Genomic DNA, 57,284 nt, shown 5'->3' on the forward strand with positions numbered 1-57,284 from the left:
GCACCGGCACCAGCCGGTGCCGGACCGCCAGCGGCTCGGCCTGCTCGCGCACCCGCTCGCCGAACGCGCCGGGCAGCTCGGGAACCGCCACGTCGGCCGGCGAGAGCGCGACCCGGCCGTAGGCGGTCAGCGAGTGGTGGGAGAGACCGACGTGCCGCTCGCGCGCGTCGCCCTCGCTGACCCGCAGCGCCGCCACCGGACGGCCGCGCAGCACCCCGGCGGCGTTGACCGCCTCGCCCGCCGCCACGCCCGAGAAGCCCCAGCGGGTGCCCGTCCCCAGGTTGCCCGGGCCCTGCGTGACGACCGCCACGTCGGCCCGCAGCACGTGCCGGGCCGCCAGCAGCCCGGTGTGGACGGTGACCGTCTCGACGTCGCCGCCGAACGCCTGGCCCGTCGTCACCACCCCGGCCAGCCAGCCGGTCTCGCGCAGCCGGGCCGCCGACATCGAGAACCAGGCGGGCAGCGCGCCGCCGTCCTGCATCACGTACGCCACGCGCAGGCCGGGGGCGCCGTCGTAGAGGCCGGACAGGATCGGGGCCAGCGCCGAGTGCAGATCGGCCACGATCACCGGCATCCCGGCCAGGTCGTCGGCCTCGCTCAGGACGTCGTGGAACTGCGAATCCTGCTCGTCGGCGCCCAGCACCGTGGCCTGCAGCGGCGTGTAGCGGGCCTTCACCAGGTGCCCGGGACCCACCGGATCTTGCGGCAAACGGTTCGGGACGGCCACCACCATGGCGTAACCTCCCGTACCGAGACCCATCGCGAGTGCGGTCGTGTTGAGCAGGACCTCGTCACCGGGTTCCGGGCGGCCCACCAACGGGGGGTAGGCCAGTGCCCGGCAATCACCTTCGGGAACGGCGACATCCAGCTCCACCGCTCCCGGCCACTCGCGTCGGATCCGGACAACCTCGCCCTTGCGCCATCTGATCACGGGGGCAGGGTAGCGTCGATGAAGGAGGAGTGAGGCAGATGTCGCGCCGTAAGACCGAGCGGTTGCTGAATCTGGTGATCTGCCTGCTCGCCACCCGGCGCCCGCTGTCGGCCGAGCAGATCCGCCAGGCGGTTCCCGGCTACGACCGCGACGGCGACGAGGCGTTCCAGCGCATGTTCGAACGCGACAAGAACGAGCTGCGCGAGATCGGCATCCCCATCGACGTCGTACGCGACCCGTGGGAGGACGAGCCGGGCTACCGCATCGACCCGCAGTCGTACGAGCTGCCGGAGATCACCCTGGAGCCCGACGAGGCCGCCGTGCTGGGCCTGGCGGCGCAGGTGTGGCAGCGGGCCAGCCTGGCCGAGGCCGCCTCGGGGGCGCTGCTGAAGCTGCGCGCCGCCGGCGTGGCCACCGACGAGCCGGTCGGCGGCCCGATCGGCGGCGGCGCCCTGGAACTGCGCGTCGACACCCGCGACCCGGCCTTCCCCGCCCTGTGGAACGCCGTGCGCGACCGCCGCGTGGTGCGCTTCGACTACCGCGCCTCCGGCAGCGAGACCGTGCGCGCCCGCACGGTCGAGCCGTGGGGCGTGGTCAGCCGGCGCGGACGCTGGTACCTGGCCGGCTTCGACCGCGACCGCGACGCGCCGCGCGCCTTCCGCCTCAGCCGCATCACCGGGGCGGTCACCGCCCTCGGCCGCGCCGGCGTCGTCGAGGTGCCCCACGGGGTCGACCTGCGGGCCATGGTCGGCTTCCCCGAGGAGCCCGTGGACGAGCGCGTCGCCGTCATCCGGGTGCGCCGGGGCACCTGCGAGGGCCTGCGCCAGCTCGCCAGGGCCGTGCACCCGCGCGAGGACGGCTGGGACGAGGCCGAGCTGGCCTTCGCCGACCCCGAACGCCTCGCGGGCTGGATGGCCAGCCTCGGCGCCGACGTCGAGGTGGTCGAGCCTCCTGACGCCCGTGAGGCCGTCATCCGCCGACTGAAGGGAGCCCTGGCATGAGCGGTTCGGCTGACCGGCTGCCCAGGCTGCTGGCGCTGGTGCCGTACCTGATGTCCCACCCGGGGGCCCAGGTCGGCGAGGTCGCCGAGGTGTTCGGGCTGAGCGAGAAGCAGCTCATCGACGACCTGCAACTGGTGTGGATGTGCGGCCTGCCCGGCCACACCCCCGGCGACCTCATCGACGTCTCCTGGGACGGCGGCGAGATCATCATCGACAACGCCGACACCATCGCCCGGCCGCTGCGGCTCGGCATCGACGAGGCAAGCGCGCTGCTGGTCGCGCTGCGCATGCTGGCCGCCACGCCCGAGCTGGCCGACGTGGCCGCCGGCGACGCGCTGCCGCGCGTGGTGGCCAAGCTGGAGCGGGCCGCGGGCGAGGGCGCGGCCACCGTCAGCAGCCAGGTCGCCTTCGACGTCGAGGCCGCCCCCGACGCCCTCGGCCGGGTGCGCGAGGGGCTCACCGGCCGGCGCCGGCTGTCGCTGCGCTACTACGTGCCGGGGCGCGACGAGGTCACCCCGCGCGAGGTCGACCCGACCCGGGTCGTGGTCGTCGACGGCCGCACCTACCTGGAGGGCTGGTGCTACCGGGCCGAGGCGATGCGGCTGTTCCGGCTCGACCGGGTGCTCGGCGTCGACGTGCTCGACGTGCCGGCCGACCCGCCGGCCGAGGCCGAGCCCATCGACGTCACCCGCGGGGTCTTCCGTCCCTCGCCGACCGACGAGCTGGTCGAGCTGGAGGTCAGCGCCGCCGGGCGGTGGGTGGCCGAGTACTACCCGTGCGAGGAGGTCGCCGAGCTCGGTGAAGGGCGGCTGAAGATAACGTTGCGGGCGCGTGACGAGGACTGGATCGTCAAGCTGGCGCTGCGGCTCGGCGACACCGGCCGGGTCGTCTCCCCGCCGGCGATGGCCGAGAGCGTGCGCGGGGAGGCCGAGCGGGCCCTGGCCCTGTACGCTCAGCACCCATGACGTGGATCTTCTTGGCCGCCGGGCTGGTCCTGGCCGGGCTGGCCGTGCTCGGCGTCGCGGGCGCCAGGGCCGCCGCCGCGGCACGTTCCCTGAAGAGGGAGGTCGCCGCGGCGAAGGCGCGTCTGGAGCCGGGGCAGGCCAGATTGACGCCCCGGGAGGATGAGACCACGGCCCCTGGGGGCGTACCATCGGGGCTGAAGACCGGCACTCGCTGATAAAGGACGTTTCATGTCGAACCTTGGAGTTCCCGAGCTCCTGATCATCGCAGGCGTGCTCGTCCTGCTGTTCGGTGCCAAGAAGCTGCCCGACGTGGCCAGGGGCGTCGGCAGGTCGCTGCGCATCTTCAAGTCGGAGACCGCCAAGCTCCGCGATGACGACGACGACACGCCCCACACCACGGTCCAGGCGCAGCCGGCCCCGGCTCCGGCCCAGCAGCCCGTACCGCAGCCGATCACCCCCGCTCCCGCCCCGGCCCCCGCCGCCGCCCCGGCGCTCTCGGCCGAGGAGCAGGCCCGCCAGCTAGAGGAGCAGGCCGCCCGCCTGCGCGCCAGCGCCGCCCAGGCCGACAAGCAAGGCTGACCCCCCTTCCTCCTCCTTCACCCCTGGACTGCGAATGGCGCTGCTCAAACGGTCGAGTGATTCCGGATCGGCCCCCGACCCCGAGGGCCGGATGCCGCTCATGGAGCACCTGCGTGAGCTGCGCAACAGGCTGCTCATCTCGGTTCTCGCGGTGGTCGTGGGCATCGTCGTCGGCTGGATCCTGTTCGACCCGGTGTGGGAGGCACTGCGCGCGCCCTACTGCGAGACGGTGCAGTCGCGCCAGCTCAACGGTCACTGCAGCCTGGTCTACAACGGCATCTTCCAGTCCTTCTTCATCACCCTGAAGGTCGCGGCGATGGTGGGCGTCGTGGTGGCCTCACCGGTCTGGCTCTACCAGATCTGGGCCTTCGTCACACCGGCCCTCTACCGCAACGAGAAGCGCTACTCGATCGCGTTCCTCGGCCTGGCCGTCCCGCTGTTCGTGTTCGGCGCGGGCCTGGCCTACGTCATCATGGACACCAGCCTCGGCATCCTGCTGAGCTTCTCGCTCGAGGACACCGTCGCGACGATCTCGATCGACGAGTACCTCGACTACGTCCTGATCATGTTGATGATCTTCGGCGTGTCGTTCGAGCTGCCGCTGCTGCTGGTCTTCCTCAACGTCATCGGCGTCCTGTCGCACGCGACCGTCAAGAAGCACCGGCGTACGGTGATCTTCGCGATGTTCGTGTTCGGGGCGGTCATCACCCCCGGTGGCGACCCGCTCACCATGATGGCGCTGGCCGCGCCGATGATCATCCTGTACTTCCTCGCCGAGCTCTTCATGTACGTGCGGGAGCGCCGCAGGCCCGCGGGCGAGGACTTCTCGCACCTGTCCGACGACGAGGCCTCGCCGCTGGCGGACGTCCCGCCCGACGCCGAGGATTCCGACGGCGCCCGATAGGCGATAGGTTCCGGGCGTGGCCCCCCAAATCGCCCTGCTCGTCAACCCCGCCGCACGCGGCGGGCGCACCCTGCGACTGCTCGAACCCGTCGCCCGCCGGTTGCGCGCCGGCGGCGCCGAGCTGTCGGTGATCGTCGGCACCGACGCCGCCGACGCCCTCGAACGTGCCTGCACCGCCGTCGCCGAGCGCCCCGACGCGCTGGTCGCCTTCGGCGGCGACGGGCTGGTCCACCTGGCCGTCCAGGCCGTGGCGGGCACCGACGTGCCGCTCGGCATCATCCCGGCCGGCACCGGCAACGACTTCGCCGCCGCCCTGGGCCTGGCCCACCGCGATCCGCTGGCCGCGGCCAGGACCGTGCTGCGGATGCGGGCCCGGCCGGTCGACGCGGCCCGCGTACGGGCCGGTGAGTCGGAGGAGCTGTTCGCCGGGGTGTTGTGCTGCGGCTTCGACTCGCGCGTCAACGAACGCGCCAACCGGCGCACCTGGCCGCCCGGCAAGGGCCGCTACCTGGTGGCGGTGGCCGAGGAGCTGCGCGCCTTCCGGCCCATCCCGTTCCGGGTCACGCTCGACGACGGGGAGGTGGTCGAGCAGGAGGCCATGATGGTCGCCGTGGCCAACACCCGCTCCTACGGGGCCGGCATGCGCGTGTGCCCCGACGCCTCGCCCGACGACGGCCTGCTCGACGTGATGATGGTCGGCGCGGTGTCCAAGCGCGAGTTCCTGCGCGTCTTCCCGGGCGTCTACCGGGGCACCCACGTGGGGCATCCGGCGGTGTCGGTGCGGCGGGCCCGCCGGGTCACGCTGGAGGCGGCCGACGTGGTGGCCTACGCCGACGGCGAGCGCGTGGGGCCGGTGCCGGTCACCTGCGAGATCCAGCCCGGCGCGCTCCGCGTGATCACCTGATCCACGATGTGAAGGCTGTTCGCCGCGGGCCGAGTCCGCCGGGACGGACCGGAATGGCGATTTCGGTAGGCTGACGGGTATGACAACGCCAGCGGAACGCTACGCGGCCTTCCGTCAGAAGCACGGAGACGACGGAGGGGCGCTGAGATCGTTCCGCGGTCTCTACGACTTCGAGCTCGACGACTTCCAGCTCGACGCCTGCCGGGCCCTGGAGGCGGGCGACGGCGTCCTGGTGGCCGCGCCCACCGGGTCGGGCAAGACGGTCGTCGGCGAGTTCGCCGTCCACCTGGCCCTGGAGCAGGGCCGCAAGTGCTTCTACACCACCCCCATCAAGGCGCTGTCCAACCAGAAGTACAACGACCTGGTCAAGCGCTACGGCACGGCCAAGGTCGGCCTGCTGACGGGCGACAACAGCGTCAACGGCGAGGCCCCGATCGTGGTCATGACCACCGAGGTGCTGCGCAACATGCTCTACGCCGGCTCGGCCACCCTGGCCGGGCTGGGCTTCGCCGTCATGGACGAGGTCCACTACCTCGCCGACCGCTTCCGCGGCGCGGTGTGGGAAGAGGTCATCATCCACCTGCCGGAGTCGGTGCGCCTGGTGGCGCTGTCGGCCACGGTCAGCAACGCCGAGGAGTTCGGCGAGTGGCTGGGCGAGGTGCGCGGCGAGACCACGGTCATCGTCGACGAGCACCGGCCGGTGCCCCTGTGGCAGCACATGATGGTCGGCAACCGCGTCTACGACATGTTCATGACCGACGACCTGACGCTGCGCATCAACCCCGCGCTGATGCGGGTGACGCGCGACGCCGAGCGGCTCATGGCCGGGCGGCGCGGGCGCGGCGGCTACGGCAAGGTCCACCGCTCACGCCCGCCCGACCGCGTCCAGGTGATCGAGAAGCTCGACTCCGAGGGGCTGCTCCCGGCGATCACGTTCATCTTCTCGCGGGCCGGCTGTCAGGCGGCCGTGCAGCAGTGCCTCCACGCCGGCATCCGGCTGACCACCGACCGCGAGCGCCACGAGATCAGGCAGCTCGTCGACGAGCGCACCGCCCACCTGCCCGACGAGGACCTGGCCGTGCTGGGCTACCTGGAGTGGCGCGACTGCCTGGAGCGCGGCCTGGCCGCCCACCACGCGGGCATGCTGCCGGCTTTCAAGGAGGTCGTCGAGGAGCTGTTCACCCGCGGCCTGGTCAAGGCCGTCTTCGCCACCGAGACGCTGGCGCTCGGCATCAACATGCCCGCGCGCAGCGTGGTGATCGAGAAGCTCGACAAGTGGAACGGCGAGACCCACGCCGACCTCACCCCGGGCGAGTACACCCAGCTCACCGGGCGGGCCGGGCGGCGCGGCATCGACGTCGAGGGGCACGCGGTGGTGCTGTGGCAGCCGGGCATGGACCCGCTGTCGGTGGCCGGGCTGGCCGGCACCCGCACCTACCCGCTGCGCTCCAGCTTCCAGCCGTCCTACAACATGGCCGTCAACCTGGTGGGCCAGTTCGGCCGTGAGCGCGCCCGCACGCTGCTGGAGGAGTCCTTCGCGCAGTTCCAGGCCGACCGGGCGGTCGTGGGCCTGGCCAAGCAGCTGCGCAAGCACGAGGAGGCCCTGGAGGGCTACCAGGAGGCCATGACGTGCCACCTGGGCGACTTCCCCGAATACGCGGCGCTGCGCCGGCGTCTGTCGGACCGGGAGGCCGAGCTGTCCAAGCAGCGCGGCGCGGCCCGGCGCGCGGCCGCCGTGCGCTCGCTGGAGGCGCTGGAGCCGGGCGACGTGATCCGGGTGCCGGGCGGGCGCAGGGCGGGCCTGGCGATCGTGCTCGACCCCGGCCGCAACCCGCGCGGCCACGGTCCGAGCCCGCTGGTGCTGACGATCGGCAAGCAGATCAAGAAGCTCGACCCGGCCGACTTCCCGGTGCCGGTCGAGCCGCTGGAGAAGCTGCGCATCCCGAAGAACTTCAACGGCCGCTCGCCGAAGGAGCGTGCCAACCTCGTCTCCACCCTGCTGGCCAAGATGGGCGACCGCGACCTCGGCAAGCCGGCCAGGGCGCGCGACCACTCGGTCGACGACGACGAGGTCAACGAGCTGCGCCGGCGCATCCGCCAGCACCCGTGCCACGGCTGCGACGAGCGGGAGGACCACGCCCGCTGGGCCGAGCGCTACTACAAGCTGCAGCGCGAGACCGAGGGGCTGCGCCGTCGGGTCGAGGGCCGCTCCCACGTCATCTCCCGCACCTTCGACCGCATCTGCTCGGTGCTGGAGCAGCTGGGCTACCTCGACGGCGAGACCGTCACCGACGAGGGCCGCCGCCTGGGCCGCCTCTACACCGAGCTCGACCTGCTGACCGCCGAGTGCCTGCGCGGCGGCCTGTGGGAGGAGCTCGAACCGGCCGAGCTGGCCGCGTGCGTGTCGGCGCTGGTGTTCGAGTCGCGGCAGTCCGACGACGCGCGCCGTCCCAAGATCCCGGCCGGGCGGGCCCAGGACGCGCTGTCGTCGATGATCCGGCTGTGGGGCGAGCTGGAGGGCATCGAGTCCGACCACGGGCTGTCCACCATCCGCGAGCCCGATCTGGGGTTCGCGTGGGCGGCGTTCCGGTGGGCCAAGGGCCACAGCCTCGACGCGGTGCTGCTGGAGGGCGTGGCCGGCAACGAGCTGGCGGCCGGCGACTTCGTGCGGTGGATCAAGCAGCTGATGGACCTGCTCGGCCAGCTCGGGCACGCGGCTCCCGAGGGCAGCAAGATCAAGCAGACCGCGGGCAAGGCGATGGACGCCATGCGACGCGGCGTCGTGGCGTACTCGTCGCTCACCTGAGGGCTCACCTGAGGGCTCACCTGAGGCGCGGGAATGCCCGCGAAGGGCGGGCGGATCCGGCCGGATCCGCCCGCCCTTCGGGTTTTCCGATTAGGTGAGAACCAGTTCTGAGTAGCATCTTTGAGCGTTCCGTTACCGCTATCAGCGGTTTTCGCGATTTACGGCTCATTTAAGTAGCCGGCAGAAGTGCCTTTGTGGCCGGGATTCACCGGTCAATTCTCCCTTTAACGGCCGAACTTCGGGTGATTTGCGGCGAATTCGTGGGTATCGTCCCATTTGTCGAATGGAACAGCCATACGGGGGAGGAAGATATGGCTAACAACCAGCTGACCCAGGCCGGCTTCCAGGAGTCCTGGCGCTGTCGTCGGCGCCGGTGGGCCCGCCGCCGCTGCTGCGGCTTCCGCAGGTGGTGGGGCTGGGGGTGGTAGAGCAACCCCGTGAGAGCCGGCGGCCCAGCCGCCGGCTCTCCCTTACGCTCTCCGGCCGTGAACTCGCTCCCGCTGTTTCCATCCGACGAACATTTCGCGAGTTCTGGCCGGACACCGAAGGTCTGCGCCGGTTCTTCGCGTGCGGCGTGGTGTTCGCCGTCCTTGCAGCACTCTGCGAGGTCGCCGCGATCCGCCTGTTCGGGCACATCACCGACGACGTGCTCGCCACACGCGATCTGGACGCCTTCTGGGCGCCCGCCTTCACCTGGCTCGGGCTCGCCGCCTTCGCCGGGGTGACGTCCTTCGTCGGGACGTACGCCACGGCCTACGGCGCGGAACGTTTCCTGCTCGCCCTGCGCGACCGCGTGTTCGCGCACATCCAGACCCTGTCGCCGGACTTCTCGGAGAACCGGCGGCTCGGCGACCTCATGGCCCGGCTGACCGACGACATCCAGGCCATCGAGGAACTGGTCGGCTCCGGCCTGGTCAAACTGTTCACCACCGCGGCCAGCGTGGTGTTCTTCGCCGGCGCCGCCTTTCTCATCCGCTGGGACCTCGCCCTGGTCACGATGGCGCTGATCCCGGCGTTCCTGGTCGTCTCGAAGCTGTTCGCGGCCAGGTTCAGGACGGCGGCGGCGCGCGAGCGGCTCAGCAACGGCGCCATGAACAGCGTGCTGGAGGAGGGCCTGGCCAACCAGGCGCTCGTCCAGGCCTACAACCGGCAGGGGGCCGAGTCCGGGCGGCTGCACGGCGAGGGCCGCCACTGGCTGCGCGCCAACCTTTCCCAGGCCTGGCTGTCGGGGCTCTACCAGCCCGTCGTCCAGGTCATCGAGACGGTCTGCCTGATCGTCATCATCGGGTTCGGCGCCTGGGAGATCGTCGCCGGACGGCTCACCCTGGGCGGCCTGCTCGCCTTCGCCGCCTACCTGGCGATGCTCTACCCGGCCGTGCAGAGCCTGGGGGAGCTCGCGCTGACGGTGTCGGAGGCGGCGGCGGGATCCGACCGCGTGATCGAGGTCCTGCGCGCCCGGCCCCTGGTCACCGACCCCGAGGGGGCGGTGGCGCTGCCCGGCCGGGCCGAGGGACGGGTGGAGTTCGACGGCGTCGGCTTCACCTATCCGGGACGCACACGGCCCGCCGTGCGCGATGTGTCGTTCACCGCCGGGCCCGGCGAGCTGATCGTCTGCACCGGGCCCAGCGGGAGCGGCAAGTCGACGCTGGCCAAGCTGCTGCTGCGCTTCTACGACCCGGAACGCGGCCGCATCCTGCTCGACGGCCGCGACATCAGGGGCCTGACACGGGAGTCGCTGCGTGCCAACGTGGCGATCCTGCACCAGGAGACGCTGCTGTTCTCGGGGTCCGTACGCGACAACATCGCCTACGGCCGGCCGGGCGCCTCGCTCGACGAGGTGATCAGGGCGGCCGAGGCGGCGGGCGTGCACGACTTCGTCAAGCTGCTGCCCCAGGGGTACGACACCCCGGTCGGGCAGCGGGGCCGGCTGCTGTCCGGCGGCCAGCGGCAGCGGATCGGGATCGCCAGGGCCATCCTGCGCGACGCGCCCGTCCTGGTGCTCGACGAGCCGATGACCGGGCTGGACGACGCCACCGTCGCCCAGGTCATGAAGCCGCTGCGGCGGCTGATGGCCGGGCGCACGACCATCCTCATCACCCACGACCTGCGTCACGTGCCGGAGGGCGCGCGAGCCGTGGAGCTGGAGCCGCTGCCCCGCGAGGAGCGCATCCGGCTCAAGCGCGTCGGCTCGTTCGGCCTCAGGCCGCCGCTGGCGGCGCCGCCCTGAGCGGCGGGTGCGAGAGGTCCCATGCGGCCGCCCCTCCTGGCTCCGGCCAGGGCGGGCGGCCGCGCCACGCCGGGCTACCGCCCGGTAGAATCGGAGCCCTCCCTCCGCTTGCCGAAGGCAGGTTCCCCATGGGCGACCACAGCTCCGCCCGGCCGTTACGCGCCGACGCCCGCCGCAACCGCGAGCGGGTCCTGCAGATCGCGCAGGAGGCGCTGGCCGCCGACGGGCTGACCATCTCCCTCGACGAGATCGCCCGCCGCGCCGGGTTCGGGGTCGGCACCGTTCACCGGCACTTCCCCACCAAGGAGGCGCTGCTGGAGGCGGTGCTGCTCGGCCGGGCCGAACGTTTCGTGGCCGACGCCCGCGCGCTGGCCACCGCCGAGGACGCCGGGCGGGCCTTCTTCGGCTGGTTCTGCCGGGTCGCCGAGCAGGCCGCGGCCCACCAGGCGCTGTGCGACCTGCTGGACGGCGGCGCGGGGCCGGCGCTGCGGCCCGGCTCGACGCTGGAGGCCGACCTGGCCGACGCGATCGGGCGGCTGCTGGCCCGCGCGCAGCGCGCCGGGGCCGTGCGCCGCGACCTGTCCGCCGACGACGTGCGCGACCTGCTGCGCGGCGCCCTGGCGGCCGAACGCCACGCGCGGGGCAGGGGCGCGGCCGGGCGGATGGCGGCCGTGATGTGCGACGGCATGCGCGCCGGGATGAATTGACGGTCGCGAGGTACGGCGGGCGATCCCAGCCCGACTGACCGGCCGGTCAAGGGTGTGTCGTCATATGGCTACAGATCGTCACCCTCGGGGCAGTTTCTCCACCGAATCCGGCGGACATCCCCAAGGCGTAGGAAAGGGACTCCCCTTCAGGCCCATCGGGCCGGGGTCCGGTCAGCTCGGGAGGTAACCCGTGTTCGCTCTCATCGCCGCCCTGTTCTTCCTGCTCGCCCTGATCTTCGACATCGCCGGCACCGCCGTCGGCAACGTGCTCACCGCGGGCACGCTCACCACGGCCGGGCTGCTGTGCGTCGCCCTCCACCTGCTGGGGGTCGGCGCGGGATGGTCGCCGCTCAAGCGCTGAGGGCGGGTCCACCGGGGGCCGTGCGCGAGATCGTCCCGCGCGCGGCCCCTCGCCGTGCCCGTGGGCGCCCGGCTCGCGGCGGGCGTCAGGCCAGGGTGAAGCGGACCTCGCGGGTGGCCGGGTCGGCCTGCGTCAGACGGACGGTGACCCGCTCGCCCAGGGGCAGGACGCCGTCGCAGCGGGCGATCACGGCCGGCTCGACGAGCTGCACCTGGCCGCCGCCGCGGCGCTCGTCCACGTCGATCACCATCGCCTCGAACGCCTGCCCGATCCGCTCCCGCAGCAGGAACGCCTCCACCAGGTCCACGCAGGCCCGGTCGACCGCACCGGCGCGGCGGCCGGTCGCCGACATGATGTCGGGCAGCAGCGGCAGCGCGGCCCGCACATCCGAGGGCACCGGCTCGCCCGCCGCGACCGCCAGGCACACCTCGGTCGCGTACCGGTCCACCAGGCGCCGCAGCGGAGCCGTGACGTGCGCGTACGGCGCCGCCACCGCCGAGTGCTCGGCCAGCTTGGGCGGCGCGCCGTCGAAGGCCGCGTACCCGGCGCCGCGCAGCAGCACCTTCGACTCCTGCAGGAACGCCGCCTGCTGCGGGTTCTTGGGGTCGAGGTCGTGCACGACCTCCCCGTAACCGGCGCCCTCGGGCCACGGTACGCCGAGCGCCTGCGCGACCCGGCGCACCTTGGCCAGGTCCTCCGGCTGCGGCGCGGGCAGCACGCGCAGGATGCCGATCTCGGCGTCCAGCATCATCGCGGCGGCGGCCATGCCGGTCAGCAGCGAGATCTGGGCGTTCCACGCCTCGGCGGGCAGCGGCACGCGGTACTCCAGCCGGTAGCCGCCGTCGTCGTCCCGGACGACCTCCTGCTCGGGCGTGGGCAGGGTGACGCCGCCGCGCGCCCGCTCCAGCCGCAGCCGCAGCTCGCCGATCTCGGCCAGCAGGCTCAGGGTGTCGTCGGCGGTGCCGGTGTCCACGGCCGCCTGCACGTAGGCGTAGTCGAGCCGTTCGCGGCTGCGCACCCGGGCGCGCTGCACGTCCGCGCCGACGATCCGGCCCTCGGCGTCGAGGTCGACGCGCCAGACCGCGGCCGGACGGATCGCGCCGGGCAGCAGGCTCGCCGCGCCCTCCGACAGCACCTTGGGATGCAGCGGCACCCTGCCCACCGGCAGGTACACCGTCTCACCCCGGGTACGGGCCTCGGCGTCGACCCGGCCGCCCGGCCGGACGAAGGCGCCGACGTCGGCGATGGCGTACCAGACGCGGTAGCCGTCGCGCAGCCGTTCCAGGTGCAGGGCCTGGTCGAGGTCCATCGAGCCCGGCGGGTCGATGGTCACGAACGGCACGTCGGTCCGGTCTTCGGCGTCAAGCCTGGGCACCTGCGCCACCCAGTCGGCCTCGTCGAGCACGTCCTGGGGGAATCCGGCGGGCAGCCGCTGCTCGCGCAGCACGCGGTCGAACCCGTCCTCCAGCCTGGCGGGGATCGGGCCAGGAACCTGAATCATCGACACGCCCACAACCTACTCAAGGCGGGCGTACCGTCACGACTGGGGCGTCAGATGGGCGTCGAGGCCGGTGATGCGCAGCAGGCGCTTCATGTTGGGCGGGACGTTGGCCAGCCGCAGGCTGGTGTGCCCGCGGACGGCCTGGTTGTGCAGGGAGACCAGGATGCCGAGCCCGGCCGCGTCGATGAAGGACAGGCCGCCCACCTCGATCACCACCGACATGTCCGGCCGCCGCGCGCGCCCGGCCTCCTCCAGCACGCCGAGCAGGTGGCCGCGGACGGCCTCGGTGGTGGCGATGTCGAGCTCGCCGCTCAGGGAGACGGTCACGGTCGTGTCGTGGCGGCTGGTGGTCAGGTGAAGAGAATCCATGTCGGCTCCCCGCTGTTGGTCCGGGCGGAGGAAAGTGGTGCTGACTACGGGGACCCGCCCCTGACCGAAGGCGCCGGATGCGATGATCGTCACGCAGCGCTACGGTCTGTTTCCGAAGAGGAGTGTACATGCCCTCCTGTCCGGGCTCGCGGAGCAGGCCCCCTCCGTGCGAGGAGCCCGGCGCGACCGGCGCCACGGGCGTTGCGGGCGGGGGCGTACTGCCCGGTAACGTCTCGTTCCACCTGATGTACTGAGATTGAGGAGCGTGACGTGCCCCCCGTCATCCTTTCCGCCGCCGGCTCGGCCCTGGTGCTCGACGACTCCGGCCCCGGGCTGCCGCGGGTGCGGCACTACGGCGCCGACCTCGGGCCGGTCACCGGAGCCGACCTGGCGCCCGCCCTGCTGTCGCTGACCCCCGCGCTGGCGCTGCTGCCCGGCCAGGACGAGTCCTGGTTCGGCCGGCCGGGCCTGTCCGGTGACCGGGCCGGTGAGCACTGGCCGGTGCGCTGGAGCGCCGAGAACGTCGAGACGGCGGCCGAGCCGGGCGCGGGCGGCCGCGTCACCGTCGCCGCCGTGGACGCCGAGGCGGGGTTGCGGCTGCTCAGCGAGCTGGTGATGGACGCCTCCGGCGTCGTCATGATGCGGCACACGGTGACCAACACCGCCGCCTCGCCGTACCGGCTGCAGGGGTTGACGTGCGCGCTGCCGCTGCCCGCCAGGGCCGGCGAGCTGCTGGACTTCACCGGACGGTGGGCGCTGGAGAAGGTGCCGCAGCGCAGGGAGTTCGGGCAGGGGGTGTGGTCGCGGGAGAGCCGCCGCGGCCGTACCGGCCACGACGCGACCGGCCTGCTCGTCGCCGGCACGCCCGGCTTCGGCTTCCGCTCCGGCGAGGTGTGGGCCGTGCACGCCGGCTGGAGCGGCGGCCACGTGCACTACGCCGAACGGCTCGTCGAGGGCCAGGCCGTGCTGGCCGCCGGCGAACTGCTCGAACCCGGCGAGATCACCCTCGCCCAGGACGGCGCCTACAGCACCCCGTGGGTCTACTTCACCTGGTCCGGCAGCGGCCTGGACGAGGCCGCCGGCCGCCTGCACGACCACCTGCGCGCTGCCCGTCCGCTCCCGGTGCGCCCGGTCACCCTGAACAACTGGGAGGCCACCTACTTCGACCACGGCCTCGACCGGCTGCGCGAGCTGGCCGACAAGGCGGCCGCCGCCGGCATCGAACGGTTCGTGCTCGACGACGGCTGGTTCCGCCACCGCCGCCACGACCGGGCCGGGCTCGGCGACTGGTACGTCGACCAGGACGTCTGGCCCGGCGGCCTGCACCCGCTGGCCGAGCACGTACGCGAGCTGGGCCTGCAGTTCGGCCTGTGGTTCGAGCCCGAGATGGTCAACCCCGACTCCGACCTGGCCCGCGCCCACCCCGACTGGATCCTCGCCCGCGCCGACCGCCCGCCCGCGCTCTGGCGCAACCAGCAGGTGCTCGACCTGGCCCGGCCCGAGGTCTACGACCATCTCCTCGACCGCCTCGACACGCTGACCCGCGAGTACGCGCTGGACTACATCAAGTGGGACCACAACCGTGACCTGGCCGAGGCCGTCCACGACGGGACGCCCGGCGTGCACGCGCAGACGGCCGCGGTCTACCGGCTGATCGACGAGCTGCGCCGCCGCCACCCCGGGCTGGAGATCGAGTCGTGCTCGTCGGGCGGCGCGCGCATCGACTACGGCGTCCTGGCCCGTACCGACCGCGTGTGGGCCTCCGACAGCAACGACGCCCTCGACCGGCAGGCCATCCAGCGCTGGACCGGGCTGCTGGTGCCGCCGGACCGCATGGGCTGCCACGTCGGCGCCCCCCACGACCACATCACCGGCCGCGCGCTGCCGCTCGCCTTCCGGGCGGCGACCGCGATGTTCGGCCACATGGGCGTGGAGTGGGACCTGACCTCGGCGAGCCCGCAGGAGCTGGCGGAGCTGGGCGTCTGGATCGCGCTGCACAAGCGGCTGCGGCCGGTGCTGCACGCGGGCCGGGTCGTGCGGGCCGACCATCCCGACCCCTCGACGCTGCTGCACGGGGTCGTGCTGCCCGAACGGGCCGTGTTCGCCTGCGTCCAGCTCGCCAGCCGGGTCACCGTCAGCCCGGAACCGCTGCGGCTGCCGGGGCTCGACCCGGCCGCGCTGTACGAGGTGCGCGCCGCGGGGCCGCTGCCGGAGGGCGCGGGGCTGCCGCAGTGGGTGTTCGCGCCGGCGCGGGTGCCGGGGGCGGCGCTGGCCGAGCTGGGGTTGCCGGGGCCCGCGCTGCGTCCGGCCTCGGCGCTGGTCTTCGAGGTCGAACGGGTGGCCGCGGGACGGCACAGCTAGCCGATCGATCGCCGGGCCTCAGCCACTGGACCGCCCGCCCGGGTTGGGGGAGAACCACTCCCGGTCGCGCGGTGCTCGGGCCGGGGGCCGGTTCCCGCCGGCGTGCTCGGTCGTATGCTCAGTTGTGCGGTCGGTGACGCGGTCAGTGGGTGGCCGGGCGCCAGGGGGTGTCGGCGGGGGAGGGGCGCCAGGCCGCCCAGTCGATGCGCACCCGGTCCGGCCGGGCCGGGTCCACCTTCACGGGCAGCACCGCGCCCGGGACCACCAGGCCCATGGGGATGCGCGGCAGCGTCTGGCGGTGGGCGACCCGGTAGGCGGGGCCCTCGTGCGGCTGCACCACCAGCCCGAAGCTGACGACGGGCTGGTCGTTGACGGACATGTGGGTGTCGGCCATCGACTCCACCACGGCCTGCGCGGGAATCCCGGTCGCCAGGAGCCGCTGGCCGTTCCTCGCCATGATCAGGAACGGCACGCCGACCGCGGCCGTGATCAGCGTCGTCCCGGCGGTGATCGCCACAGCCAGCAAGATTCCCGTGGTCACTGTGCTTCCCCAGTTCTGTCCTCCGCCCGGCGTCCGGGCGGCTCGTTCCGTTCGATCTCGAAGGAGTTTCTAGCCGGGACGGCTTGACCGCCGCTTGATCGCCGGTTGCAAGATCCCGTCGCCGACCTGGTTTATTTCACGGGTAAAACACCTGGTAATCTTTTTGTGATGACCAGTGCCCTCCGACCTCGTGCCCGATCCCTGCCGTCCCCTGCCTCGCCGTCGCCGTCGCCGTCGCCGGGGCCCCTGTCGGGGCCTTCGTCGGGATCGCCGTCGGGGTGGCGTGCGCGGCTGCCCGTGCGTGCGGCGCTGCGTCTGGGGCCCGTTGGCGACATCTGGCACAAACCCGCCCTGAGCGCCGTCGTCGCCCTCGCCGTCCCGCTGCTCGCCCTCCTGTGGGCCGGACGGCTCGACCTGGTGCCCTACGCCGCCGCCGGCTCGATATGCGCCTTGTACGGTCACGGCCTGCCGTACGCGGCCCGTGCCAAGGCGCTGGCCTGGGTGGTGCTGGGCATGACGTCCGGCACGGCGGCCGCGCTGGTCGCCTCGGCCCTCACCGGCTCGGTCGCCGTCCGGGTGGCGGTGGCCGCCCTGCTGGCCGGGCTGCACAAGGCGGTCTGCGACGCGACCCGGATCGGGCCGCCGGGGAACGTCGTGCTCACGTTCGTCGCGGCCGGCGCGGTGTTCGTACCGCAGGAACTGGCCGACGTGCCCGCCCACGCCGGCCTCGGGCTGCTCGGCGGGCTCCTCGCCTGGACGGTCGGCATGGCCCCCGGCCTCCTGCGCCCCGACGGCCCCGAACGCATCGCCGTCGCCCGCGCCCTCGAATCCACCGCCCACCTCCTGCGTACGGCCCCCGAGCCCCGCGACCTCCCCGGGACTCGCGGTCTCCTGGAGGGACGCTGCCTCCCCGGCATCCGCGGCCTCTTCGAGGGGCGCGGCCTCTCCGGGAAGTGCGACCTCTCGGAGGCCCGCGGCTTCCCCGAGGGGCGCGAAGCCGCCGCGGTTCGGCAGGCGCGCCATGCCGCTGCGGCGGCGGTCAACGCCGCCTGGCAGACGCTCATGCGCTCCGGCGTCCCCGCTCGGCGCCGCGACGCGCTGTCCCGGCTGCTGGTCCGCGCCGAGTCGGCCGCCGCGGGGATGGCCGAGGAGACCGGGCCGGGCGCTACGAGCGTTGCGGGCGCTACGAGCGTTGCCGGCGCTTCGGGCGCTTCGGGCGTTCCGGGGGTGCAGGGGGTCTCTGAGGCTCCGTCCGCTTCGGGTGCCGCGCGGCGGGCCGCCGTCGGAGAGCTCGCCGGCTGGGCCCGCGACCTGCGCAAAGGCCGCCCGCTGCCGTCTCCGTACGAGGTCGCGCTCCCCGCGGACGAGCGGGCCGAACTCGCAGGCGTCGCGGACGACTGGGCGCAACCTGCTGATGTCCCGAATGGGCGGGCCGAATCCGCGATGACCGGAACGGACAGGCCGGGAAGCGCGGCAGCGGGCGGTGGGGTGCGGTGCGGGGGAAGGGGTGGCGTTGTGCGGGTGGTGGTCGAGGTGGCGAGACGGTGGCGGGTGGCCGGGATGGTGTTCGCCGGGGCCGCCGGGGCCGGGTGGGGGTCGATGGCGTTGGGGGTGGGCAGGCCGTACTGGGCGGTGGTGACGGCGGCGGCGGTGATCGCGGCCAACACCACCCTTTCCTGGAGCCGCGCCGTCCAGCGTGTCGTCGGCAACCTGCTCGGCGTCGGGCTGTTCACCCTGGTCGCCCCCGTGACCCGGCTGGGCGCGGTGGCGCTCGTCGTGGCCGTCCTGGCGCTGCAGTTCGCGACGGAGGCGGCCATCACGCGCAATTACTGGCTGGGGAGCGTCTTCGTCACGCCGATGGCCATCCTCATGGGGGAGTTCGCCGGGACGCGGCCGGTGGCCGAGCTCGTGGCCGATCGGTGGCTGGACACGTGTCTCGGCGCGGTGGCTGGGCTGCTGGCCTGCGTGCTGGTGCCGGACCGGAGGGCGGCCCGGCGCGTACGGGCCGGGCTCGTACGTCTGGAGCGGATCCTGGCCGGGACGCCGGAACCGGGGGAGCGTGACCGGCTGCGCGCGGCGCTGGTGGAGGTACGCGAAGCGGCCGACGTGGCCGCGGGCGAGTGGTGGACCGGGGCGCTGCCTCACGAGCGCATGGCCGCCGCCGAGCGCGCCGGCCACCGCAGACTCGCCACCCTGTACGCCTGACCACGCCTTGGGCGACCGCGCGACCGCCGCCCCCGCCCTGTACGCCTGATCGGTCCGCCCGGGGCCGAGGCGGTGCCGTCGGCGCGTACGATCGGAGCCACCGGAAGATCGGCACGATGAGAGGAACGAGCACGTGGAGGACGCCGTCGCGAAGGCGTTGCGGCAATGGCGGCAGGTCCTTCCCGACGCCGACCTCGACACGATCGCCGTCATCGGCAGGCTGAACCGCTGCGCCGCGCTCCTGCAGCAGGCCGCCGAGGCCCCGCTCGGGCGCGCCGGGGTGAGCCGCCCGGAGTACGACCTGCTGTGCGCCCTGCTCCGGGTCGGCGGCGAGCTGACGCCGGGCAGGCTGGCTCGCGAGACGTTCGCCTCGGGAGCCGCGGTGACCAAGCGGGTCAGGCGGCTGGAGGAGATCGGCCTGGTCGCCCGGCGGGTGGACGAGCGGGACCGGCGCGTCGCCCACCTCTCGCTGACCGGGCGCGGCAGGGAGCTGATCCTGCGCCTGCTGCCCGAGCAGCTCGACTACGAGACCGAGCTGCTGGAGGGGCTTCCCCGCGACCGCGAACGCCAGCTCGCCGACCTGCTGGCCGAACTGCTGCTCGTCCTGGAGGGCCGCCTCGGCGGCCTGCTCGGCTGAGCCCCACCGAACGCCCCCCGCCGTACGGCGGCTGGAGTGCCATCCGGGAGTGCGGCTCGGGCGTGAGGGTCGGGTGGCGGAGGGATGGAGGAGGTGGGGAGCGGGGTTAGGGTGGCCGCGTGCATATCGACGAATGGCTGCAAGCGATCCCCGCCGCCTGGTTGTGCGCGATGGTCGCGCTCGTGATCGGCCTGGAGAGCCTCGGCATCCCGCTGCCCGGCGAGATCGTGCTGGTCAGCGCCGCCATTCTGGCCGCCAAGGGCGTGGTCAGCCCGGTCGCCGTCGGCGTGTGCGCGAGCGCCGGGGCGATCGTGGGCGACTCCGCCGGCTACGCCATCGGGCGCAAGGGCGGCCGCCGTCTGTTCGAACGGCTGGGCCGCCGCTTCCCCCGCCACTTCGGCCCCCGCCACGTCGCCAAGGCGGAGGACTACTTCCACCGCTACGGCGTCTGGGCCGTGTTCGTCGGCCGCTTCATCGCGCTGCTGCGCATCCTGGCCGGGCCGCTGGCGGGGGCGCTGCGCATGCCGTACTGGCGGTTCGCCGTGGCGAACGTGCTGGGCGGCATCGTGTGGGCGGGCGGCACCACCGCGGTGATCTACTATCTCGGGATGGTGGCCGAGAAGTGGCTGAAGGGCTTCTCCTGGGTCGGGCTCGGGGTGGCCGTGCTGTTCGGCATCGGCACCACGCTCTACCTCAAGCGCCGCGCGGCCTCAGCGCTCGATGAGGGTGACCTCGAGGGAGTAGTGAGAGGCCCGATAGACGTGTGAGCCGTGCTCGACGGCCCGGCCCTGGTCGTCGTACGTCGTCCTGATCATGGTGAGCAGCGGCGCGCCGCGGCGCTCGTCGAGCAGCTTGGCCTCGACCTGGCCGGCGGCGCGGGCCCCGATGCGCTGGTTGGCCACCCGCATGCGCACGCCCGCGCCGCGCAGCAGCTCGTACAGGCCGCGGCCCTCCAGGTCGGCGGCGGAGAGCGGGGCCAGGCCCAGCGGCAGCCAGTTGTGCAGCACGGCCAGCGGCTCGCCGGCGGCGAAGCGCAGACGTTCGAGGTAGAGGATCTCGGTGCCGGGCTCGACGCCCAGGATGGCCGCCTTGTCCTCCTCGGCCGGGCGCGGCTCCAGCGCGAGCACCTGCGTGGCCGGTTCCTGGCCCGAGCGGCGCAGGTCGTCGTAGAGGCTGGTCAGCTCGACCGAGCGCTTGACCTGGCCGTGCACCACCTGCGTGCCGACGCCGCGCTTGCGAACCAGCAGGCCCTTGTCCACGAGGTATTGGATCGCCTGGCGGATCGTCGGCCTGGACAGGCCGAGCTTGTCGGCGAGCAGGATCTCGTTGTCCAGCCGGGAGCCGGGCGCCAGGTCGCCGCGCCGGATCGCCTCGGCGATCTGCTCGGCCACCTGGAAGTAGAGCGGCACAGGGCTGGATCGGTCCAGGTCGATGGCCAGGTTCGGGGTCATGCTGATCAGCCTAACCGAGGTCAGAATGTCAAGACAAATAGCGAGTGGCGAGCAGCGCGGGCAGCCCGGCGAGCGAGGTGAGGCGGGGGAATCCGGCCGGCGCCGCCTCGGCGCCCAGCCGGTCGATCCACACCGAGGGCATGCCGGCCGCCGCCGGGCCGCGTACGTCGTTGTCGAGGTCGTCGCCCACCAGCAGCACCTGCCCGGGCGGCAGCCCGAGGGCCCGCGCCGCCGCGGCGTAACAGGCGGCGGACGGCTTGAAGTGCCCGCCCAGGCACTCGCCGGTCAGCACCGGGCCCACGTCGAGGCCGAGCGCGCGGACCTTCGCCTCCTGCACGCCCTGCGAGCCGTTGGTCAGGACGCCCAGCGTGTAGCCGCGCAGCTCGGCGAGCGCCGGGGCCACGTCGGGGTAGGCGGCCCAGCCGCGCCGGTAGTGGTCGGCGTAGCTCGCGAAGGCCGCCTCCAGGTCGGCGGGCGCCTCGACGGACAGCTCCCCGCACAGGGCGCGCACCCGGCGGCGGCGCTGCTCCTGCCACGAGCACTCGCCGGCCTGCCAGGCGGCCAGGTGGGGGATCTCCAGCGCCGCCCACAGCGAGGCGACCTCGGGCAGGCGGGGATGGCCGGGGACCAGCTCCGACGCCCACGCGGTGATCGCGGCGTCGGCCGCACCACGATGGTCGAGCAGAGTGCCGTCGAGATCGAACAGGATGCCCTTGATGGTGCCGCTCACCCGGCGAGCATATCGGCGGCGACGCGGGCCGCCGTCTCGCGCGGCGGGTAGCCCAGGGTGAGGCCGCGCACCGAGCGCGGCGCGCCGGCGAAGCGGGCCTCGGCGTCCTCGCCCAGCACGTAGGCCAGGGCGGGGGACAGGCCGCGATGCGACTCCAGCGCCGCCACCTCGGCCGCGGCCCGCCCGGGGGGCAGGGCCTCGTGGTAGTCGGCGATCAGGGAGTCGAGGTCGAAGAGCCGCTCGTAGGGCTCGGTGGTGCCGGCCACGACCCTGACGGCCGCGCCGTCGGCGCGCGCTCGGTAGACCAGGCCGGTGCCGCCGCTCTTGGCGAACCAGCGCAGCGCCTCCTCGGCGGGCAGGGTGAAGGTGCCGTACGGCTTGCGCCCGTACAGCAGGGCCTCGGCGATCCAGCGGTCGCACCAGTGCTCGTCGCGGTACGGCGTCGGCGACCCCGGGTCGCAGCTGAGGCCCTGGGCCAGCACCGGGTTCCAGGCCGAGACCAGCGGGCTGCTGAAGCGCGGCATGCGGGGGCCCAGGCAGCGGCTCAGCGCGTAGCCGTACCAGACGGTGACGACCTCGGTGCGCCGCTTGGGACGCCTGCGCTCGTAGGCGCCGTTCATCACCTGGCCGTCGGGGTGGCGCCAGGGGCCGGGTTCGGTGGCCTGGTCTGTGGGGACCCGGGGGGTGCGGTAGTCGGGATTGAGCGTCCACGCGTCCGCCACAGTGTCGGCTCCTTCGGCGTCGGGGTCGCGGCAAGACCATCAGAGTGACTCATCGTGCAACACCCGTCACGGTGAATCAATGAACCGGGGGTGAACGATGATGTTTGTCATCAGTGGTGCTTGCGGTACTCGCCCGCCTGCCGGATGTGGTCGATCATGACGCGTTCCGCGGCGTCGGCGTCGCCCGCCTCCAGGGTGGCCAGCAGCCGCTCGTGCGCCTGGAGCTGCCGCCCGACCTGCGCCGGGTCGAGCCACAGCGACGCCTCGGCGGGCACCGGGACGCCGTTGCGCACCGACCTGGCGTGGGCGCCGAGGAAGGCCGGGCCGCCGATGTCGACGATGCGCAGATGGAAGCGGCTGCTCTGCTCGGCCAGCCGGTCGTGCCTGCCCTGCTCGGCGTCGGCGGCCATCTCGCGGTGCAGGTCGCGCAGCCCGGCGAGGTCGTCGGCGGTGATCCGGGCGGCGGCCAGCCGCGCCCCCAGGCCCTCGACGACCGCGCGCAATCCGTAGTACTCGGCCAGGGCGTCGTCGCCGAGGTCGATGACGGTCGCGCCGTGGTGGGCCTCGTAGCTGATCAGCCGGTCCGTCTCCAGCCGGCGCAGCGCCTCGCGCACGGGGGTGACCGAGACGCCGAGCCGCCGGGCGACGGCCCCGGCGCGCAGGGCGGTGCCGCCCGGGATGCGGCCGCCGCGGATCTCGTCCAGCAGCACGCTGTAGACGTAGTCGGCCTTGCTCATGGGCGGCGTGGGCTCGCTGGCTGTCATGTCCCCCAGTCTCTCGCACGGCCGGTCGCGGCTATTACTTATTTCTTATAACTTACAAATTATGACAAGTCTCGCCGACCTGCGGGTCATCGACGCGGCGACGCTGTTCGCCGGTCCCTCCGCCGCGATGATGCTCGGCGACTTCGGCGCCGACGTGATCAAGATCGAGCATCCGCGCCGCGGCGACCCCTCGCGCGGCCACGGCGCCTCGGTGGACGGCGTGGGCCTGTGGTGGAAGTCGTTGTCCCGCAACAAGCGCACCGCCGCCGTGGACCTCTCCCGCGCCGAGGGCCAGGAGATCCTGCGCCGCCTGGCCGAGCGCTCCGACGTGCTGATCGAGAACTTCCGTCCCGGCACCCTGGAACGCTGGAACCTGGCACCCGAGGACCTGCTCAAGGCCAACCCGCGGCTGATCGTGGCGCGGATGACCGGGTTCGGGCAGGTCGGGCCGATGGCCGGGCAGCCGGGGTTCGGGACGCTGGCCGAGGCCATGAGCGGGTTCGCGGCCATGACCGGCGAGCCGGACGGCCCCCCGACCCTGCCGCCGCTGGCCCTGGCCGACGGCATCGCGGGCCTGGCCATGTCGTACGCGATCATGGTGGCCCTGCACGCCCGCGCGGCGACCGGCCGCGGGCAGGTGATCGACCTGGCCATCATCGAGCCGATCCTGGGCCTGCTCGGGCCGCAGATGACCGCGTACAAGGCGCTCGGGGTGGTGCCGCGGCGCACCGGCAACCGGTCCAGCAGCAACGCCCCGCGCAACACTTACCGCACCCGCGACGGCCGCTGGGTGGCGATCTCCACCAGCGCCCAGCCCATCGCCGAGCGGGTCGTCACCCTCGTCGGGCGGCCGGACCTGGTCGAGCAGCCGTGGTTCGCCAGCGGTCACGGCCGCGTCCAGCACGTGGACGAGCTGGACGAGGCGGTCGCCACCTGGATCGCCGCCCGCGACGCCGACGAGGTGATCGCCCGCTTCGAGGAGGCCCAGGCCGCCGTCGCCCCCATCTACGACGTCACCGATCTGGCGACCGACCCGCAGTACGCCGCGCTCGGCACGTTCGTCGAGCTGCCGGACGCGGAGCTGGGCACGGTCACCCTGCAGAACGTGCTGTTCCGCCTGTCGGAGACGCCCGGCGAGATCCGCTGGCCCGGCCGCCCGCTCGGCCACGACACCGACGAGGTGCTCGGCGAGCTGGACTACCCGGCCGAGACCGTCGCGGCCCTGCGCGCGGCCGGGGTGATCGCGTGAACGCCCCCGTCACCTGGCTGTACGTGCCCGGCGACCGTCCGGAGCGCTTCGCCAAGGCGGCCGCCTCGGGCGCCGACGTCGTCATCATCGACCTGGAGGACGCGGTCGCGCCCGCCGCCAAGGACGCCGCCCGCGCCCACGCCGTCGCCTACCTGCGCGGGCCCAGGCAGGCGGGGCCGCGGATCCACGTGCGGGTGAACGACGTGACGACCGCGCGCGGCCTGGACGACCTGGCGGCCGTGGGCGAGCTGGCCGACGCCGTCCGGCTGCCCAAGGTCGAGTCGGCCGTCGCGCTGGACGCCCTGCCCGGCACGGCCCCCCTGTACGCGCTGCTGGAGTCGGCGGCCGGGCTCGTCGAGGCCCGCGCCGTGGCCGCGCACCCGCGGGTGGCCGGCGTGGCGCTGGGCGAGCAGGACCTGGCCGCCGAGCTGTCCCTCACCGACGAGACCGCCATGAACCAGCTCAGGCTGCAGGTCGTCCTGGCCGCCGCGGCCGCGGGCCTGCCACCGGTGCCCATGTCGGTCTACCCCGACATCAAGGACGCGGACGGGCTCCTCGCCTCCTGCCGGGCCGGCCGCGCGCTCGGCCTGTTCGGCAGGACCGCCATCCACCCCGCACAGCTCCCGGCCATCCGGCGGGCCTTCCGCCCCACCGAGGAGGAGGCGGCTCGGGCCGCCGAGATCGTCGAGGCGGCCGAGCGGGCGGGCACGGGCGCGGTCGCCCTGCCCGACGGCCGCTTCGTGGACGCCCCGGTCCTCGCCAGGGCCCGCCGCGTGCTGGACCTGGCCCGCCGGCTCGCCCCCGCGGACCCGCCGGGGCACGGCTAGCGGGACGGGTACCAGCGGACCTGCAGCTCCTCGTCCGCCGGGGCCGGGCCGGGCAGGTCGCGGTGGGCGGGCGGCACCCGCAGCGAGTCCATCATCAGCGTCAGGTAGCGGTGGCGGAGCTGGGCGGTGCGCTCCTCGTCGCCGAGCTTGATCGAGGCGATCTGCTCGAACAGCAGCGCGATGTCGGCCACCGTGACGTCGGCCCGCAGCACGCCCGCCTCGACCGCCCGGCGGTGCAGCCGGGCGGCCAGGTCGCCGGCGTGGACGGCGTCGTGGTAGAGCTCCTCCGTCGGCTGGAAGGTGCCGGCCAGCTTGATCGTCAGGGAGTTGGTGTCGGCGTCCACGATGCCGCGCAGGTAGGAGGCGAAGGCCTCCCACGGGTCGCCCGCGTCGTCCATCGCCCGCTGGGCCACGGCGGCGTAGAGCTTCAGCCCGTCGCCGCACAACTTCTGCAGCAACGCCTCCTTGCTGGGGTAGCGGCGGTAGAGCGCGCTGATCCCGACGCCCGCCTTCTCGGCCACGGCCGCGATGGGGGCGCCCGGATCGGCGGTGAAGACCGCCCTGGCCGCCTGGAGGATCAACTCGTCGTTGCGGGCGGCCTGAGCCTTGCGGCCGCTCATGGGTGCGCTGGTCATGCCCTCAGCATACGGGAACGAAAGATTCCGTTCTACTTCCGGGGAAGATCGAAGTGCTGGTCCGCATGTCTATACAAAGAGATCACGGTGCGGTAGAACCAGGCTAGCCCGTTCGTCTTGGAGGTATTCGATGAGACGTACCCCGATCGTGCTGGCGCTGGCCGGCGTACTGGCCCTGACCGGCTGTTCCTCCTCCGCCGAGCCGGGCGCGCAGAGCGCCGCGCCCGGCTCGGCCGCCGCCCCGGCGGCCGGTGGCAGCTTCGCCGTCATCACCCACGGCGGCGCCGGGGACGCCTTCTGGGACGTGGTCAAGAACGGCGCCGAGGCCGCCGGCAAGCAGTACGGCGTCAAGGTCACCTACCAGGGCGACGGCGACCCCGCCAAGCAGTCGCAGCTGATCGACCAGGCCGTCTCGGAGAAGGTGGACGGCCTCGTCGTCTCCATGGCCAACCCCGACGCGCTCAAGGAGGCCATCGGCAAGGCCGTCGCGGCCAGGATCCCGGTCGTGACCATCAACTCCGGGGCCGACTCCTCCAAGGCGTTCGGCGCCCTGACCCACGTCGGCCAGTCCGAGGACGTGGCCGGGCGCGGCGCGGGCGAGCAGCTCAAGGCCGCGGGCGTCACCAAGCTGCTGTGCGTCGTGCACGAGGCCGGCAACGTCGGCCTCGACCAGCGCTGCAAGGGCGCCGAGCAGACCCTCGGCGGCACGGTCGAGCGCCTGCAGGTGGACGTCGCCAACCTGGCCGACGTCACCTCCAAGGTCACCGCCAAGCTGCAGTCGGACAAGCAGGTCAACGGCGTGCTCGCGCTCAACCCGGCGGTCGCCGTGGCGGCCAGGGACGCGATCAAGGACTCGGGCTCGCAGGCCAGGCTCGCCACCTTCGACCTGTCGGGCGACGTGGTCGCCGCGATCAAGGACGGCGAGATCCTGTTCGCCGTCGACCAGCAGCAGTACCTGCAGGGCTACCTGCCGATCACGTTCCTGAAGCTCTACAAGGACAACCTCAACACCGTCGGCGGCGGGCTGCCGGTCAACACCGGGCCCGGGTTCGTCACCAAGGACAACGCCGAGCAGGTGGCCAAGCTGGCCGAGGCGGGCACCCGATGAGCGGCCGCCGGGGCGAGGGCGGGGACGGGGAGGGCCGCCGATGACGGCCGCTCCCGCGCGGGCCGACGAGCGGGTCGCCCGGGTCGGCCTGGCCCGCCGCCTGATCGTCCGGCCCGAGCTCGGCGCAGTGGTGGGGCTGGTCGTGGTGTTCGCGTTCTTCGCCGCGCAGTCGGAGGTCTTCCGCTCGCCGGCCGGGATCGCCAACTGGCTCGACCCGGCCGCCACGCTCGGGATCATGGCGGTCGCGGTGGCGCTGCTCATGATCGGCGGCGAGTTCGACCTGTCGGCGGGCGTGCTGACCGGCACCAGCGGGCTGATCCTGGTCACGCTGGCCACCCGTTTCGGCTTCGGCGTGTGGCCGGCGATGCTGGCCGGGCTGGTCGTGGCGCTCGCCGTCGGGTTCGCCAACGGCCTGGTGGTGACCCGGACGAAGCTGCCCAGCTTCATCGTCACGCTGGGCACGTTCCTCATGCTGCAGGGCGTCAACCTCGGCGTCACCAAGGCCATCACCGGGACCGTGCAGGTCGGCGGGCTGCGCCGGGCGGCCGGGTTCGACGGCGCCGGCGCGCTCCTCGCCGGCACGATCCAGATCGGCGGCACGTCGTTCCGGGTGGCGATCCTGTGGTGGATCGCGATCACCGCGCTGGCCACGTGGGTGCTCATGCGCTCCAGGCCGGGCAACTGGATCTTCGCGGTGGGCGGCGACGAGCAGGCCGCGCGGGCGGTCGGGGTGCCGGCGGCCCGGACGAAGATCGCGCTGTTCATGACCACGTCGGTGGCCGCCTGGCTGGTCGGCTCGATCCTGGCGCTGCGCTACACCTCCGTCCAGGCCAACATCGGCATCGGGCAGGAGTTCATCTACATCATCGCGGCCGTCATCGGCGGCTGCCTGCTGACCGGCGGGTACGGCTCCGCCGTCGGCGCCTCCATCGGCGCGGTGATCTTCGGCATGGCCGACAAGGGCATCGTGTTCCTGGGCTGGGACGCCGACTGGTTCAAGTTCTTCCTCGGGGCCATGCTGCTGCTCGCCACGCTGGCCAACCGGATGGTCCGGCGCTACGCCGAGGAGGTGCGGCATTGATCCTGGAAACCCGCGACATCGGCAAGACGTTCGGCTCGGTGCTGGCGCTGCGCGGGGTGTCCATGGGCGTCGAGGCGGGCTCGGTCACCTGCGTGCTCGGCGACAACGGCGCCGGCAAGTCCACGCTCATCAAGATCCTGGCCGGGGTGCACCAGCACGACACGGGGACGTACCTGGTGGACGGCGCCGAGGTGCGCTTCGCCGGCCCGCGCGAGGCGCTCGACCGCGGCATCGCCACCGTCTACCAGGACCTGGCGATGATCCCGCTCATGTCGGTCTGGCGGAACTTCTTCCTCGGCTCCGAGCCCCGCAGGGGCCTGGCCTTCGACGTGGCCGGGGCCCGCCGGGTGGCGGCGGAGGAGCTGCGCGCGATGGGCATCGACATCAGGGACGTCGACCAGCCCGTCGGCACGCTGTCGGGCGGCGAGCGGCAGTCGGTCGCCATCGCCAGGGCCGTGCACTTCGGCGCGCGCGTCCTCATCCTGGACGAGCCCACCTCGGCGCTGGGGGTCAAGCAGGCGGGCGTGGTGCTGCGCTACATCGCCCGCGCTCGCGACCGGGGGCTCGGCGTGGTGTTCATCACCCACAACCCGCACCACGCCTACCCGGTCGGCGACCGGTTCCTGCTGCTCAACCGCGGGACCGGCATGGGCGAGTACGCCAAGGCCGACATCGGCAAGGACGAGCTGACCGCGCTGATGGCCGGCGGCGCGGAGCTGGCGGAGCTGGACCACGAGCTCCGGCGCGAATGACAGGCGCTTGATCGGAATTTGACGGAACCGGGCGATCGGATCGAGGTGCGCCAAGGCAGGAACCTGGTGGACGACGACTGACGACCCGGGGCGGCCACCGTGACGACGATGATCAGCAAGTGGATCGTGCTGGAGAAGGCGGCGCAGGAGTTCGCCGACGCCAACGCCAAGCGGCCCTTCATCTACGAGCTGCCGCCCGAGCAGGGCCGCGAGGTGCTGGAGAAGCTGCAGTCCGACCCGGGCGTGCCCAAGCCGGAGATCGACGAGGAGTGGATCCAGGTCCAGGGCGGCCCGACGGGCATCGTGCCGGTGCGCATCGTCAAGCCCAAGGGGGCCACGGGCACGCTGCCGGTCGTCTTCTACATCCACGGCGCGGGCTGGGTGTTCGGCTCGGCGCACACGCACGACCGGCTCGTACGCGAGCTCGCCGTGCGGACCGGCGCCGCCGTCGTCTTCCCCGAGTACGACCGCGCGCCCGAGGCGAAGTACCCCACGCAGATCGAGCAGAACTACGCCGCCGCCCAGTGGGTGGCCGAGCATGGCGCGGAGAAGGGCCTGGACCCCTCCCGCATGGCCGTGGCCGGCGACTCGGTGGGCGGCAACATGTCGATCGTGCTGACGCTGATGGCCAAGGAGCGCGGTGACGTGCGGCTGCTCGGCCAGGTGTTGTTCTACCCCGTCACGGACGCGAACTTCGACACCGAGTCCTACAAGCAGTTCGCCACGGGCTACTACCTCAACCGGGACGGCATGAAGTGGTTCTGGGACCAGTACACGACAGATCCGGCGCAGCGCGCGGAGAGCCACGCCTCGCCGCTGCGCGCGAGCGACCAGGAGCTGCGCGGCCTGCCGCCGGCCCTGGTGCTGAACGGCCAGGCCGACGTCCTGCGGGACGAGGGCGAGGCGTACGCGGCCCGGTTGCGGGAGGCGGGCAACGACGTCACGGCGGTCGAGCTGGCGGGGATGGTGCACGACTTCGCCATGGTGGACCTGCTGCGCGACACCAATGCCAACAAGGCCGCCATGAGCCTGGCGGTCGCCAAGCTGCGCGAGTGGCTGAACCCCTGATCTACAACGTAAAGACGCCTGCGTTCCACGCTGCCCATACGGTGAGAAAGAACCATATTTCTCCACCAAGACAAAGGAGTACGGAAGCGTGGCACGCGACGCTGTCTGGGCCGTTATTACCGGCATGTACGACGCCTACGCGCGAGACGACAGGCAGGGCATCGACCGGCTCCTCCACCCGGAGGCCACGATCTGGGACTCCGCCGAGCCCGGCCTGATCACCAACAGGCGGCAGCTCGACAGGGTGCGCGACGCGCGCCCGTCGGACGGCCCGGCGGAGACCTCCGTCCGGGCCTTCGACGAGATCGTGGACGTGTGGGGCGACACCGCCCTGGCCCGGTACCTGCTGCAGGTGGACTTCGAACACGGAGACCCCGAGCTGGTCCGGACGACGAGCGTGCTGCGCCTGGTGGACGGCGAGTGGAAGATCGTCCACGTGCACGAGAACACGCTCAGCTCGTGCACCAGGACACACACGGACGACGTGCGCGAGGACACGCCCTGACGGCGTGAACGGGCGCGGGCGCGCCGCGTGACGGCCCGGCAGTGACCCGGGCAGTGACCCCGGCAGTGCGCCGCGCACAGCCGGGCCGGCCCCGGCCGGGCGTCGCGCACACCGAGGCGGAAGGGGGACGGCCCTATGGTGCGGCAATACTTCGCGCCCCCCTCCGAGGAGCTTGCATGACCGCCACCGACGCACCGACGCTCCCCATCGGGGCGGCGTTCGACCGGATGCCGTTCTCCCGCCGGCACGTGCTCATCGCGCTCGCCCTGTTCATCGCCTTCGTCATCGAGTCCTGGGAGCAGCTCGCCCTGGTCTACGTCTCCGGCGACCTCGGGCCGGCGTTCGGCATCGACGAGGCCGGGATCGGCGTCGTGCTGTCGGCGGTGGCGTTCGGCATGATCCCCGGCGTGCTGGTCTGGGGGCCGCTCGCCGACCGCGTCGGGCGCCGGCCGACCGCGTTCTGGTCGCTGCTGGCCTACGGCGTGATCGCGCTCGCCTCGGCGTTCGCGCCGAACATGGCGACCCTGGTCGCGCTGCGCGTCTGCTCCGGGCTCGCGCTGGCCGGGGTCTACACGATCACCTTCCCGCTCTTCCTGGAACTGCTGCCGACCAGGCACCGGGGCCGGGCGGCGGTCTACCTGTCGATCGGCTGGCCCATCGGCATGCTGGCGGCCATCGCCGCCTCGGTGACGCTCGGCGGGCTCGGCTGGCACGTCGTGGTCATCGCCAGCGCGGCGGCCGGGCTGTGGGCGTTCGCGATCAGGGCGTGGGTGCCCGAGTCGCCGTACTGGCTGGCCGCCCGCGGGCGGCAGGAGGAGGCGCGGGCCGTGCTGCGCGTCCTGGGCAGCCCCGACGCCGAGGCCACGTTCACCGTGGCTGGAACGGTGGCCGGGACGGTGGCGAGCGGGCGCGCGGGCAATCCCCTGGATCTGTTCCGCGGCCGGCTGGCCCGGATCACCGTGCTCATGCTGCTGCTCAACTTCGTCTTCAACTGGGGCTACTGGGGGCTGCAGACCTGGCTGCCGACGCTGCTGCAGGCCAAGGGCCTGTCGCTGTCGGCCTCGCTCGGCTTCGCCGCGCTCAGCGCGCTGATGATGATCCCCGGGTACGTGAGCGCGTCCCTGCTGACCGGCCGGTTCGGCCGCAAGAAGGTCTTCCTGTTCTACGTCGTCGCCGCCGTGCTGGGCGGCCTGTGGTTCGCCACCGCGAGCAGCCTGACCGGCCTGTACCTGGGCAACTTCGTCCTGTCGTTCTTCAGTCTGGGCGCGTGGGGCGTCTGGAACACCTGGAACGGCGAGTTCTACCCGACCGCCCTGCGCGGCACCGGCTACTCCTGGGCCACGGCCTCCCAGCTCGTCGCCACCACGGTCGCGCCGTCGGCCGTGGGCGCGCTGCTGGCCCACGCCACCGGGTTCACCGCGACGATGCTGGTGATCAACGCGTTCATGGTGGCCACGGCGCTGCTGGCCATGCCGCTGCCCGAGACCGAAGGGCGCGAGCTGGAGTGATCCTCGGCGTCGCGCTGGACGGGCCGTCGCCGGCGGTGGTGGCCGTCGGCGACGGCGCGCCGCCGTCGCAGGCCGTACGCGCCTGCGTGGCGGTCGACCTCGACGGGATGCCGCGCGCGCCGGTGGCCGCGATCCGCGTCGGCGGACCGTGCCCGCCGGTGCTGCGGCCGGTGGCCGACCCGGGGGTGGCCACGATCGTGCGCGGCGGGCACAGCCTGACCGGCCGCCCGCTGGCTCCGCTGGACACCGGCGCGGTACGCGAGTTCGCCGCCGGCTGCGGCCTGGTCGACTTCGCGGTGACGGCGACCGGGTCGCCGATGCTGGCCGACCACGAGCTGGCGGTGGCCGCGATCATCGCCGCCGAGGTGCCCGCGGCCAGGATCACGCTGTCGTACGAGTTCGGCCGCCCCGGCCTGCGGGAACGCGAGGCGCACGCGATCCGGAACGCGGCGCTCGGCCCCGAGGCGGGCCGGATCGCCGACCGGGTGGCGCGGGAGCTGCCCGGGGTGCCGGTGTTCTTCGCCCGTACCGGCAGCGGCCTGGTGTCGGCGCACTACTTCCGCAGGTACCCGCGGGCCTGCGACCGCGGCGGCACGACCAGCCTGCGCCGCGGCCGGGCCGCCTTGGCCACGGCGGACGTCCCGGCGCCGTTCGAGGTGATCGAGTCCGGCGGCGCGGGCGACGACCTGCTGGCCGCGGCCTACGGTGCGGCGCTCGCCCGTCCCGAGGCCCAGGTGGAGCGCATCGTGCAGGCCCGCGGCCGGGCCGAGCTGGACCGGGCGCTGCAGGACGCCAGGGACGAGGCCCTGACCCGCGTGGTCAGCGCCGGCGCCGCCCCCGGCTTCGCCCGGATCGCCGAGACCACCGTCAACCCGCTGTCCTACCTGCCCGACGGCTTCTACCGGGTGCGCGTCACGGCCGAAGGCGCGACGCCGTGACCCGGCTCGTCGGCCCCGATGAGCTGCGCCGCTTCTCGGCGGGGTCGCGGCTGTTCGCCACGGGCGCGGGCGAGTCCTCCTACGGCCTCACCCTCGCCTGGGCGGAGTCGGCGCTCGGCGACGGCGTCGAGCTGGCCGCGGCGCACAAGCTGGACCCGGGGACGTTGTGCATGGTGGTCAGCCTGGTCGGGTCCACGACCGCGCTGGGCGAGCAGCTGCCCGCGGGCGACGAGCCCGTACGGGCGGTGCGGGCGCTGGAGCGGCGGCTGGGGGAGCGGGCCGGGGCCGTGGCGGCGCTCAACCTGGCGGCCGAGAACGCGCTGATCCCGCTGGTCGCCGCGGCGGCCCTGGGCGTGCCGCTGGTCGACGGCGACGGGACGGGCCGGGTGTTCCCGCTGGTGGAGCAGACGACGTACACGCTGGGCGGGCTCAGCGCGACCCCGCTGGCGCTGGCCGGGGCGTCGGGGGAGCTGGTGCTGCTGGAGACCGCGGGCGGCCGGGTGGAGGAGCTGCTGCGTCCCGTCGTGCTGGCGGTGGGCGGGTGGGCGGTGGCCGCCTGCTACCCGATGGCGGCGCGGGACCTGGCCAGGGTGCTGGTGCCGGGCACGGTCAGCCTGCTGCTGGCGGCCGGGGTGCCCGGCGCGCCGCGCTCGGCGGCCGCCCCGTACGGGGTGCGCACGCTGTGCGCGGGCCGCATCCTGGCCGTCGAGGGCAGCACGGGGCACGGCGCCGACGTGGCCATGCCCTCGCTGCCCTCCAGCATCGTGGTGCAGGAGACGGGCGGCCTGCGCAGGCTCGTCCGGCTGGAGGCGCACAACGAGATCGTGCTCGCCCTGGCCGACGGGGCGCCGGTGGCGATGGCGCCGGACCAGATCTGCATGATCTCGTCCGCCGACGGCCTGGTCGTGGACGTCGACAAGGCGGCGCCCGGCATGGAGGTGGAGGTCATGGTGGTCAAGGCCGCGCCGGTCTGGCACACGGACCCGGGGCTCGCGCTGGGCGGGCTGCGGGCCTTCGGGATCCCGTTCGAGCAGCGGGCGGAGTCGCCGTGAGCGGCCTGCGCGAGCCCGGCTGGGAGGCGCCGGTCACGGTGGCGGAGCTGGTCAACACCGGCCCGCTGGCCGGGGCCCGGATGTACGGCAGCGGCGACAACCCCGTGCACCAGGTCCGCATCGTGGACGACCTGTCGGTGTTCGGCGCGGTGACGCCGCACACGGCGGTCGTGCTGATCGGGGCGGCGGCCGGCGGCGGCTGGGCGGTCGAGATGGCCATGCGCCGGGCCTGGGAGCAGGCGGCGGCCTGCGTGATCGCGCCGTCGGGCGGCCTGAGCGCCGGGTCGGGCGAGGTGCTGGCCGAACGGCTCGGCGTGACCCTGATCTTCGTGGACGAGGACCCGCTGATCGTCGCCGTCCGGGTCGCCTCGGCGGCGTCCAGGCCGGAGGCGGCCCGCACCCAGCTCGTCGCCCGCTGCGCGACCCGGCTGGCCGACGCGGGCCCTTCGGCGCGGCGGGTGCTCGGGGTGCTCAACGCCGAGCTGCCCGGCACGTCGGTGGCCTTCCTCGACCGGTACGGCCTGCACGTCGCCGGCCGCCAGAGCGCCACCCGCGCGCCGGGCGAGCACGAGCCGGCCCGGCCGCCGGGTTCCCGGTGGGCGGCCGAGGTCGAGGTGCCCGGCCAGGAGGGTCCCGCGCTCGGGACGCTGGTGGCCGCCGGCACGTCGCGTTCGCCCGGCTGGCCCGCGGTGGTGCGGACCGTCCTGGGATTGGCGGTGGCCCCGCTGGCGGCGTGGGCGGCCCAGGAGCGCCTGCGCGCCTCGCGCGACTTCGCGCTGCAGTCGGCGCTGGCCCGGCGGCTGCTCGCGGCGGGCCGGCCGGCCCACGAACCGGCCGGCGACGGCGGCATCTGGCTGGAAGGGGCCCCGGCCGAGGCCGTGGCGCTGGGATGGGGGGTGCGCGGCACGCTGACCGCCTACCACGTCCGCCCGGTGGGGGCGCTGGCCGACGACGGGCCGCTGGTGCAGGCGCTGGTCACCGCGGCGCTGGGCCAGGTGCCGGTGCTGCGGCGCGGCGAGGGCTGGGCCGGGTGGTCGCCGGAGCCGCCCGGCGAACTGGCCGAGCACCTGCGGCGCTGCGTGCACGGCATGCCCTGGCCGTGCGCGGCCGGGGTGGGCGCGGCGGTGGAGGGGCTGGAGGCGGTGGGGGAGTCGCTGCTCGGCGCCGAGGCGGCGGCGTTCGTGGCCGGCGCGGGCACGGTGGCCCGCGCCGACCGGATGGGACCGGCGGAGCTGCTCGGCGCGCTCCCGGCGGGGGTGCTGCGCGCGCCGGCGACCGTCGTGCTCCAGCCGCTGTTGGCCGTCGACAAGGACGGCACGCTGCTGGTGACGCTGGCCGCCGTCCTGGACGAGGGCGGCGCGCTCAAGGCCGCCGAACGCCTGGGCGTGCACCGCAACACGGTCACCACCCGCCTGGACCGCATCAAGGCCGCCGGCTTCGACCTGGACGACGCCGCCACCCGCCTGGCGCTCCAGCTCGCCTGCCACGTGCTGCTGCGCTGAGCCGGGGGCGGCGCCGCCGGGTCAGTAACCCCTGGTGAGGCGGACGCCCGCGCCGACCTTGCGCCGCTTCCCGACGCCGTCGAGCAGGTTGCCCGAGGAGGCGATCGACATCGACTCGCCCTCGCCCTTGGCCAGCAGGATGCCGGTCTCGCGCTTGGTGCCGTGGCCGACGACGGTGTTGCCGGTGATCGCGGCGTGGCCCGCGCCGTAGTTGACCTCGTTCAGCGCCAGGTAGACGAAGTCCACGCCGTCGGGGAGCGGGCCGGTCGCGGCGATCTTGCGCTCGGGCGGCGCCGCACCGCTCTGGCGGGCCTTGCGCAGCTCGGCCAGCGCGTTCGGGGGCGGCAGGAACTTGTGCACGCGGTTGCCGGTGATCGTGGTGGCGGCATCGCCCTGGAGGTCGCAGCGGATGCCGTAGTACGTCTGGCCCGACGTGCCCTCGGAGCCGAAGTCCTCGATGTAGTTGTCCTGGATCGAGGTGCCGAAGCAGCGGTGGGCGTCGATGGCGTTCTTCGGCGTCCCGTACAGGTGCAGGCCGCTCATCGTCCAGCCGGCCGCGTTGTCGCTCTGGATGGCGTTGGTGCCGCTGAAGCCGATCCAGGAGCGCTGCAGCGTCCAGTCGGTGACGGAGTTGCCGGGGTCGACGACGCGGATCCCGGCCTCGGCGGCGCCCTCGATGTAGACGTCGCTGATGACGCTGTTGACCATGGTGTTGCGCAGCGTCGTGCCGTTCCTGGACGGGTTGCTGATGCGGATGCCGTCGGACGGCGTGCCGTAGATGTCCACGTCGTAGACCCGGGTGTTCCACGACCGCAGCAGCAGGCCGACCGTGCCGGTGTTGTGGTCGCGGTTGCCGTCGATGGTCAGCCGCTCGACGCGCACGCTCTCGCCGCTGAACTCGGTGTCCTCCAGCCAGCCCTTGGAGGCCAGCACCGCGGGCAGGTTGGCGCCGTCGGCCTGCTTGAGCACCGTGCCGGCCTTGGCGTCGCCCCGGTAGGTGCGCCGGTCGGCCAGGCTGATCGTGGCGTTGATCAGGCACGGCCCCTTGATGACGATCTCGTCGCCGTCCTTGGAGGAGTCGATGGCGGCCTGGATCGCGGCGGCGTCGCCGGGGGCGTCGGAGCAGGCGGCCTCCACCCTGGCGGCCGAGGCGGGCGTGGCCGGCGTCAGCACGGCGACACCGGCCAGGCCCGCGGCGAGCGCGGCCGAGCCCGCGAGAAGGCGCGTTCGTAACGCAGTCATGTGAGTCCCCTCGTGAAGATGGTCATGACGGGGACACAGCCTCCCCAGGCTCGCGCGTGCCCCCGCGTTGTCGATCATCTTCACAGACCGGAGAACAATCCGTGCGTTTTTCGGTCGAATACGGATCAGTTCGTGATCATGCCCTCGGCCAGGTCGGCCGCCCGCGCCGACGGGGAGCGGCGCTCGGCCGGGCCGTAGCCGCCGCCTCCGCCGGACTCGCAGCGCAGCACGTCACCGGCCGACACCGGCAGGGCGTTGACCTTGAGCATCCGGCGCTCGCCCGCCGTGCCCGGGTTGAGCGTCACCCGCGGGGGAGCGCCCGCCGCGCCGCCGGCCAGGCCCCACGCGGGCGTGACCGAGCGCTCGAACCACAACGACAACGAGGTGTCGCCGCAGAACTCGTACTCCCGCACCACGCCGTTGCCGCCGCGCCACCGACCGGCGCCGCCGGTGTCCGGGCGCACCTCGTAACGGCGCACCCGGACCGGGAACAGCGTCTCCAGCACCTCGATCGGCATGTCCCGCAGCGAGCCGTTGACGTTGTTGATCAGGCAGGACTCGCCGTCGCCGCCCTCCCACGCCCCCCAGCCGCCGACCGTGGCCTCCTGGGAGACGTACAACTTCCCGGTACGCGGGTCCGTCCCGGTGAACTGCACGATCATCGAGTCCCCGTACGAGGCCGCCGCCGCCTTGCCCGGCAGCGCCGGGGCCAGCGCCTTGACCACCAGGTCGATGAGCAGCCCGAGGTGGGAGTAGTAGTACTGGCAGGCGGCCGGCGAGCGCGCGGCCAGCATCGAGCCCGGCCGGGTCTCGACGCTCAGCGGGCGGAAGGAGCCGCCGTTCAGCGGCACGTCCCCCGACACCAGCAGCTTGTACCCCACCCGCACCGCCGCCACGGCCTGCGCCGCGCCGCAGTTGACCGGCCCGCGGGCCTGGTCGGCGCAGTCGGTCAGGTCCACGTGCATCGACTCGCCCGACACCGTGACGCGCACGTTCACCGGCAGCGGCGTGGCCAGGTCGATGCCGTCGTTGTCGAGGAAGCCGGACGCCTCGTACACGCCGTCCGGGATCGCGGCGATGGCCTGGCGTTCCATGCGCTCGGTCTGGGCGAAGATCTCGTCCCGGGCGGCCATGACCGTCTCCAGGCCCCAGCGCGAGACGATCTCCTGCAGCCGCCGCCGGCCGGTCATCGCGCAGCTCACCTGGGCCCGCATGTCGCCGAGCGTGGCGTGCGGGAAGCGTACGTTGCGGGCGATCACCTCGTGCAGGTCGCGGCACGGCCGCCCGCCCGCGTACACCTTCACCGGGCCCAGCCGCAGGCCCTCCTGGAAGATCGAGGTGGAGTCCATCGAGCCACCCGGGTCCTTGGAGCCGACGTCCAGCCAGTGGGCGCGCGAGGCGGCGAACCCGGCCAGCTCGCCGCCGGCGAAGATCGGGCCGTAGACGGTGACGTCGTTGAGGTGGGTGCCGCCGACGTAGGAGTCGTTCAGCACCCACACGTCACCCTCCTGCCACACCTCGCGGCCGTACATGCGCTCGGTCTCGCGGGTGCACACCTCCAGGTTGCCCAGGAAGATCGGCAGGCCGGACGACTGCCCCAGCACGTTGTGGTCCCGGTCGAGCAGCGCCACCGCGCAGTCCTTGGCCTCGTAGATCACCGGCGTGTACGAGCTGCGGATCAGCGTGGTGTTCATGTCCTCGGCGGCCTGGAGCAGGGCGCACCGGATGATCTCTGTGGTAACGGGGTCGATCACTGGACGTCCACCTTCACGATGAGGAAACCGTTGTCGTCGACGGCCGCCAGGCAGCCCGGCGGGATGACCGTGGTCGCGGTCTCCTCGACCACGATCGCGGGCCCGGCGAACGAGCCGGACAGGCCCGCCCGCCGCAACACGGGCGTGCGGTGCACCACCCCGTCGAAGATCACGTCCCGGACGTCTCCGGACGTCTCCTCGCGCGGCTCGGCGGCCCCGGCGGCGGCGCGCGGGAACGAGCCGAACCCGGTGCTGCGCAGCATGACGAACTCGACCGGCGCCTCGGGGGTGGCGTGGCCGTACCGGCTGGTGTGGGCCTCGGCGTAGCGGGCCGCGACCGCGGCGCGAAAGCCCGGCTCGCCGGGTTCGGCGGCGTCGCGCAGCGGCACGGTGAGCGTGTAGTCCTGGCCCTCGTAGCGCATGTCCACGGCGTGCTCGACCCGGCGCCGCTCCTCCGGCACGCCCTGCCCGGCCAGCGCCTCCAGCGCCTCCCGCTCCAACGTCGCCAGATTCCGGGCCATGTCGTCGCCGTCGAGCGTGTCCTGCGGCCGGAAGTACGGGTGCGTCAGGTCCCGCCGCACGTCCGCCTCCAGCATCCCCCAGGCCGAGAACGCCCCCGGGAACCGCGGGACGACCACCTCGGAGATGCCCAGCTCCCGGGCGATGAACACGGCGTGCATCGCGCCCGCGCCGCCGAAGGCGACCAGCGCGAACTCCCGCGGCTCCACCCCGTGCTCGACCGTCAGCGTGCGGATCGCCTGGGCCATCTTGGCGTTGGCCACGTCGCACACGCCCTCGGCCAGCCGCAGCGGGTCCAGGCCCAGCTCCCGCGCCAGCGTGACCACGGCCGCGCCCGCCGCCTCCTCGTCCAGCGTCATCAGCCCGCCCGCGAACCAGGCCGGGTCCACCCGGCCGAGCACCACGTTCGCGTCGGTCACGGTCGGCCGCGTGCCGCCCCGGCCGTAGCAGGCCGGGCCCGGCACGGCCCCGGCCGACTCCGGGCCGACGCGCAGCGCGCCCGCCTCGGCGTAGGCGATCGAGCCGCCGCCCGCGCCGATGGTGTGCAGGTTCACGATGGGCATGAGCACCGGGTAGCCCTCGATGCGGGCCTCGGCGCTGACGTCGGGCCGCCCGTTCACCACGAGCGAGACGTCGAAGGAGGTGCCGCCCATGTCCACGCAGATCGCGTTCTCCCGGCCCAGCATGCGGGCCGCGGCGACGCCGCCCATCGTGCCGCCGACCGGCCCCGACAGCAGGGTCTGCAACGGCCGCCGCATCGCGTACGAGGCGTTGACCAGCCCGCCCGACGACTGCATCACGTGCACCGGCACCGACAGGCCGCGCTCGGCGAAGCGCCGCTCGATCCTGGCCAGGTACCTGCGCACGACCGGCCCGGTGTAGGCCTCCAGCACCGCCGAGGAGGTGCGCTCGTACTCGCGCCACTCCCGCGCGACCTCGTGCGAGAGCACCACGAGCACGTCCTCGCCCAGCTCGGCCCGCAGGATCTCGCCCGCGCGCAGCTCGTGCGCGGGGTCGGCGAAGGAGAACAGCAGGCACACGGCGACGGCGTCGAAGCCCTCCTCGCGGGCGCGCCGCGCGGCCCGCCGCACCGCCTCCTCGTCGAGGGGTTCCAGCTCGCGGCCCCGGTGGTCGAGGCGGCCGCCGGCCTCCATGACGTCCTGGCGCGGCACGAGCGGCGACGGCTTGCGGTAGCGCAGGTCGAACATGCGGTCGCGGTTGCCGCGGGCGATCCGGTAGACGTCCCCGGCGCCCCGGCTCGCCAGCAGCAGCACCCGCGCGCCCTTGCGCTCCAGCAGGGCATTGAGTCCCTGCGTGGTGCCGTGCACGAAGAAGGAGATGGCCGCGGGGTCGTCCACGACCCGGCCGAGCGCGGCGAACACGCCCTCGGCCAGGTCCCCCGGCGTGGTGGGCGCCTTCGAGGCGGTGACGGCCCCCGTGCGCTCGTCGTAGCAGACGACGTCGGTGAAGGTGCCGCCGATGTCCATGGCGACGCGATAGGTCATGCGCCGCACCGTACGCGCGGGGCGGCGCCGCGATCATGGGCGTCCTGCACAGGGAAGGACCGCCTCCCGTGCATCCCGCTCAACCCGGTCCACCCGTCCAAAAATCTACAACGTAAAGGCGGTAGCCTGGCGGACGTGTCCCAGTCGTACCTCACCCTCGCGACCGGCGTCGAGCACGAGACCGAGGTGCGCCGCTCCCGGTTCGTCTGCGCGCTGGCCCCCGCCCGTACCGTCGAGGAGGCCGCCGCCTTCATCGCCGCCCGCCGCCGCGAGCACGCCGGCGCCACCCACAACTGCACCGCGTACGTGATCGGCGGGCGGCTGCAGAAGGGCGACGACGACGGCGAGCCCGGCGGCACGGCGGGCACGCCGATGGTCCAGGCGCTGGTCGGCCGGGGGTACAACGACGTGGTAGCGGTGGTCACCCGCTATTTCGGCGGCGTCCTGCTGGGCGCGGGCGGGCTGGTGCGCGCCTACGGGGGAGCGGTGACCGAGACGCTCGACCTGGTGGAGCCGGTGCGGATGGTCCCGGCCAGGCTGGTGAGCGTCTCGGTGGCCCACGACCAGGCCGGCCGGGTGGAGAACGACCTGCGCGCCTCCCGCCACGCGCTGCGCGAGGTGACCTACGCGGCCGGGGTGACGTTCTCGGTGGCGGTGGGGGAGGACGAGGTGGCGGCGTTCGGCGAGTGGGTGGCCGCGCTGACGGCCGGCCGGGCCCGCGTCGAGCTGGGCGAGGGCGTGCACGTGCCCGGCTGAGGCCGCTCAGCCCTCCAGGGCGTACTGCATGACGCGGAACTTGGCCTGGGCCTCGGCCAGCTCGGCGGCCGGGTCGGAGTTGCCCATGATGCCGCCGCCGGCGAACAGCCGGGCGCGGTTGCCCTCGATCAGCCCCGAGCGCAGGGCGATGCCCCATTCGCCGTCGCCGTGGGCGTCGATCCAGCCGACCGGGCCCGCGTAGCCGGCGCGGTCCATGCCCTCCAGCTCGCGGATGACCTTGATGGCGGTGTCGGTCGGGGTGCCGCCGACGGCGGCGGTGGGGTGCATGGCGGCCACCACGTCGAGGACGGACGCGCCGTCGGCCAGCCGCCCGGTGACGTGGCTGGCCAGGTGCTGGACGTTGGGCAGCACGAGGAGTTCGGGCTCGTCGGGGGTGTGCAGCGAGGAGCAGAGGGGGGCGAGGGTCTGGCGCACGGAGGCGATGGCGCACTCGTGCTCGTGGCGGTCCTTCTGGGAGGCGAACAGCGCGGCGCCGCGGGCGACGTCGTCGGCCGCGCCGGTGCCGCGGGCGGTGGTGCCGGCCAGGACGAGGGACTCGATCTCCTGCCCGGTGCGGCGGATGAGCAGCTCGGGGGTGGCGCCGACGAGGCCGGCCACGGAGAAGGTGTAGCACTCGGGGTAGCGCCGGGCCAGCCGGGTCAGCAGCAGGCGTATGTCGATGGGGTGCTCGGCGGTGGCGAGCAGGTCGCGGGCGAGCACGACCTTCTCCAGTTCGCCGTCGCGGATGCGGCGGGCGGCTCGGGCGACGACGTGCTCCCATTCGGGGGCGGTGAGGCTGCCGTCGCCGTAGCTGATGCGGCCGGGCTCGCGGATGGGGCTGAACGTCTCCAGCGGGGCCTCGCCGACGGTGGTGAGCCAGGCGCGGCCGCCGCGGCGGGCGAGCACGGCGCGGGGGACGACGAGCACGGACCCGGGGGCGTCTTCGTCGAAGGTGAAGCTGCCGAAGGCGACGGGGCCGGAGCCGGAGCCGGGGGCGCGTCCGGCGTCGTCGGCGGGCGCGTCGCCGAGGACGGTGCGCAGCCACTCGCGGGCCCAGGCGAAGCGGCCGGGGCCCGGCGGTACGGCGACGCGGGCGGCCTGGCCCCATCCCACCAGGCCCTCGCCGTTCCTGATCCAGGCGTAGGGCGCCGTCTTCGGGAGGGATGCCAGCAGGTCACCGGGGTCGCCGACAGGGGTGGTGCGAACCGGTAGCGGGCGGGTTGTTCCGAGCGCGACACTCACTCAAGACACTCTATGCGGGAACTGAACACGTTCGACTCGGACCCCCGTGAATGCGGTGTTACTGCCCGCGAGCCAGGAAATAACCGGATCTTGACGTTTATTGAGGGCGTCCTGCTCGCGGACGCACTGTCAAGCGGCGATAGGAAGACGGTCCTGAAATGGCAGACCTCGCCTGAAGGTCATGGTGCGACCTTGATCCACTCCCTACCTTGGGGCCATGATCGGTCGTCTGTCCCCTGTCGTCACCGCCGTCCTCGTCCTGGCCGCCTCGGGGCCCGCGCAGGCCGTCGCCGCAGCTCAGCCCGTCCCTGAGACGATGGCGGCGCTGGGCGACTCGATCTCCACGGGCTTCAACTCCTGCGGCTGGTACGTCTCCTGCGCGGCCCGTTCCTGGGCGGCCGGCGACAACACGTCGGTGGGCAGCCACTACCTCCGGTTGCGGAGCCTGGCTGGAACGCTCCAGCGGGAGAACTTCGCGGTGCCCGGCTCGACGAGCGCCGAGCTGCTCGGCCAGGTCAACCAGGCGATCGCGGCGAAGGCCGATTATGTGACGATCCTCATAGGCGCCCAGGACGCGTGCAAGCGCACCGAGCGGGAGATGACGCCGGTCGCGCTCTACCGCCGGCGCATGGACGCCGCGCTGTCGGCCCTGCGCGCCGGCATGCCGCAGGCCAGGGTGTTCATCGCCAGCGTTCCCGACCTGCGGCGGTTGTGGCAGGTCGGCAAGGACAACCCGCTGGCCCGTACGTTCTGGACCGTCGGCAGGATCTGCCAGACCATGCTGGCCGACCCGGCCTCGACGAAGAAGGCCGACGTCGAGCGGCGGGCCCGGGTGCGGGCGCGGGTGATGGCCTACAACAAGGAGGCGGCGCTGGCGTGCCAGGCGATGGGGCCCTCCTGCGACACGGACGAGGGCGCGATCTTCTCCTTCCCGTTCACCCTCGACCACGTCAGCAAGTGGGACTTCTTCCATCCCAACCTCGCCGGGCAGAAGGCGCTGGCCGAGCAGACGTTCGAGCACGGCTTCATCTGGGAGGACCCGCGCTAGCCCGGTCCTCCGCGGAGGTCTCGTAGGTCCGGGCCGCCGGTCCCGGTGAGTGGCCGCCTTTCGGCGCGCGGGAAGAAAATCCGCGTGCGCCGCGAAGGATGGGTGAAAGTTGTGATCACCCACCGGAAGGCACACTCATGACGGACACCGGCACATGACCGCCGACGTGGGCGAGCAGGTGACCGACGCCGACCTCGTCGCCGGCTACCGGCGGAACCCTGAGCTGTTCACCGCCGTCTATGACCGGTATTTCCATGACGTCTACCGGTACGTGGCGGGACGCCTCGGCGCGCAGGTGGCCGAGGACATCGCGGCGGAGACGTTCCTGCTGGCGTTCGACCGGCGTGACCGGTTCGACCTGGAACGAGGTGCTCTGCGGCCCTGGCTGCTCGGCATCGCCACGAACCTGGTGGCCCGGCATCGCCACAAGGAGGCCCGCCGGTACAAGGCGCTGGCCCGGCTGGACCCCGTGCCGGTCGTGGAAGGGCACGAGAACCGGGTCGTCACCGCCGCGACCGCGCAGCCGTACCTGGCCATGGCGCTCGCCTCGCTGAACGGCGGCGAGCGTGACGTGCTGCTGCTCCTGGCGCTGGGCCAGCTCAGCTACCACGAGATCGCCCAGGCGCTCGGCATTTCCCTCGGCACAGTGGGGTCGCGGCTCAGCCGGGCCCGCGCCAAGATCCAGGCCCGCACCGACAAGGAGACCACCCATGAATGACCTGGAAGAGATCGCCACCTTGCTGCAGGAGCCGGAGCCGTCCGCCGGGGCGGTCGCGCGCGGCAGGGAGCGCCTGGAGCGAAAGGCGCTGGCGGGCCGGGGACACCGGCGTGCCGGCTGGTTCGTCCCGGGAGTGGCCCTGGCCGCCGCCGGTGCCGTCGCGGCGGTCGTGTTCGCCACGGGGGCGCCCACGAACGACGGCGCGCCGGCCACGGGCAAGGAGGTCCTGCTCATGGCCGCCGTCAGCGCGGAACGTACGCCCCAGGGCTCCGGGACGTACTGGCACGTCACGCGTCGGTGGCTCGGGTCGGACGCCCCGCCGATAGAGAGCTGGACCCGGCGCGACGGCAAGCGCTGGACCAGGGCCGTGCCGGGGGATCCCGCCGGCGCCGTCATCCAGGCGCCGGCCCGGAAGTCGCTCAGGCTCAAGGGCGCCAAGGTGAGCTTCGAGGAGCTCGAAGGGCTGCCGACGGAGCCGGAGGCGCTGAAGGCGTGGCTCGTCGCGCGCAAGGGCGAGAGGAAGGACATGTCCGCCTCCGAGATGCGCGGCGATCCCACCCTCACCCTGCTCGCGCTGATCACGGACCTGCCGACGCCCGCCGAGGCCCGCTCGGCGGCGTTCCGCGCGCTCGCCGCGACACCGGGGGTGGAGAACGCGGGCGCGGTCGAAGGCGGCCAGCGTCTGCGCTTTCCCAACCCCGACGGCGGTGGCGACATCGAGCTGGTCATCGACCCCGAGACGGCCCGGGTGGTCCGCGCCAACCTCGTCCTCGTCGACGACGGCGACGCGGCGTTCAGCGCCGACTTCATCTCCGTGACCACCGAATGGACGGACCAGCTTCCTGCGGTGCAGAGCTGAAGCGGGATTCCGCGCGCCCCGCGGGTGATCGCGGCCGCTGACGGGCCTGCTCACCCGCTCGCACTCGCCCGCCCCCGGGCCGGAAGGCCCGGGGGCGGACGAGTCGTGATTCGCCGGGAGCCTCGGCTCACCGGCCGTACGGGTCAGCCCACGGCGTAGGCGCGGGTCACCGTCTGGGTGACGCCGTTGCCCGCCTTGTCGGTGACGGTCGCGCGCAGCGAGACGTACCCCGCGGTGGCGGGGTTGTCCAGCCGTGCCGTCCAGCCCGATCGGCTCGCCCGGACGGGCACCGGTCGCCACGTCCTGCCGTCGTCGGCGGACGCCTCCAGCTTGATCGAGGAGACCGCCGCCCGGCCGGCGCCGGGAGCGCGCTCGACCTGGATCGGGATGGTGGTCCGCGATCCCGGCGTGGCGCGGTTGGCGTCACCGAGACCCTGTGGCGCGTAGCGCACGGCCATCAGCGGCAGCGGCTCGGGCTTCGCCGTACGGGCGGAGCGGAAGGTCCAGACGGCGTCGACCGCCGTGGACAGCTTCGCCTCCGGTCGCCGGGAGGAGGCGGTCAGCGTGTAGGCGGCGTCAGCCTGGGGCAACGTGGCGGTGAGCGTGCACCCCTCGCTGCGGTAGGGGAGGCAGCCGGTGATGCCGGTCGTGGCGATCTCCTTTCCGTTCCCGGTCAGGGTGAGGGTGCCGGTCGCGGCCGCGTCCATGCCGGTACGTCCGGCGACTCCGCTGCTGTACAGCCCGTCGGCGGGGAAGGCCAGGGTGTCGCCGGCCCGGCTGCCGCCGGAGACGGCGAACGAGGGGCCGGTCACCGCGGCGTTCCAGAGCTGGGTGAAGTTCCTGTCGCGCACCGGGCCGGTGCCGTGCTCGATCAGGCCGCCCGTGCTGAACTCGTCGTTCCACGCGAACCCTGGGGTGAGGTACCGCGTCAGGCTGCTCGGCAGCGGCATGTCCTCCCACGTGCTCATTCCCGGCGAGAGGACGTCGCCGGGCAGCACCGGCCCCGTGTTCAGCGTGCCGGTGGCACCCGGGACGGTCGAGCGGTAGGTCTCGGTCGCCTTGACCATGTCCCGGGTCCGCGCGGCGTACCCGGGGTTGTCGGGGAAGCCGTCCGTACGCTGGTCGACGAGGTCGTAGCGGTACGGGCTGGGCGTCGTGTCCTTCTTGGTCCAGGCGGTCTGGGCCAGGTAGGTGAGCCCCGGCTGCCGCACCGGGACGAGGTGGAAGCCGCCGGAGTAGCCGAACGCGATCATCGCGGTTGTCCAGGGCCCGTTGACCATGGAGAGGGAGAGTGCGGGATCGGGGACGGCCGTGGGGTCGTCGACCGTGAACGTGATCCGCTTCGCCTTGCTCCCGTCGACCGTCAGCGACACGTCGGCGTCGTCGATCTCGAACGGCCGGTGCGCGAACGTCAAGCTGTGTTCCGCCTTCCCCCAGATCTCGGTGTAGAGGTTCCAGCGTCCCTTCGGCAGCCTGATCGTGGCCGTGTCGCCGTGGAAGACGAGGGTGCGCTGCGTGCCGGTCGCCTGGTCGTAGACGCGGCCCTGTACGCCGTCGGCGGTCGTCCCGTCCCTGCCCCGGACGGTCACCGTGACGTCATGGGACTCCGGCTCCACGTAGGCCCCGGCCGGGGTGCGGACCACCGTGTCACCGGCCGTGGCGGTGACGATGCCCGGATGGTCGCCGGGGCCCCTGCCCTCGGCGTCGATCGTCACCGTGACCGACGCCTGCCCGCCCGCGGGCACCTCCAGCCGTCGCGGCGACAGCGTGAGCACGTCGGAGTCGGCCGCGAGGTCCAGGGTGACGGGGGTGGCCCCGGTGTTGCTGTAGGTGATCTTCCCGGTGGCCCGCCGCTCGCCGGGCTGGTCCCAGGGGAAGGCGGCCCACACGCCGGTGGGAGCGGCGATCACCTCCTGGGCCAGCGAGCGGAGCACGTCCACCCGCCCGGTGCCCTGCTGGTACGGCGTGGCGCCGTCGGTCGGCCGGGCACTGCCGACGAGCGCCGCCTTGAGCTGCTGCCCGCTCCAGCCGGGATGGCGCTGGGCGAGGATGGCCGCCGCTCCCGCCACGTGAGGACTGGCCATCGACGTGCCGCTCATCGCCACATGGGCTTCGTCGGCGGTGCCCGCCGCGGCGGCGGCCACGATGTCCACGCCGGGGGCCGTGATGTCCGGCTTGACCGCATGGTCGCCGATGCGCGGGCCCGTGCTGGAGAAGTCGGCCACTTGGTCGGACCGGTCCACCGCGCCGACGGTCAGCGCGGCGTCCGCGCTGCCGGGGCTGCTCACGCTGCCCCCGCTCTGCTCGCCCTCGTTGCCCGCGGCCGCCACGAACAGGGTGCCCGTGTTCTGCGACAGGGTGTTCACCGCCTGCTCGATCGGGTCGAGGCCGGGTTCGTCGGGGCCGCCGAAACTCATGTTGACGATCTTGGCCTTGACCTCCGTGGCGGCCCACTCCATGCCGGCCAGGATCGCGGAGTCGCTGATCTTCTCGCCCAGCTTGCCGAAGGCGATGCGGGCTCCCGGCGCGACGCCGCGGTACTTCTCGCCGGCGCCGGCGATGCTCGAGGTGACGTGCGTGCCGTGCCCGATTCGGTCGGTGATGTCAGGCTCGTCGGAGAAGTTTCGCGACTGGGTGACCACGTCCTTCAGGTCGGGATGCGTGGGGTCGTACCCGCTGTCGAGCACGGCGACCGTGACGCCCTGTCCGGTGAGACCCCGCTGCCACGCCTCGGTCGCGCCGATCTGCCTGGTGCTGCGGTCCAGGGTGTACGAACGCCGGCCGTCGAGCCAGATCCTGCCCTTGCCCGCGGCCGGCGTGGACGCCACGCCGAGCAGGCTCCGCCACGCCTCGCCCGCGCCCTTCTTGGCCACCCGCTGGGTTGTCATGTTCAGGCTGGTCAGCCGCCGGGTGGTCGCCGCGCCCCGCAGCGCGGGGGCCGGTCCCTGCGGCGACTGTGTGATCAGCGGGATGTCGGGCGTGTCCGCGTCGCCGTAGTGCCAGGCGAGCAACTGGGTGACATCGAACAGCCGCTCGTCCAGCACCCCCTGGGCGACCAGGGGCGCGGCGTCGGACGGGACGACGTACAGGTGCCCGTCGCGGTACCCGGAGGAGAAGTGCACCTCCCGGGCCGTGCCCGGCTCCACCCGGAAACTGCGCCCGGTGACCACGACACGGTCGCCGGTCAGCAGCGTCACACTGCCCGCCGTGCCGGAGCGTGGCTGCCCGGGACCTGCCCGGCCGGCGTCGGCCGTGCCGGTCCCCGTTGTCGCGCCCATACCCAGCGTGCCTGCCAGGACCGCTGCCAGCAGTCCCTTGCCTAACGTCATTGATCCTCGCAAGAAGAGAAATCGATCGCTTTCTCCTCTTGTTCCGAGAAAGGCGGATTCTTCTTCCCCGGGCCCTGACGCGGTGGGCCGGGGCTAGCGGCACTGCGCGAGCATGGCGTTCTTGTCGGCCCTGGTCACCGGCAGGTCGTACTTGAGCGCGACCTGGGCGAAACGGGTGACGTACGCGCAGCGGACGCGGCGCTGGGGAGGCAGCCACCCGGCCGGGCCTGCGGCGTCCTTCTCCTCGTTGGCGCGGCCGTCGACGGGTAACAGGTTGAGCGGGTCGTTGGCGAAGTCGAGGCGTTTCGACATCGGCCAGCGCGGCGCGCCCATGCGCCATCCGTAGTTGAGCGGCACGACGTGGTCCACCTGCACCTCGTCGGCCTGGGCCTTGTGCCAGGAGATGAGCCGGCCGGTGTAGGGGTCGGTCAGCTCCATGGCGACGACCTCGCAGCTCGACCCCGGCCGGTACTCGACGCCGGTGCCGTCGCGGGCGAGCAGGTCGTCGCGGGTCCGGCAGCCGTTGCGGGCGTAGGGGACGCCGGTGGCGGTGTCGGCCCAGTTCTCGCCGTACCGGCTGCGGGCGTAGCCGGTGTTGGGGCCGCGGCCCTTGACGCGTAAGCGGCCGATGAGGGTACGCGCCCTGGCCTTGTCGCCGTCGGACAGGACGGGGGCGAGGCCGGGCAGCGTCCCGCTGGCGTTGCTCAGGGGGCTGGCGGCGGTGGCGGCGGGGCTCTTGGCACTGCCGATGAAGGAAACGACGATGACGGCTCCGGCGAGGATCGCGATGGCGTCCTTCGTGCTCAAGCAGCCCTCCGTGATTCCCGTGGGCGAAGTTGTCTAGAGAATTCCCGCCATCGCCGGATTTGACACAGGAAGGCTTCCGTCACTGATCGCGTCCGCGCCGCCGTCTCACCGGTTCCCGGCGTCCCGCCTCACCTGCACTCCCCACCGCTTGCGCAGCTTCCTGGTGCCTGTGGGCCGCCCGGCCGCGCCAGATCCTCTCGACGCCGGCCTTCGCCGAGCCGGTGGAAATCCGGCTCGGCGGTGTGACGCCCGTCCCGCTAGGCCCGGGGTCCGGCCGGCTCGGTGGCCTCGACGGGGGCGGTGGTCTCGGCGGTCTCGGCGGCCTCGGGGGCGGGGCGGGGCGGGCGGACGTACGTGCCGTTGCGGCGGGCCACCAGTTCGGCCAGCAGTTCGTCCCACTTCTGGCCCACCGCGTCCACGTCGTACGTGCGCGCCGTCTCCAGCGCGCCCGCCGCCAGCGACCGGCGCAGCGGCTCGTCCTCGATGACCCGCATGATCGAGGCCGCCAGGTTGGCGTTGGTACGCGGCTTGACCAGCAGCCCGTCCACCTCGTCGGTGATCATCTCCTTGGGCCCGTGCGGGCTGTTGAAGCTGACGATGGCCAGCCCCTTGGCCATGGCCTCCAGGATCGTCATCGGGAAGCCCTCGTGCCGCGAGCTGAGCACGAAGATCGACGCCTTCTCCAGCTCGGCCCCCACGTCGCTGGTCGGCCCCGGCAGCTCCACCTTGCCCTGGAGTCCGGCCTCGACGATCTGCGCCGCCAGGTTGTCCCCCTGCGGCCCGGCGCCGAAGATGCGCAGCTTCCAGTCGGGGTGCGCGGCGGCGACGGTCTCCCACGCGGTGATCAGCCGGTGGAAGCCCTTGAGCCGGGTCATCCGGCCCACGGCGACGACGACCTTGGCGTCCAGCCTGGACACCTCGCCGCTCATCGGCGGGACGGCGTTGGGGATGCGCGCCAGCTTCTTCGGCTTCTTCGGCAGCGTGCTGCGGTAGTCGCGCAGGTCGGCCTTGGTCAGGGTGACCAGGGCGTCCATCCGCCGGTACCGCCACTTGATCAGCTTCTGCATCGGCTCGGCCTGGGTGCGCAGGGCCACGTGCTCCTGCCCGATGGTGATCACGCCCGGCTGCGCTAACTGCGCCATGGCCAGGTTGAGCCCGGGACGGGTGGCCATGAGCACGCCGCTGTCGAGCGAGCGGATGAAGCGGGCCAGCTTGTAGTCGGTCCACAGGTTGAAGCGGTGGTAGGCGGTCTCCTCCGGCGGGATCAGCTTGCTGGGGAATTTCGACAACATCGCCCGCAGCGGGTCGGGGCTGGGCCTGAGCCGGTCGTCGAGGAAGCGGAAGCGCACCCGCGGGTCGATCGGGAAGAACGGCTCCTCGGCCTCCTTCAGGATGCTGACGATCTCGACGTCGTGCTTCTCGGCCAGGTAGCCGGCCAGGTTGAACACCGTCCTGATCGTGCCGCCCATCCCGTTGGCGTGCAGGAGCAGGATCCGGATGCGGTCGGTCGACGGCGGCGGCGCGTTGCGTGCCTTGCGGCGGTTGTACCCCCGGTACAACCGGACCATCGCCGACTTCCCCCTGCGTGCCAGTGCGCGCACCTGGACGATCCCCCTTGTGCTCGGTTGCGTTCGCATACGCGCGGAGCCGGTCGTCAGGCCGCGCGCGAGCGGAGTGCACATGTCATCCCCTGTGCGCTTTCCCCGCCTATGATCTTTAGACGCCCAAGAGGTTCCTAAGGTTGCATACCTGGCCGATGCGACGGATCCGGCGTATGCGGCGAATGCTCGGCAAGCAGGCCGAGGGCGACGTCGATGGCCCGCTCCAGCTGCGTGTCCACGCCTTTGGCGTAGTCCTGCGGGGTGATGTCCACCTCGATGTCGGGATCCGTGCCGTAGTTCTCCACCTGCCAGCCGACGTCGTCGAAGGCGAAGGAGAACTCCGGCTGCGTGGTCACGGTCCCGTCGGCGAGCCGGTGGCGCGGCCAGATCCCGATCACCCCGCCCCAGGTGCGCTTGCCGACCAGCGGGCCCAGCTTGAGCAGCTTGAAGGTGTGGCTGAAGATGTCGCCGTCCGAGCCCGCCCACTCGTTGGTGATGGCCACCAGCGGCCCGCGCGGCGACTCCGGCGGGTACGGCTCCGGATCCCCCCACCTCGGGTAGTCGTAGCCGAGCCGCCGCCTGGCCAGCTTCTCCAGCAGCAGCGCCGAGACGTGCCCGCCGCCGTTGAAGCGCACGTCCACGATGAGGGCGTGCCGGTCGTACTCGGCCAGGAAGCCCCGGTGGAACTCGCCGAACCCCTCGGTGCCCATGTCGGGGACGTGCAGGTAGCCGATGCGCCCGCCGGAACGTTCATGGCACTCGGCGCGGTTGAGGTTCACCCAGTCGCGGTAACGGGCCGGCTGCTCGTCGGCCAGCGCGCGCACGGTCACCGTGAACACCCGCTCCTCGCGCCGCAAGGTCAGCTCCACCTCCTCCCCGGCCTGGTTGACCAGCCGCTCGTTCGGGGTGGCCGCGCGGCCGATGGGCGCGCCGTTGATGGCCAGCACCGCGTCCCCCGGCCGCACGTCCAGCCCCAGCCGGTTCAGCGGCGAGGTGGCCTCGGGGTCCCACGGGTCGCCGGTGACGATCGCGTGCACGTGGTAGACGCCGTCGCGGTAGTCCCAGTCGACGCCCAGCTTGCCCTGGCTGTAGTCGGGCCCGGGACGGTACTCGCCGCCGCTCTCGTAGGCGTGGCTGGTGCCCAGCTCGCCGTGCAGCTCCCACAGCAGGTCGGAGAACTCGCCCCGGGTGGTGACCCGGTCCACCAGCGGCTCATAACGCCGGTAGACGCCCGGCCAGTCGACGCCGGCCATGTCCTCGGTCCAGAAGTTCTCCCGCTGCAGCCGCCACGCCTCGCGGAACATCTGCCGCCACTCCGACTCCGGCGCCACCGACACCTTGATGCGCGACAGGTCGATCCAGCCGCTCTCGCGTCCCGGCGGGTCGTCGTCGTGCTCGGGCACCTCGCCGGCCTTGACCACGCGCAACCGGCTCCCGGCCCGGTACAGCAGCGTCTTGTTGTCGCGGCCCAGCTCGAACGCGGTGACGCCGTCGGCGAACGTCTCGTTCCTGCCCTTGGCGAAGTCGTACAGGTGCAGGGTGTTCTCGCCCTCCAGCGGGCTGGTCAGCAGCAGCGCCTTGCCCTTGAGGCCGGCCACCCCCTCGTAGCGGCCCTCCGGCAGCGGGAAGGCGGTGACGCGGGCGGCCAGCCCGTCCAGGTCCACCCGGACGGCCTCCGCCGGCTCGTCCTCCTCATCGTCCTTGCCGTTGAGCGGGCGCCGCGCGGGCACGAACGGGTCGGGCGCGTCGGCCCGCAGCGCGACCGCGTACGGCCGGGTGCCCAGCGGGAAGCCCAGGTCGAACTGCAACTGGTCGTAGACGGGCGAGAAGACCCGCTGGCCGATGAAGTACAGGTAGCGGCCCTGGGGGTCGAAGGCCGGCATCGAGTCCTTGAGCACCGGCTCGGAGGCGGCCACCGTCCGGCCGGTCTCCGGGTGGTGCAGTTTGATCGCGGTCGTCTGGGCGTTGAGCGGCCCGGCGTAGGCCAGCCACTGGCCGTCGTGCGACCAGGCCGGGTCCTCTGGGGGCCCGTGCGGGTTGCGTTCCACCAGCGTGGCCGCGCCCGTGGCCAGGTCCAGCAGGTACAGCTCGTGGCGGTGGTTGACCACGGCCACCCGGTCGTGCGCGGGGTCGGGGACCAGCTCGTTGATCCGGCCCAGCCGGGCCACCTCGACGCCGCAGCCGCCCTCGTGACCCTCCAGGACGACCAGCGTCTCCTCGTCGGACTCGCCGCTGGCCGCGGCGATCAGCCGCACGCCGTCGTTCAGCCAGGTCAGGAAGCGGTAGCGGACGCCGTCCGGCTCGCCGTGCTGGCTCACCGGGCCCTCCCAGTCGGCCATCGCGTACGCCTTGCCACGCGAGGTGATCGCCAGCGCGCTGCCGTCCGGGCTGAGGGTCGCGCTGTCGAGGTAGTCCTCGGCGTCGACGAACCGGCGGTTGCGCTGCGTCCTGGAGCTGGCCAGCCGCACCTCCAGCCGCCTGGGCCCGTCGTCCGGCTCCAGCAGGTACAGGTCGGCGCCGGCGTGGTAGACCAGCCGGTGGCCGTCGCCGGACAGGTTGCGCGCGTAGTAGTCGTCGTGATGGGTGTGCTTGCGCAGGTCACCGCCGTCAGGAAGGCAGGAGTAGACGTTGCCGACCCCCTCGTGGTCGGACAGGAAGCAGACCCGCCGGCCGCTCCAGCACGGCGAGGCCAGGTTCCCCGGCAGCCGGATCAGCCGCCTGAACTCGCCGTCGCCGTTGGTGTCGATCCACAGGTCGCCGACCGTGCCGCCGCGGTAGCGCTTCCAGCGCGCGGGGTCGGCGGTGTTGCGGCCGAGCACGATCATCCCGTCCGGTCCGTGGGCGATCGAGTTCGCCGGTCCGTACGGCAGCCGCTGCGGCACCCCGCCCGGCGCCACGCGGTGCAGCCATTTGCGCCCGGCGAACGGCTGGGACTGGTCGCTGGCGTACAGGATGCGGCCTTCGTGGTCCCAGCCGGTGACCGTGCAGCGGGCGCCGTGGAAGGTGACCCGGCGCGCGGCGCCGCCGACGGCCGGCATCACGTAGACCTCCTCCGGGCCCTCCTCGCGGCCGACGAACGCGATCTGGTCGCCGCGCGGGGAGATGCGCGGGTAGCCGGCCTCGGCCGCGCCGGCGGTCAGGCGGAACGCGCGGCCGCCCTGCGCCGAGACCATCCACAGGTCGTCCTCGGCAGCGAAGACCACCACGTCCTGAAAGACAGTGGGAAAGCGGAGATAGGCCGACATGTGCGCAGCTCCTCTTCCACCGGACAGCCGGGGGCCGCCGGCCCCCGGCTGCGCGATTCACCTCACGGGGTCATCCCTCGTCGGTCCTTCTGGTTTCCTTCTTGGTCTCCTTGGCCTGGCGGCTCGTCTTGATGGCCTGCTTCTTGGCCTTGCCCGACTTGGTGGCCGGTTTCTTCTTCGTGTCAGCCATCGTCTTCCCCCTGAAACGGTTGCGCCCGATTGGCACACTATGCCGGATTAATACCCATCTACCTCCGATACCCGACATACCGCCTATCGTGCGCTAATCGGGCGATCTCCGGACGGACGTGACCACCACACCCCCTCGCCGTGCGACAGGCCCGGCAGCCGCCGCTCGGCCTCGTGCACGGCCGCCGCCGGGATCTCCCCTTCGAGCACCCACGTCTCGGCCCGCCTGCTCGTGCCGTCCAGGACCGCGCCCAGCGCGGCCAGGCGGGCCGACACGGCGGCGAAGGCGTCGGCGGGCACCTCCAGCTCGAAGCGGTGACACGGCTCGTACACCCTGGTCCCGGCCCTGCGCAGCGCCTCGGCCAGCACGACCCGCGCCTGCCCGCGGAAGTCGCCGGCGGTCGTGACCGGGGAGGCGTAGCCCGTCGCCGTCAGCGTGACCAGCACGTCGGTGACCGGCCATCCCCGCGGGCCCGCGCCCAGGCCGTGCCGCACGCTCTCCTCGATCGCCCGGTGGAAGGCCGGCGGCAGCGAGCCCAGGTCGACCTCCAGCCGGTAGAGCACGCCGGAGCCCGGCGCGGCCGGCTCGACCCGCAGGCCCACGGTCGCCATGAACGCGTCCCCGGCCTGGCGCATCTCCTCCCTGGCCGCGCCGGTGCCCGCCGGGCGCTCGAAGTACACCGGACGGCTCGGCTCGAACTCCGCCTCCACCCCGAAGTCCCTGGCCAGGGTCTCGCCGATGACCTCCTTCTGGACCTCGCCGTACAGCAGGACCGACGTCTGGCCGCCGGGCAGCGTACGGGTGCCGATCAGGGGGTCCTGCTCGGCCAGCGCGACCAGCGCGGCGTGCAGGCGCGGCTCCTGGCCGGGGACCCGGGGGCGTACGACGGTCTCCAGGCTGGGCGGCGTGAAGTGGGCCTGCCCCGCCGGGCCCGGCTCGCCCAGCCGGTCGCCGACCCTGATCTCGGGCACGCCCCGGACCGTGGCGATGTCACCCGCCACCGCCACCCGCGCCCCGGACCCCACGACGGCCACCCCGCTCGGCCGCCCCTCGTACGCGTGGACGCCCCCACCCGGCTCCCGCCGCAGAAACGTCACCCGCTCCCGCGCCCGAAGCTCCCCGCTCCACATCCGCAGATACGCGATCTTCTCCCCACCCCGCCCCCGCTCCACCACGAACACCACACCCACCGCACCCGGAGCCGCCGTCGGTGCCGTCGTAGCCGCAGCCGTCGTAGCCGCAGCCGTCGTGGCTGTCGGCGTCGCGCGGTCGGTACCGTCACCCGCGCCGGTCGGCGGCTGGGAAACCGCGGGCAGCAGCCGGACCGCCCCGAGGAGCTCGGCCACCCCCTGACCGGTGATCGCCGACCCGAACAACACCGGGTGCGCCTCGCCCGCCGCGCATTGTGCCGCAAGCGCCTCCCGCACCCGCCCCGCCCCCGGAACCACGTCGTCGACGAGCAACTCCAACAGCCCGTCATCCCCCTCGGCCAACACCTCAGCCGCCACCATCCCAGCGTCCCCCACGCCGTACTCCACGTCGGCCGTCACGTCGGCCCTCACGTCGGCCCTCACGTCGGCCCTCGCGTTGGGCCCCGCGCCGTCCCCCGCCTCGGGCTCCGCGGTGGGCCCCGCGCTGTGCTCCGCGTCGGGCCTCGCGTCGGCCTCTGTGTCGGCCTTCGCCTTGGCGGGCTCGACCTCGACGGGCCCACCGGCCCGCACCACCTCCTCCGAGCCGCCGCCCGCCACCCCTGGGCGGAGAGCAACCCCCGAAGCCGGGGAGTGGGGGCGAGCGGGTGGGTGGCGACGGCCGCGTCGCTGGGAGCGGCCCCGGAAGTCGAGGAGGTGAAGGTGCGGGGGCGGAAGGTGGGGCCCGGATCGCTGGAAGCGGTCCCGGAGGTCGGGGGAGCGGAGGGGAAGGGGCGGGGAGCGGCCGGGGCGCGGAGAGCGGTTCCGGACGCGGGCGAGGTGAAGACAAGGGGGTGAGGGGGCGGGGCGCTCGGGGTGCCGAAGGGGGCCGGGGCGAAGGTGAAGAGGTGGGTGGTGGCGGCCGGGCCGCCGATGCCGCTCACCGTGTTGAGCGGGACCGCCCGCGGCGACAACCACCGCCGAATGTCGGCGAGCACCCCCGCCTCCCGAGCCCCCATCCGGTCGATCTTGTTCACGAAGATCAGCGTGGGCAGCCGCAACCGCCGCAGCGTCTTCATCAGGACCCGCGTGTGCGGCTGCACGCCCTCCACGGCCGACAACACCAGGACGGCGCCGTCGAGCACGCCGAGCGCGCGTTCGACCTCGGCCACGAAGTCGGCGTGGCCCGGCGTGTCCACCAGGTTGACCCGCAGGTCGCCCATGGTGAACGAGGCCACCGCCGAGCGGATGGTGATGCCGCGGCGCCGTTCGATCTCGCCGCTGTCGGTCTGCGTGCTGCCGTCGTCGACGCTGCCGAGGCGCGCGATGACCCCGGTCTCGAACAGCAGCCGCTCAGTGAGGCTGGTCTTGCCCGCGTCTACGTGCGCGAGGATGCCGATGTTCAGGATGTGCATGAGTGGTGGAGCCCTCGAGAACTCTCGTGCCAATGGGGCGCTGGAAGATCTCTGGGCGGCGCCGCATCTCGTGCTCCTGAACGTCGTCCGGCTGGTGCCCGGTCATCCTGACACCGGGGCGGGCCGGCGGGCCACCGGTTTAAACCGGGTCACAACAGACGAAGCTGCTCCGGTTCGGTGGCGGCGGCGGTGCCGGGCATTCGGCGGGGCGGTACGCGGCGGGCCATGGCGGGGGTGGCTCTGCCGACCCCGTGGCGCCGGGCCAGCTCCTTGACCTGGGCGACGACGCGGTCCTGGTAGGAGGCGGGGGCGTAGGCGCCGCGGCCGTACAGCTCCAGGTAGCGCGGCACCAGGCGCGGGTGCTCGCGCCCGAGCCGGCTCAGCCACCACTCGCGCGCCCCCGGCCGCAGGTGCAGGACGATCGGGGCGATGTGGGTCGCGCCGGCCTCGGCGATCTCCTTGACCGTGCGTTCGAGCTGGGCGGGGGAGTCGGTCAGGTACGGCAGGATCGGCGCCATCAGCACCCCGCACGCCACCCCGTTGTCGTTGAGCGTGGCGCACGCCTCCAGCCGCCGGCGCGGATTGGGCGTGCCCGGCTCGACCCCGCGCCACACCGCCTCGTCGACGAACCCGACCGACACGCTCGTGCTGACGTCGGTGACCTCGGCCGCCTCGGTGAGCAGATCGAGGTCGCGCAGGATCAGCGTGCCCTTGGTGAGCACCGAGAACGGGTTCGCGGCGTCGCGCAGCGCGGCCAGGATGCCCCGCATGAGCCGGTATCGGCCCTCGGCGCGCTGGTAGCAGTCGACGTTGGTGCCCATGGCCACGTGGTGGCCGCCCCAGCGGGCCGCGGCCAGCTCCTTGCGGGCCAGCTCGGCCGCGTTGACCTTGACGACGATCTTCGAGTCGAAGTCGGCCCCGGCGTCGAGGTCGAGGTATTCGTGCGTCTTGCGGGCGAAGCAGTAGACGCAGCGATGCCCGCACCCCCGGTAGGGATTGATCGTGTACTCGAACGGCACCCGGCTCGCCCCCGGCA

Annotated in this window: 49 protein-coding genes (1 of these 49 running past the window's edge); 29 read left to right on the plus strand and 20 right to left on the minus strand. The window is 73.2% G+C overall.

The window, feature by feature from the left end; all coding sequences use genetic code 11:
* On the minus strand, positions 1 to 931 hold a 931-nt coding region (locus tag ABZ444_RS34445), incomplete at its 3' end, for a DUF3866 family protein (protein WP_358006237.1).
* Between the two features lie 38 nt (positions 932 to 969).
* On the opposite strand from ABZ444_RS34445, the gene ABZ444_RS34450 reads away from it, so the two are divergent.
* From ABZ444_RS34450 to ABZ444_RS34495, 10 genes are all read left to right on the plus strand, one after another.
* Positions 970 to 1,932, plus strand: a complete 963-nt coding sequence (locus ABZ444_RS34450) for a WYL domain-containing protein (protein WP_358006240.1) — start codon at positions 970 to 972, stop codon at positions 1,930 to 1,932.
* Entirely contained in the window at positions 1,929 to 2,897 is a 969-nt protein-coding gene (locus tag ABZ444_RS34455) for a WYL domain-containing protein (protein ID WP_358006243.1), read from the plus strand. Before ABZ444_RS34450 ends, ABZ444_RS34455 begins: the two co-directional genes overlap by 4 nt.
* Complete coding sequence (locus tag ABZ444_RS34460; RefSeq protein ID WP_358006246.1) at positions 2,894 to 3,112, plus strand: hypothetical protein; 219 nt, start codon at positions 2,894 to 2,896, stop codon at positions 3,110 to 3,112. The genes ABZ444_RS34455 and ABZ444_RS34460 overlap by 4 nt, the downstream gene beginning before the upstream one ends.
* A gap of 13 nt (positions 3,113 to 3,125) precedes the next feature.
* On the plus strand, positions 3,126 to 3,476 hold the full coding sequence (gene tatA, locus ABZ444_RS34465; RefSeq protein ID WP_357977366.1) for a Sec-independent protein translocase subunit TatA: 351 nt from the start codon (positions 3,126 to 3,128) through the stop codon (positions 3,474 to 3,476).
* Positions 3,477 to 3,510: 34 nt separating this feature from the next.
* Positions 3,511 to 4,380, plus strand: a complete 870-nt coding sequence (gene tatC, locus ABZ444_RS34470; protein ID WP_357977369.1) for a twin-arginine translocase subunit TatC — start codon at positions 3,511 to 3,513, stop codon at positions 4,378 to 4,380.
* A 16-nt stretch (positions 4,381 to 4,396) separates the two neighbouring features.
* Entirely contained in the window at positions 4,397 to 5,284 is an 888-nt protein-coding gene (locus tag ABZ444_RS34475) for a YegS/Rv2252/BmrU family lipid kinase (RefSeq protein ID WP_357977372.1), read from the plus strand.
* Between the two features lie 79 nt (positions 5,285 to 5,363).
* On the plus strand, positions 5,364 to 8,090 hold the full coding sequence (locus ABZ444_RS34480; protein WP_358006249.1) for a DEAD/DEAH box helicase: 2,727 nt from the start codon (positions 5,364 to 5,366) through the stop codon (positions 8,088 to 8,090).
* 577 nt (positions 8,091 to 8,667) lie between these two features.
* Entirely contained in the window at positions 8,668 to 10,317 is a 1,650-nt protein-coding gene (locus ABZ444_RS34485; protein WP_358006252.1) for an ABC transporter ATP-binding protein, read from the plus strand.
* Between the two features lie 128 nt (positions 10,318 to 10,445).
* Positions 10,446 to 11,024 (plus strand): helix-turn-helix domain-containing protein, encoded by a 579-nt coding sequence (locus ABZ444_RS34490; protein ID WP_358006255.1) that lies wholly within the window; start codon positions 10,446 to 10,448, stop codon positions 11,022 to 11,024.
* 190 nt (positions 11,025 to 11,214) lie between these two features.
* On the plus strand, positions 11,215 to 11,385 hold the full coding sequence (locus ABZ444_RS34495; protein ID WP_352331507.1) for a hypothetical protein: 171 nt from the start codon (positions 11,215 to 11,217) through the stop codon (positions 11,383 to 11,385).
* Positions 11,386 to 11,470: 85 nt separating this feature from the next.
* Here the strand turns inward: ABZ444_RS34495 and ABZ444_RS34500 are convergent, their stop codons facing one another.
* Complete coding sequence (locus tag ABZ444_RS34500; protein ID WP_358006445.1) at positions 11,471 to 12,886, minus strand: RNB domain-containing ribonuclease; 1,416 nt, start codon at positions 12,884 to 12,886, stop codon at positions 11,471 to 11,473.
* Between the two features lie 36 nt (positions 12,887 to 12,922).
* On the minus strand, positions 12,923 to 13,255 hold the full coding sequence (locus ABZ444_RS34505; protein ID WP_358006258.1) for an STAS domain-containing protein: 333 nt from the start codon (positions 13,253 to 13,255) through the stop codon (positions 12,923 to 12,925).
* 270 nt (positions 13,256 to 13,525) lie between these two features.
* Here ABZ444_RS34505 and ABZ444_RS34510 point away from each other — a divergent pair, with 270 nt between their 5' ends.
* Positions 13,526 to 15,616, plus strand: a complete 2,091-nt coding sequence (locus ABZ444_RS34510; protein WP_358006261.1) for an alpha-galactosidase — start codon at positions 13,526 to 13,528, stop codon at positions 15,614 to 15,616.
* A gap of 142 nt (positions 15,617 to 15,758) precedes the next feature.
* On the opposite strand, the gene ABZ444_RS34515 is transcribed toward ABZ444_RS34510, so the two are convergent.
* Positions 15,759 to 16,157 carry a DUF3592 domain-containing protein gene (locus tag ABZ444_RS34515; RefSeq protein ID WP_358006264.1) on the minus strand — a complete coding sequence of 133 codons (399 nt, stop codon included), beginning with the start codon at positions 16,155 to 16,157 and terminating at the stop codon, positions 15,759 to 15,761.
* 297 nt (positions 16,158 to 16,454) lie between these two features.
* Between ABZ444_RS34515 and ABZ444_RS34520 the strand changes: the two genes are divergently transcribed.
* From ABZ444_RS34520 to ABZ444_RS34530, 3 genes are all read left to right on the plus strand, one after another.
* Positions 16,455 to 18,362, plus strand: coding sequence for an FUSC family protein (locus ABZ444_RS34520; protein ID WP_358006267.1), 1,908 nt, complete (start codon positions 16,455 to 16,457; stop codon positions 18,360 to 18,362).
* 133 nt (positions 18,363 to 18,495) lie between these two features.
* Positions 18,496 to 18,999, plus strand: a complete 504-nt coding sequence (locus ABZ444_RS34525) for a MarR family transcriptional regulator (protein ID WP_358006270.1) — start codon at positions 18,496 to 18,498, stop codon at positions 18,997 to 18,999.
* A gap of 119 nt (positions 19,000 to 19,118) precedes the next feature.
* On the plus strand, positions 19,119 to 19,766 hold the full coding sequence (locus ABZ444_RS34530; RefSeq protein ID WP_358006274.1) for a DedA family protein: 648 nt from the start codon (positions 19,119 to 19,121) through the stop codon (positions 19,764 to 19,766).
* On the opposite strand, the gene ABZ444_RS34535 is transcribed toward ABZ444_RS34530, so the two are convergent.
* The 4 genes from ABZ444_RS34535 to ABZ444_RS34550 all read right to left on the minus strand — a co-directional run bounded on the left by ABZ444_RS34535 (position 19,710) and on the right by ABZ444_RS34550 (position 22,666).
* Complete coding sequence (locus tag ABZ444_RS34535) at positions 19,710 to 20,450, minus strand: GntR family transcriptional regulator (RefSeq protein WP_358006277.1); 741 nt, start codon at positions 20,448 to 20,450, stop codon at positions 19,710 to 19,712. The two genes, ABZ444_RS34530 and ABZ444_RS34535, sit on opposite strands and share 57 nt — an antisense overlap.
* A gap of 28 nt (positions 20,451 to 20,478) precedes the next feature.
* Entirely contained in the window at positions 20,479 to 21,180 is a 702-nt protein-coding gene (locus tag ABZ444_RS34540; protein ID WP_358006280.1) for an HAD family hydrolase, read from the minus strand.
* Entirely contained in the window at positions 21,177 to 21,902 is a 726-nt protein-coding gene (locus ABZ444_RS34545) for a hypothetical protein (RefSeq protein WP_358006283.1), read from the minus strand. The genes ABZ444_RS34540 and ABZ444_RS34545 overlap by 4 nt, the downstream gene beginning before the upstream one ends.
* Positions 21,903 to 22,012: 110 nt before the next feature.
* Positions 22,013 to 22,666, minus strand: coding sequence for a GntR family transcriptional regulator (locus ABZ444_RS34550; protein ID WP_358006286.1), 654 nt, complete (start codon positions 22,664 to 22,666; stop codon positions 22,013 to 22,015).
* Between the two features lie 61 nt (positions 22,667 to 22,727).
* Between ABZ444_RS34550 and ABZ444_RS34555 the strand changes: the two genes are divergently transcribed.
* Positions 22,728 to 23,915 carry a CoA transferase gene (locus ABZ444_RS34555; protein WP_358006290.1) on the plus strand — a complete coding sequence of 396 codons (1,188 nt, stop codon included), beginning with the start codon at positions 22,728 to 22,730 and terminating at the stop codon, positions 23,913 to 23,915.
* The gene (locus ABZ444_RS34560) at positions 23,912 to 24,742 is read left to right on the plus strand and encodes an aldolase/citrate lyase family protein (protein WP_358006297.1); all 831 of its coding nucleotides are present in this window, start codon (positions 23,912 to 23,914) and stop codon (positions 24,740 to 24,742) included. The genes ABZ444_RS34555 and ABZ444_RS34560 overlap by 4 nt, the downstream gene beginning before the upstream one ends.
* On the opposite strand, the gene ABZ444_RS34565 is transcribed toward ABZ444_RS34560, so the two are convergent.
* A complete protein-coding gene (locus ABZ444_RS34565; protein ID WP_358006300.1) occupies positions 24,739 to 25,377 on the minus strand; it encodes a TetR/AcrR family transcriptional regulator in 639 nt (212 codons plus the stop codon). The two genes, ABZ444_RS34560 and ABZ444_RS34565, sit on opposite strands and share 4 nt — an antisense overlap.
* Positions 25,378 to 25,507: 130 nt before the next feature.
* Here ABZ444_RS34565 and ABZ444_RS34570 point away from each other — a divergent pair, with 130 nt between their 5' ends.
* The 9 genes from ABZ444_RS34570 (at position 25,508) to ABZ444_RS34610 (ending at position 34,891) form a co-directional block, all read left to right on the plus strand.
* Entirely contained in the window at positions 25,508 to 26,485 is a 978-nt protein-coding gene (locus ABZ444_RS34570; RefSeq protein ID WP_358006303.1) for a sugar ABC transporter substrate-binding protein, read from the plus strand.
* A 40-nt stretch (positions 26,486 to 26,525) separates the two neighbouring features.
* On the plus strand, positions 26,526 to 27,566 hold the full coding sequence (locus ABZ444_RS34575) for an ABC transporter permease (protein WP_358006306.1): 1,041 nt from the start codon (positions 26,526 to 26,528) through the stop codon (positions 27,564 to 27,566).
* Positions 27,563 to 28,318: an ATP-binding cassette domain-containing protein gene (locus tag ABZ444_RS34580; protein ID WP_358006309.1), complete on the plus strand. Its 756-nt coding sequence runs from the start codon at positions 27,563 to 27,565 to the stop codon at positions 28,316 to 28,318. The genes ABZ444_RS34575 and ABZ444_RS34580 overlap by 4 nt, the downstream gene beginning before the upstream one ends.
* 108 nt (positions 28,319 to 28,426) lie before the next feature.
* Positions 28,427 to 29,386, plus strand: coding sequence for an alpha/beta hydrolase (locus ABZ444_RS34585; protein ID WP_358006312.1), 960 nt, complete (start codon positions 28,427 to 28,429; stop codon positions 29,384 to 29,386).
* A gap of 88 nt (positions 29,387 to 29,474) precedes the next feature.
* The gene (locus ABZ444_RS34590; protein ID WP_357977436.1) at positions 29,475 to 29,891 is read left to right on the plus strand and encodes a nuclear transport factor 2 family protein; all 417 of its coding nucleotides are present in this window, start codon (positions 29,475 to 29,477) and stop codon (positions 29,889 to 29,891) included.
* A 176-nt stretch (positions 29,892 to 30,067) separates the two neighbouring features.
* On the plus strand, positions 30,068 to 31,399 hold the full coding sequence (locus ABZ444_RS34595; protein WP_358006315.1) for an MFS transporter: 1,332 nt from the start codon (positions 30,068 to 30,070) through the stop codon (positions 31,397 to 31,399).
* Complete coding sequence (locus ABZ444_RS34600) at positions 31,396 to 32,337, plus strand: hypothetical protein (protein WP_358006318.1); 942 nt, start codon at positions 31,396 to 31,398, stop codon at positions 32,335 to 32,337. The genes ABZ444_RS34595 and ABZ444_RS34600 overlap by 4 nt, the downstream gene beginning before the upstream one ends.
* Positions 32,334 to 33,389 (plus strand): DUF917 domain-containing protein, encoded by a 1,056-nt coding sequence (locus ABZ444_RS34605; protein ID WP_358006321.1) that lies wholly within the window; start codon positions 32,334 to 32,336, stop codon positions 33,387 to 33,389. Before ABZ444_RS34600 ends, ABZ444_RS34605 begins: the two co-directional genes overlap by 4 nt.
* The gene (locus ABZ444_RS34610; protein WP_358006324.1) at positions 33,386 to 34,891 is read left to right on the plus strand and encodes a helix-turn-helix domain-containing protein; all 1,506 of its coding nucleotides are present in this window, start codon (positions 33,386 to 33,388) and stop codon (positions 34,889 to 34,891) included. Before ABZ444_RS34605 ends, ABZ444_RS34610 begins: the two co-directional genes overlap by 4 nt.
* A 21-nt stretch (positions 34,892 to 34,912) precedes the next feature.
* Here ABZ444_RS34610 and ABZ444_RS34615 read toward each other — a convergent pair whose 3' ends face one another.
* The 3 genes from ABZ444_RS34615 to ABZ444_RS34625 form a co-directional block, all read right to left on the minus strand.
* A complete protein-coding gene (locus tag ABZ444_RS34615; protein WP_358006327.1) occupies positions 34,913 to 36,133 on the minus strand; it encodes a right-handed parallel beta-helix repeat-containing protein in 1,221 nt (406 codons plus the stop codon).
* Between the two features lie 125 nt (positions 36,134 to 36,258).
* On the minus strand, positions 36,259 to 37,887 hold the full coding sequence (locus ABZ444_RS34620) for a hydantoinase B/oxoprolinase family protein (protein ID WP_358006330.1): 1,629 nt from the start codon (positions 37,885 to 37,887) through the stop codon (positions 36,259 to 36,261).
* Positions 37,884 to 39,911, minus strand: a complete 2,028-nt coding sequence (locus ABZ444_RS34625; protein WP_358006333.1) for a hydantoinase/oxoprolinase family protein — start codon at positions 39,909 to 39,911, stop codon at positions 37,884 to 37,886. Before ABZ444_RS34625 ends, ABZ444_RS34620 begins: the two co-directional genes overlap by 4 nt.
* A 135-nt stretch (positions 39,912 to 40,046) precedes the next feature.
* Here ABZ444_RS34625 and ABZ444_RS34630 point away from each other — a divergent pair, with 135 nt between their 5' ends.
* A complete protein-coding gene (locus ABZ444_RS34630) occupies positions 40,047 to 40,667 on the plus strand; it encodes a YigZ family protein (protein WP_358006336.1) in 621 nt (206 codons plus the stop codon).
* A gap of 6 nt (positions 40,668 to 40,673) precedes the next feature.
* Here the strand turns inward: ABZ444_RS34630 and ABZ444_RS34635 are convergent, their stop codons facing one another.
* On the minus strand, positions 40,674 to 41,909 hold the full coding sequence (locus ABZ444_RS34635) for an isochorismate synthase (RefSeq protein WP_358006339.1): 1,236 nt from the start codon (positions 41,907 to 41,909) through the stop codon (positions 40,674 to 40,676).
* A gap of 217 nt (positions 41,910 to 42,126) precedes the next feature.
* On the opposite strand from ABZ444_RS34635, the gene ABZ444_RS34640 reads away from it, so the two are divergent.
* The 3 genes from ABZ444_RS34640 (at position 42,127) to ABZ444_RS34650 (ending at position 44,534) form a co-directional block, all read left to right on the plus strand.
* Positions 42,127 to 42,957: a GDSL-type esterase/lipase family protein gene (locus ABZ444_RS34640; protein WP_358006342.1), complete on the plus strand. Its 831-nt coding sequence runs from the start codon at positions 42,127 to 42,129 to the stop codon at positions 42,955 to 42,957.
* Positions 42,958 to 43,111: 154 nt separating this feature from the next.
* Entirely contained in the window at positions 43,112 to 43,675 is a 564-nt protein-coding gene (locus tag ABZ444_RS34645; protein ID WP_358006345.1) for an RNA polymerase sigma factor, read from the plus strand.
* Complete coding sequence (locus ABZ444_RS34650; RefSeq protein ID WP_358006348.1) at positions 43,668 to 44,534, plus strand: CU044_5270 family protein; 867 nt, start codon at positions 43,668 to 43,670, stop codon at positions 44,532 to 44,534. Before ABZ444_RS34645 ends, ABZ444_RS34650 begins: the two co-directional genes overlap by 8 nt.
* Positions 44,535 to 44,677: 143 nt before the next feature.
* Here ABZ444_RS34650 and ABZ444_RS34655 read toward each other — a convergent pair whose 3' ends face one another.
* The 7 genes from ABZ444_RS34655 to ABZ444_RS34685 all read right to left on the minus strand — a co-directional run.
* A complete protein-coding gene (locus ABZ444_RS34655; RefSeq protein WP_358006351.1) occupies positions 44,678 to 47,863 on the minus strand; it encodes a S8 family serine peptidase in 3,186 nt (1,061 codons plus the stop codon).
* Between the two features lie 93 nt (positions 47,864 to 47,956).
* Positions 47,957 to 48,670 carry an HNH endonuclease family protein gene (locus ABZ444_RS34660; protein WP_358006354.1) on the minus strand — a complete coding sequence of 238 codons (714 nt, stop codon included), beginning with the start codon at positions 48,668 to 48,670 and terminating at the stop codon, positions 47,957 to 47,959.
* Between the two features lie 257 nt (positions 48,671 to 48,927).
* Positions 48,928 to 50,271: a glycosyltransferase family 4 protein gene (locus ABZ444_RS34665; RefSeq protein WP_358006357.1), complete on the minus strand. Its 1,344-nt coding sequence runs from the start codon at positions 50,269 to 50,271 to the stop codon at positions 48,928 to 48,930.
* A gap of 134 nt (positions 50,272 to 50,405) precedes the next feature.
* A complete protein-coding gene (locus tag ABZ444_RS34670; RefSeq protein WP_358006360.1) occupies positions 50,406 to 53,477 on the minus strand; it encodes a PDZ domain-containing protein in 3,072 nt (1,023 codons plus the stop codon).
* A 312-nt stretch (positions 53,478 to 53,789) separates the two neighbouring features.
* Positions 53,790 to 55,280 carry a hypothetical protein gene (locus tag ABZ444_RS34675; protein ID WP_358006362.1) on the minus strand — a complete coding sequence of 497 codons (1,491 nt, stop codon included), beginning with the start codon at positions 55,278 to 55,280 and terminating at the stop codon, positions 53,790 to 53,792.
* Positions 55,277 to 56,248 (minus strand): GTP-binding protein, encoded by a 972-nt coding sequence (locus ABZ444_RS34680; RefSeq protein WP_358006365.1) that lies wholly within the window; start codon positions 56,246 to 56,248, stop codon positions 55,277 to 55,279. The genes ABZ444_RS34675 and ABZ444_RS34680 overlap by 4 nt, the downstream gene beginning before the upstream one ends.
* Positions 56,249 to 56,397: 149 nt before the next feature.
* Positions 56,398 to 57,284: the 3' portion of an Rv2578c family radical SAM protein gene (locus tag ABZ444_RS34685; RefSeq protein ID WP_358006368.1), read on the minus strand. 154 nt of this gene lie beyond the right edge of the window; 887 of the gene's 1,041 nt are visible here — the last part of the coding sequence; its start codon lies beyond the right edge, outside the window; it ends in the stop codon at positions 56,398 to 56,400.

Origin of the sequence: Nonomuraea sp. NPDC005730, assembly GCF_040630865.1 — a bacterium.
Taxonomy (GTDB): Bacteria; Actinomycetota; Actinomycetes; order Streptosporangiales; family Streptosporangiaceae; genus Nonomuraea.

What these genes read in the sequence shown, in the direction of transcription:
- ABZ444_RS34450 (WP_358006240.1), top strand. Translation starts at nt 970, where the DNA reads ATGTCGCGCCGTAAGACCGAGCGGTTGCTGAATCTGGTGATCTGCCTG.
- ABZ444_RS34455 (WP_358006243.1), top strand. Translation starts at nt 1,929, where the DNA reads ATGAGCGGTTCGGCTGACCGGCTGCCCAGGCTGCTGGCGCTGGTGCCG.
- ABZ444_RS34460 (WP_358006246.1), top strand. Translation starts at nt 2,894, where the DNA reads ATGACGTGGATCTTCTTGGCCGCCGGGCTGGTCCTGGCCGGGCTGGCC.
- tatA (WP_357977366.1), top strand. Translation starts at nt 3,126, where the DNA reads ATGTCGAACCTTGGAGTTCCCGAGCTCCTGATCATCGCAGGCGTGCTC.
- tatC (WP_357977369.1), top strand. Translation starts at nt 3,511, where the DNA reads ATGGCGCTGCTCAAACGGTCGAGTGATTCCGGATCGGCCCCCGACCCC.
- ABZ444_RS34480 (WP_358006249.1), top strand. Translation starts at nt 5,364, where the DNA reads ATGACAACGCCAGCGGAACGCTACGCGGCCTTCCGTCAGAAGCACGGA.
- ABZ444_RS34490 (WP_358006255.1), top strand. Translation starts at nt 10,446, where the DNA reads ATGGGCGACCACAGCTCCGCCCGGCCGTTACGCGCCGACGCCCGCCGC.
- ABZ444_RS34500 (WP_358006445.1), bottom strand. Translation starts at nt 12,886, where the DNA reads ATGATTCAGGTTCCTGGCCCGATCCCCGCCAGGCTGGAGGACGGGTTC.
- ABZ444_RS34505 (WP_358006258.1), bottom strand. Translation starts at nt 13,255, where the DNA reads ATGGATTCTCTTCACCTGACCACCAGCCGCCACGACACGACCGTGACC.
- ABZ444_RS34535 (WP_358006277.1), bottom strand. Translation starts at nt 20,450, where the DNA reads ATGACCCCGAACCTGGCCATCGACCTGGACCGATCCAGCCCTGTGCCG.
- ABZ444_RS34550 (WP_358006286.1), bottom strand. Translation starts at nt 22,666, where the DNA reads ATGACAGCCAGCGAGCCCACGCCGCCCATGAGCAAGGCCGACTACGTC.
- ABZ444_RS34555 (WP_358006290.1), top strand. Translation starts at nt 22,728, where the DNA reads ATGACAAGTCTCGCCGACCTGCGGGTCATCGACGCGGCGACGCTGTTC.
- ABZ444_RS34565 (WP_358006300.1), bottom strand. Translation starts at nt 25,377, where the DNA reads ATGACCAGCGCACCCATGAGCGGCCGCAAGGCTCAGGCCGCCCGCAAC.
- ABZ444_RS34570 (WP_358006303.1), top strand. Translation starts at nt 25,508, where the DNA reads ATGAGACGTACCCCGATCGTGCTGGCGCTGGCCGGCGTACTGGCCCTG.
- ABZ444_RS34575 (WP_358006306.1), top strand. Translation starts at nt 26,526, where the DNA reads ATGACGGCCGCTCCCGCGCGGGCCGACGAGCGGGTCGCCCGGGTCGGC.
- ABZ444_RS34585 (WP_358006312.1), top strand. Translation starts at nt 28,427, where the DNA reads ATGATCAGCAAGTGGATCGTGCTGGAGAAGGCGGCGCAGGAGTTCGCC.
- ABZ444_RS34595 (WP_358006315.1), top strand. Translation starts at nt 30,068, where the DNA reads ATGACCGCCACCGACGCACCGACGCTCCCCATCGGGGCGGCGTTCGAC.
- ABZ444_RS34615 (WP_358006327.1), bottom strand. Translation starts at nt 36,133, where the DNA reads ATGACTGCGTTACGAACGCGCCTTCTCGCGGGCTCGGCCGCGCTCGCC.
- ABZ444_RS34625 (WP_358006333.1), bottom strand. Translation starts at nt 39,911, where the DNA reads ATGACCTATCGCGTCGCCATGGACATCGGCGGCACCTTCACCGACGTC.
- ABZ444_RS34640 (WP_358006342.1), top strand. Translation starts at nt 42,127, where the DNA reads ATGATCGGTCGTCTGTCCCCTGTCGTCACCGCCGTCCTCGTCCTGGCC.
- ABZ444_RS34645 (WP_358006345.1), top strand. Translation starts at nt 43,112, where the DNA reads ATGACCGCCGACGTGGGCGAGCAGGTGACCGACGCCGACCTCGTCGCC.
- ABZ444_RS34650 (WP_358006348.1), top strand. Translation starts at nt 43,668, where the DNA reads ATGAATGACCTGGAAGAGATCGCCACCTTGCTGCAGGAGCCGGAGCCG.
- ABZ444_RS34655 (WP_358006351.1), bottom strand. Translation starts at nt 47,863, where the DNA reads ATGACGTTAGGCAAGGGACTGCTGGCAGCGGTCCTGGCAGGCACGCTG.
- ABZ444_RS34680 (WP_358006365.1), bottom strand. Translation starts at nt 56,248, where the DNA reads ATGCACATCCTGAACATCGGCATCCTCGCGCACGTAGACGCGGGCAAG.